Annotated in this window: 54 protein-coding genes (2 of these 54 only partly in view); 11 read left to right on the top strand and 43 right to left on the bottom strand. The window is 65.0% G+C overall.

Annotated features, from left to right (window positions below; genetic code table 11):
- A protein-coding gene (locus tag ACFDR6_RS18715; RefSeq protein WP_375859104.1) for an ABC transporter permease crosses the window boundary here: on the bottom strand, positions 1 to 958 show its 5' portion. It extends 65 nt beyond the left edge of the window; only the first 958 of its 1,023 coding nucleotides appear in the window; its start codon is at positions 956 to 958; its stop codon lies beyond the left edge, outside the window.
- Positions 936 to 2,039 carry an ABC transporter substrate-binding protein gene (locus ACFDR6_RS18710; RefSeq protein ID WP_375859103.1) on the bottom strand — a complete coding sequence of 368 codons (1,104 nt, stop codon included), beginning with the start codon at positions 2,037 to 2,039 and terminating at the stop codon, positions 936 to 938. Before ACFDR6_RS18710 ends, ACFDR6_RS18715 begins: the two co-directional genes overlap by 23 nt.
- Positions 2,040 to 2,512: 473 nt before the next feature.
- Here ACFDR6_RS18710 and ACFDR6_RS18705 point away from each other — a divergent pair, with 473 nt between their 5' ends.
- Positions 2,513 to 3,493, top strand: coding sequence for an ABC transporter substrate-binding protein (locus tag ACFDR6_RS18705; protein WP_375859102.1), 981 nt, complete (start codon positions 2,513 to 2,515; stop codon positions 3,491 to 3,493).
- 439 nt (positions 3,494 to 3,932) lie between these two features.
- Here the strand turns inward: ACFDR6_RS18705 and ACFDR6_RS18700 are convergent, their stop codons facing one another.
- On the bottom strand, positions 3,933 to 4,370 hold the full coding sequence (locus tag ACFDR6_RS18700) for a hypothetical protein (protein WP_212080732.1): 438 nt from the start codon (positions 4,368 to 4,370) through the stop codon (positions 3,933 to 3,935).
- 282 nt (positions 4,371 to 4,652) lie between these two features.
- On the opposite strand from ACFDR6_RS18700, the gene glgC reads away from it, so the two are divergent.
- Genes glgC through ACFDR6_RS18685 form a run of 3 tightly spaced genes read left to right on the top strand, consistent with a single transcriptional unit; the run spans position 4,653 to position 7,664 of the window.
- The gene (gene glgC, locus ACFDR6_RS18695; protein WP_375859101.1) at positions 4,653 to 5,915 is read left to right on the top strand and encodes a glucose-1-phosphate adenylyltransferase; all 1,263 of its coding nucleotides are present in this window, start codon (positions 4,653 to 4,655) and stop codon (positions 5,913 to 5,915) included.
- On the top strand, positions 5,912 to 7,366 hold the full coding sequence (glgA, locus tag ACFDR6_RS18690; RefSeq protein WP_375859100.1) for a glycogen synthase GlgA: 1,455 nt from the start codon (positions 5,912 to 5,914) through the stop codon (positions 7,364 to 7,366). Before glgC ends, glgA begins: the two co-directional genes overlap by 4 nt.
- A gap of 37 nt (positions 7,367 to 7,403) precedes the next feature.
- Positions 7,404 to 7,664: a SemiSWEET transporter gene (locus ACFDR6_RS18685; protein ID WP_212080729.1), complete on the top strand. Its 261-nt coding sequence runs from the start codon at positions 7,404 to 7,406 to the stop codon at positions 7,662 to 7,664.
- 68 nt (positions 7,665 to 7,732) lie between these two features.
- On the opposite strand, the gene ACFDR6_RS18680 is transcribed toward ACFDR6_RS18685, so the two are convergent.
- Positions 7,733 to 8,527, bottom strand: a complete 795-nt coding sequence (locus ACFDR6_RS18680) for a DODA-type extradiol aromatic ring-opening family dioxygenase (RefSeq protein ID WP_375859099.1) — start codon at positions 8,525 to 8,527, stop codon at positions 7,733 to 7,735.
- A gap of 151 nt (positions 8,528 to 8,678) precedes the next feature.
- Here ACFDR6_RS18680 and ACFDR6_RS18675 point away from each other — a divergent pair, with 151 nt between their 5' ends.
- Positions 8,679 to 8,858 carry a hypothetical protein gene (locus ACFDR6_RS18675; protein WP_212080727.1) on the top strand — a complete coding sequence of 60 codons (180 nt, stop codon included), beginning with the start codon at positions 8,679 to 8,681 and terminating at the stop codon, positions 8,856 to 8,858.
- 8 nt (positions 8,859 to 8,866) lie between these two features.
- Here the strand turns inward: ACFDR6_RS18675 and ACFDR6_RS18670 are convergent, their stop codons facing one another.
- Positions 8,867 to 10,336, bottom strand: a complete 1,470-nt coding sequence (locus tag ACFDR6_RS18670; protein ID WP_375859098.1) for a carboxylesterase/lipase family protein — start codon at positions 10,334 to 10,336, stop codon at positions 8,867 to 8,869.
- Positions 10,337 to 10,413: 77 nt separating this feature from the next.
- Positions 10,414 to 10,590 carry a hypothetical protein gene (locus ACFDR6_RS18665; protein WP_249152892.1) on the bottom strand — a complete coding sequence of 59 codons (177 nt, stop codon included), beginning with the start codon at positions 10,588 to 10,590 and terminating at the stop codon, positions 10,414 to 10,416.
- A gap of 261 nt (positions 10,591 to 10,851) precedes the next feature.
- On the opposite strand from ACFDR6_RS18665, the gene ACFDR6_RS18660 reads away from it, so the two are divergent.
- The 3 genes from ACFDR6_RS18660 to ACFDR6_RS18650 all read left to right on the top strand — a co-directional run bounded on the left by ACFDR6_RS18660 (position 10,852) and on the right by ACFDR6_RS18650 (position 14,365).
- A complete protein-coding gene (locus ACFDR6_RS18660; protein ID WP_375859097.1) occupies positions 10,852 to 13,539 on the top strand; it encodes a flavin-containing monooxygenase in 2,688 nt (895 codons plus the stop codon).
- A gap of 132 nt (positions 13,540 to 13,671) precedes the next feature.
- Positions 13,672 to 13,944 carry a hypothetical protein gene (locus tag ACFDR6_RS18655; protein WP_317242597.1) on the top strand — a complete coding sequence of 91 codons (273 nt, stop codon included), beginning with the start codon at positions 13,672 to 13,674 and terminating at the stop codon, positions 13,942 to 13,944.
- Positions 13,945 to 14,059: 115 nt separating this feature from the next.
- Positions 14,060 to 14,365 carry a hypothetical protein gene (locus ACFDR6_RS18650; protein ID WP_212080722.1) on the top strand — a complete coding sequence of 102 codons (306 nt, stop codon included), beginning with the start codon at positions 14,060 to 14,062 and terminating at the stop codon, positions 14,363 to 14,365.
- Positions 14,366 to 14,432: 67 nt separating this feature from the next.
- Here ACFDR6_RS18650 and ACFDR6_RS18645 read toward each other — a convergent pair whose 3' ends face one another.
- The 16 genes from ACFDR6_RS18645 to ACFDR6_RS18570 all read right to left on the bottom strand — a co-directional run bounded on the left by ACFDR6_RS18645 (position 14,433) and on the right by ACFDR6_RS18570 (position 31,860).
- The gene (locus ACFDR6_RS18645; protein ID WP_212080721.1) at positions 14,433 to 14,588 is read right to left on the bottom strand and encodes a hypothetical protein; all 156 of its coding nucleotides are present in this window, start codon (positions 14,586 to 14,588) and stop codon (positions 14,433 to 14,435) included.
- Positions 14,589 to 14,677: 89 nt separating this feature from the next.
- Positions 14,678 to 15,196, bottom strand: a complete 519-nt coding sequence (locus ACFDR6_RS18640; RefSeq protein WP_375859096.1) for a septal ring lytic transglycosylase RlpA family protein — start codon at positions 15,194 to 15,196, stop codon at positions 14,678 to 14,680.
- Positions 15,197 to 15,367: 171 nt separating this feature from the next.
- On the bottom strand, positions 15,368 to 17,020 hold the full coding sequence (locus ACFDR6_RS18635; protein ID WP_212080719.1) for an NAD-dependent malic enzyme: 1,653 nt from the start codon (positions 17,018 to 17,020) through the stop codon (positions 15,368 to 15,370).
- 347 nt (positions 17,021 to 17,367) lie between these two features.
- Positions 17,368 to 18,369, bottom strand: a complete 1,002-nt coding sequence (locus ACFDR6_RS18630) for a Bug family tripartite tricarboxylate transporter substrate binding protein (RefSeq protein ID WP_375859095.1) — start codon at positions 18,367 to 18,369, stop codon at positions 17,368 to 17,370.
- 102 nt (positions 18,370 to 18,471) lie between these two features.
- The gene (locus tag ACFDR6_RS18625; protein WP_375859094.1) at positions 18,472 to 20,796 is read right to left on the bottom strand and encodes a mechanosensitive ion channel domain-containing protein; all 2,325 of its coding nucleotides are present in this window, start codon (positions 20,794 to 20,796) and stop codon (positions 18,472 to 18,474) included.
- 826 nt (positions 20,797 to 21,622) lie between these two features.
- Positions 21,623 to 22,660: a patatin-like phospholipase family protein gene (locus ACFDR6_RS18620; RefSeq protein WP_212080716.1), complete on the bottom strand. Its 1,038-nt coding sequence runs from the start codon at positions 22,658 to 22,660 to the stop codon at positions 21,623 to 21,625.
- A complete protein-coding gene (locus ACFDR6_RS18615) occupies positions 22,657 to 23,586 on the bottom strand; it encodes a polyphosphate kinase 2 family protein (RefSeq protein WP_375859093.1) in 930 nt (309 codons plus the stop codon). Before ACFDR6_RS18615 ends, ACFDR6_RS18620 begins: the two co-directional genes overlap by 4 nt.
- Positions 23,546 to 24,565, bottom strand: a complete 1,020-nt coding sequence (locus ACFDR6_RS18610) for a branched-chain amino acid ABC transporter permease (protein ID WP_212080714.1) — start codon at positions 24,563 to 24,565, stop codon at positions 23,546 to 23,548. Before ACFDR6_RS18610 ends, ACFDR6_RS18615 begins: the two co-directional genes overlap by 41 nt.
- Entirely contained in the window at positions 24,562 to 25,443 is an 882-nt protein-coding gene (locus ACFDR6_RS18605) for a branched-chain amino acid ABC transporter permease (RefSeq protein WP_375859092.1), read from the bottom strand. Before ACFDR6_RS18605 ends, ACFDR6_RS18610 begins: the two co-directional genes overlap by 4 nt.
- 5 nt (positions 25,444 to 25,448) lie before the next feature.
- Positions 25,449 to 26,153, bottom strand: coding sequence for an ABC transporter ATP-binding protein (locus tag ACFDR6_RS18600; RefSeq protein WP_375859091.1), 705 nt, complete (start codon positions 26,151 to 26,153; stop codon positions 25,449 to 25,451).
- Positions 26,154 to 26,156: 3 nt separating this feature from the next.
- Positions 26,157 to 26,924, bottom strand: coding sequence for an ABC transporter ATP-binding protein (locus ACFDR6_RS18595; protein ID WP_212080711.1), 768 nt, complete (start codon positions 26,922 to 26,924; stop codon positions 26,157 to 26,159).
- A 15-nt stretch (positions 26,925 to 26,939) separates the two neighbouring features.
- Entirely contained in the window at positions 26,940 to 28,250 is a 1,311-nt protein-coding gene (locus tag ACFDR6_RS18590) for an ABC transporter substrate-binding protein (protein WP_375859090.1), read from the bottom strand.
- Between the two features lie 93 nt (positions 28,251 to 28,343).
- Positions 28,344 to 29,048: an NUDIX hydrolase gene (locus tag ACFDR6_RS18585; protein WP_375859089.1), complete on the bottom strand. Its 705-nt coding sequence runs from the start codon at positions 29,046 to 29,048 to the stop codon at positions 28,344 to 28,346.
- A 29-nt stretch (positions 29,049 to 29,077) separates the two neighbouring features.
- Positions 29,078 to 30,103 (bottom strand): ABC transporter substrate-binding protein, encoded by a 1,026-nt coding sequence (locus tag ACFDR6_RS18580; RefSeq protein ID WP_212080708.1) that lies wholly within the window; start codon positions 30,101 to 30,103, stop codon positions 29,078 to 29,080.
- Between the two features lie 150 nt (positions 30,104 to 30,253).
- Positions 30,254 to 31,042: an ABC transporter permease gene (locus ACFDR6_RS18575; RefSeq protein WP_317242588.1), complete on the bottom strand. Its 789-nt coding sequence runs from the start codon at positions 31,040 to 31,042 to the stop codon at positions 30,254 to 30,256.
- Positions 31,042 to 31,860, bottom strand: coding sequence for an ABC transporter ATP-binding protein (locus ACFDR6_RS18570; protein WP_375859088.1), 819 nt, complete (start codon positions 31,858 to 31,860; stop codon positions 31,042 to 31,044). Before ACFDR6_RS18570 ends, ACFDR6_RS18575 begins: the two co-directional genes overlap by 1 nt.
- A 108-nt stretch (positions 31,861 to 31,968) precedes the next feature.
- Here ACFDR6_RS18570 and ACFDR6_RS18565 point away from each other — a divergent pair, with 108 nt between their 5' ends.
- Entirely contained in the window at positions 31,969 to 32,751 is a 783-nt protein-coding gene (locus ACFDR6_RS18565; RefSeq protein WP_375859087.1) for an ATP-binding cassette domain-containing protein, read from the top strand.
- Positions 32,748 to 34,307 (top strand): glycine betaine ABC transporter substrate-binding protein, encoded by a 1,560-nt coding sequence (locus ACFDR6_RS18560; protein WP_317242585.1) that lies wholly within the window; start codon positions 32,748 to 32,750, stop codon positions 34,305 to 34,307. Before ACFDR6_RS18565 ends, ACFDR6_RS18560 begins: the two co-directional genes overlap by 4 nt.
- 126 nt (positions 34,308 to 34,433) lie before the next feature.
- Here ACFDR6_RS18560 and ACFDR6_RS18555 read toward each other — a convergent pair whose 3' ends face one another.
- The 9 genes from ACFDR6_RS18555 to miaA all read right to left on the bottom strand — a co-directional run bounded on the left by ACFDR6_RS18555 (position 34,434) and on the right by miaA (position 44,499).
- Positions 34,434 to 36,146: a sulfatase-like hydrolase/transferase gene (locus ACFDR6_RS18555; protein ID WP_317242584.1), complete on the bottom strand. Its 1,713-nt coding sequence runs from the start codon at positions 36,144 to 36,146 to the stop codon at positions 34,434 to 34,436.
- A gap of 327 nt (positions 36,147 to 36,473) precedes the next feature.
- Complete coding sequence (locus ACFDR6_RS18550; protein ID WP_212080699.1) at positions 36,474 to 37,322, bottom strand: SDR family oxidoreductase; 849 nt, start codon at positions 37,320 to 37,322, stop codon at positions 36,474 to 36,476.
- A gap of 150 nt (positions 37,323 to 37,472) precedes the next feature.
- Entirely contained in the window at positions 37,473 to 38,492 is a 1,020-nt protein-coding gene (ilvC, locus tag ACFDR6_RS18545) for a ketol-acid reductoisomerase (protein WP_140978497.1), read from the bottom strand.
- A 133-nt stretch (positions 38,493 to 38,625) separates the two neighbouring features.
- Positions 38,626 to 39,228 (bottom strand): LysE family translocator, encoded by a 603-nt coding sequence (locus ACFDR6_RS18540; RefSeq protein WP_212080698.1) that lies wholly within the window; start codon positions 39,226 to 39,228, stop codon positions 38,626 to 38,628.
- A gap of 7 nt (positions 39,229 to 39,235) precedes the next feature.
- Positions 39,236 to 40,123: an EamA family transporter gene (locus ACFDR6_RS18535; RefSeq protein WP_212080697.1), complete on the bottom strand. Its 888-nt coding sequence runs from the start codon at positions 40,121 to 40,123 to the stop codon at positions 39,236 to 39,238.
- A 47-nt stretch (positions 40,124 to 40,170) separates the two neighbouring features.
- Positions 40,171 to 40,866 (bottom strand): class I SAM-dependent methyltransferase, encoded by a 696-nt coding sequence (locus tag ACFDR6_RS18530; RefSeq protein ID WP_212080696.1) that lies wholly within the window; start codon positions 40,864 to 40,866, stop codon positions 40,171 to 40,173.
- Positions 40,867 to 40,869: 3 nt separating this feature from the next.
- On the bottom strand, positions 40,870 to 41,412 hold the full coding sequence (ilvN, locus tag ACFDR6_RS18525; RefSeq protein ID WP_212080695.1) for an acetolactate synthase small subunit: 543 nt from the start codon (positions 41,410 to 41,412) through the stop codon (positions 40,870 to 40,872).
- 24 nt (positions 41,413 to 41,436) lie between these two features.
- A complete protein-coding gene (locus ACFDR6_RS18520) occupies positions 41,437 to 43,212 on the bottom strand; it encodes an acetolactate synthase 3 large subunit (RefSeq protein ID WP_212080694.1) in 1,776 nt (591 codons plus the stop codon).
- Between the two features lie 330 nt (positions 43,213 to 43,542).
- A complete protein-coding gene (gene miaA, locus ACFDR6_RS18515; RefSeq protein ID WP_375859086.1) occupies positions 43,543 to 44,499 on the bottom strand; it encodes a tRNA (adenosine(37)-N6)-dimethylallyltransferase MiaA in 957 nt (318 codons plus the stop codon).
- An 11-nt stretch (positions 44,500 to 44,510) separates the two neighbouring features.
- Here miaA and serB point away from each other — a divergent pair, with 11 nt between their 5' ends.
- The gene (gene serB, locus ACFDR6_RS18510; protein ID WP_317242579.1) at positions 44,511 to 45,416 is read left to right on the top strand and encodes a phosphoserine phosphatase SerB; all 906 of its coding nucleotides are present in this window, start codon (positions 44,511 to 44,513) and stop codon (positions 45,414 to 45,416) included.
- A 95-nt stretch (positions 45,417 to 45,511) separates the two neighbouring features.
- Here serB and ACFDR6_RS18505 read toward each other — a convergent pair whose 3' ends face one another.
- The 12 genes from ACFDR6_RS18505 to ACFDR6_RS18450 form a co-directional block, all read right to left on the bottom strand.
- On the bottom strand, positions 45,512 to 47,005 hold the full coding sequence (locus ACFDR6_RS18505; protein ID WP_317242578.1) for a Do family serine endopeptidase: 1,494 nt from the start codon (positions 47,003 to 47,005) through the stop codon (positions 45,512 to 45,514).
- A 143-nt stretch (positions 47,006 to 47,148) separates the two neighbouring features.
- Entirely contained in the window at positions 47,149 to 47,355 is a 207-nt protein-coding gene (locus ACFDR6_RS18500) for a DUF2065 domain-containing protein (protein ID WP_212080690.1), read from the bottom strand.
- A gap of 70 nt (positions 47,356 to 47,425) precedes the next feature.
- Positions 47,426 to 48,322: a protease modulator HflC gene (hflC, locus tag ACFDR6_RS18495; RefSeq protein ID WP_375859085.1), complete on the bottom strand. Its 897-nt coding sequence runs from the start codon at positions 48,320 to 48,322 to the stop codon at positions 47,426 to 47,428.
- On the bottom strand, positions 48,319 to 49,455 hold the full coding sequence (gene hflK / locus ACFDR6_RS18490) for an FtsH protease activity modulator HflK (RefSeq protein WP_212080688.1): 1,137 nt from the start codon (positions 49,453 to 49,455) through the stop codon (positions 48,319 to 48,321). Before hflK ends, hflC begins: the two co-directional genes overlap by 4 nt.
- A 152-nt stretch (positions 49,456 to 49,607) precedes the next feature.
- Positions 49,608 to 50,120, bottom strand: coding sequence for a dihydrofolate reductase (locus ACFDR6_RS18485; RefSeq protein WP_317242577.1), 513 nt, complete (start codon positions 50,118 to 50,120; stop codon positions 49,608 to 49,610).
- Complete coding sequence (locus tag ACFDR6_RS18480; protein ID WP_375859084.1) at positions 50,120 to 50,605, bottom strand: GNAT family N-acetyltransferase; 486 nt, start codon at positions 50,603 to 50,605, stop codon at positions 50,120 to 50,122. The genes ACFDR6_RS18485 and ACFDR6_RS18480 overlap by 1 nt, the downstream gene beginning before the upstream one ends.
- 5 nt (positions 50,606 to 50,610) lie before the next feature.
- Positions 50,611 to 51,405: a thymidylate synthase gene (locus ACFDR6_RS18475; RefSeq protein ID WP_375859083.1), complete on the bottom strand. Its 795-nt coding sequence runs from the start codon at positions 51,403 to 51,405 to the stop codon at positions 50,611 to 50,613.
- Between the two features lie 172 nt (positions 51,406 to 51,577).
- Positions 51,578 to 52,558 carry a tripartite tricarboxylate transporter substrate binding protein BugD gene (locus ACFDR6_RS18470; RefSeq protein WP_317242575.1) on the bottom strand — a complete coding sequence of 327 codons (981 nt, stop codon included), beginning with the start codon at positions 52,556 to 52,558 and terminating at the stop codon, positions 51,578 to 51,580.
- Positions 52,559 to 52,673: 115 nt separating this feature from the next.
- Positions 52,674 to 54,188 (bottom strand): tripartite tricarboxylate transporter permease, encoded by a 1,515-nt coding sequence (locus tag ACFDR6_RS18465; RefSeq protein ID WP_375859082.1) that lies wholly within the window; start codon positions 54,186 to 54,188, stop codon positions 52,674 to 52,676.
- A gap of 7 nt (positions 54,189 to 54,195) precedes the next feature.
- A complete protein-coding gene (locus ACFDR6_RS18460) occupies positions 54,196 to 54,957 on the bottom strand; it encodes a tripartite tricarboxylate transporter TctB family protein (RefSeq protein ID WP_212080682.1) in 762 nt (253 codons plus the stop codon).
- Between the two features lie 95 nt (positions 54,958 to 55,052).
- Positions 55,053 to 55,583 (bottom strand): chromate transporter, encoded by a 531-nt coding sequence (locus ACFDR6_RS18455; protein ID WP_317242573.1) that lies wholly within the window; start codon positions 55,581 to 55,583, stop codon positions 55,053 to 55,055.
- Positions 55,580 to 55,909, bottom strand: the 3' portion of a protein-coding gene (locus ACFDR6_RS18450) for a chromate transporter (RefSeq protein WP_375859081.1). Its footprint extends 279 nt past the window's final position; the window shows 330 of its 609 coding nt (coding positions 280-609); its start codon lies off the right edge, out of view; it ends in the stop codon at positions 55,580 to 55,582. Before ACFDR6_RS18450 ends, ACFDR6_RS18455 begins: the two co-directional genes overlap by 4 nt.

The raw sequence follows: 55,909 nt of genomic DNA, 5'->3' as shown, positions 1-55,909 counted from the left end.
TCGCGCCGGAGCAGAGCAGCGACATCACGATCAGCGCCGCATACATGTTGGCGTAGGCGGCCCAACCCTGCGCCCACTGCAAATACCAGCCGAGCCCGGCCTTGACGCCGATCATCTCGGCGACGACGAGCACGGCGAAGGACGAACCCAGCCCCATGAACAGGCCGACGAAGACGTGCGGCAATGCTGCGGGAATCGCGACTTTCAACACCAGGAAGGATGGCTTTGCCCCCAGCGTGCGCGCAACGTCGTAATAGGCGTTGCTCACGCTCGCGACGCCGGACCAGGTCAACACGGTGACGGGAAAGCCCGTCGCCAGCGCAATCAGGAAGGTCGAGGCGCTCCAGCTCGACGGGAACGTGAAGAACGCGATCGGCAGCCAGGCGGTCGCCGGCAGCGGGCCGATGAAGCGCAGCACCGGATGCACCCAATAGCCGACGGCGCGCGACCAGCCGATCGAGACGCCGGTCAGGAAGCCAACCGTCGCGCCGATCAAATAGCCGCCGAGCTGGAGCTTGACCGAGGCGAACACGCTGTCGAGCAGCTTTGGCAGGTCATCGGTATAGACCTCGATGATCGCCTGCGGCGGCGGAAAGAACGGCAGCGGCAGCCAGGCGAATTTCGCGGTCGCGACCTCCCACAAGGTCAGGAACGCACCGAGCGCAAGAAGCCAGGGCGCCCGCGCCTGCAATGCCCGTTTTGCCGACCCCAGATAGTCGGCGCCGACGGTTCCGAACAGCGCGATCGCCGCGATGACGAAGGCGGCAATGCCCAGGGAATGCGTGCGCGTCCAGTCGCCGACATCCTGCCACCACAGGCAGGACAGACCGAGCGCGATCCAGGCGATGCTGGCGAGAACTCCGGCGCCGGACTCCCGTAACCAGGCCGCAAGCAGCGGCGCGCGGGAGAGACGCGGCGCGCCGGAGGCGAGGCCGTCAGACAGCGAATACGTCGACATAGATGCGCTCCACGAATTTGGCCGTATCGGTGCTCGCCTTGAAGACCTGCACGCTCTTGAGGTCGTCGGCATAGGCCTTGAGCTCGCGCTTGAGCACGTCGCCGACGGGATGATGGTGATGGGTGTGGTAACGCACCATGCCTTCGATATCGGCAAGCGAGGCTGTCTTCGGCGCGTATGGCAGGAACGACTTTGCCGTCACGACCGGGTTCTGTGCGGTGAACATGGCGGCATCGAGCAGCGCCTGCGTCAGCGCACGCGCGACCTGCGGCTCCTCGCGCACCAAGCTGCCGCGCAGGCCGAGAATGCAGCAGCTCTTGTCGCGATATTCGCCGTCGAGATTGGAGGCGACCTCCTTGTACTGGCTGTCCTTGAGCCAGAGATAGCCGAGCGGATCGGACGACAGGAAGGCTTGCACCTCGCCCTTCTCGACGGCGACATTGAGGAGGTTGCCGGGATAGGCGCGCCAGTCGACGTCCTTGTTGGGATCGATGCCGAGCTTGGCGAGCTGAACGGAGAAGAAATTCTTGTCGGGGCCGCCGAGATCGCCGACCGCAACGATCTTGCCTTTGAGATCGGCCAGCTTGCTCACATTAGAATCGGCACGGGTCAGAACGCGCATGCAGCCGCCATGGGTGCCGGCCGCGATCTTGACGTCAAAACCCTGCTCCAGCGGCTTCAGCCAGCGCAGCGCCATGCCGAGGCCCGCATCGCTCTTTCCGGTCGCGATTGCCTCCAGCAGCTGATCGGTCGAGCCGGAGTAGTTGATGAGCTCGATGTCGAGATTGTGTTTCTGGAAGAAGCCGTGCTCGATGGCGACCGGCACGGGAGCGAGACAGACAGCGCCGGCATTCCACGACAGTTTCAGCTTGCGCGGCGCGCCGGTGAGCGCGGGCGCATCCGATGCCGTCCGGCACAGCGGAAACTCCGAGAAGTCGACGCCGGTCGCAATCCCGCCTGGCGCGAAGGCCTGCGCCGCGCCAAGGGCGCCGAGCGGTGCGGCGAAGGCAGCAGCCAGTCCTGCCTGAAGCAGATGGCGCCGGTCGAGCTTCGATCCGCCGCGCTTGTTGTCGTCGTCCATCGGTCTCCGCTCCTGCGCTGGCACGGCTCCGCCGCTTGCGCAACGTATCGCGTTGCGCATGTTCCGTACGGAGCTGCGTTGAGAGAATGTCGTTCTGCGGCGACCATGCGCCGCGTGATGCGATGCGTAAATCATGCGGCGCATGCGACGTATCGTCAATGAAATGGAATTTCGAATGTTGCGCGAGGCGAAGTCATTCTCTCCATCACCGCAGGCGGCAACGATGAAAGGATTTTCGAGAATGCGGCAGGCGACTCCGCGCGCGGCGACCGCACGTGTGCATCATTCCTGTGCACCTGTCCCTCGCAAGCATGCCGTCTTCTCGCGCGCGGCCATTCGATGAAACGTCCTTGCCTGACGCACGCGCAATACGGACGGCCATTTCATTGACTGCGCATCGCGCGATCATAGACTTGATCGTCTCGCTGCATCGTTCGCTCACGCGTCGTGAGCAAAGCAACAAGACAGGCCACATGCGCATCAACTCCCGTCATCATGCCCTCACCCGCCGTCTCGCGGCATCGCTGCTTGCCGCCGCCGTCACCTTGTCGTCGGCTGCTGCATCGTTCGCCGCCGACACCGTCTTGCTGCGCGTCGGCGACCAGAAGGGCGGCAACCGCTCGCTGCTCGAGATCTCCGGCTATGCGAAAGACCTGCCCTACAAGATCGAATGGTCGGAATTTCCCGCGGCCGCGCCGATCCTCGAGGCGCTCAACGCCGGTGCGCTCGACGTCGGCTATACCGGCGATCTCTCGTTCCTGTCGGTCTATGCGGCCGGCGCGCCGATCAAGGCGATCGGCGGCACCAGATCGGACGCGAAGACGCAGGCCATCCTGGTGCGCCAGGATTCGCCGATCAAATCGGCTGCCGACCTCAAGGGAAAACGGCTCGCCGGCACACGTGGCGGCTGGGGCCAGTTCCTGATCGACGCCACGCTGGAGAAGGCAGAGATCAAGCTGGAGGATGCGACCTTCGCGCCGCTCGGGCCGGTCGACGCCAAGATCGCGCTGCTCGCCGGCTCGATCGATGCCTGGGCGGTGTGGGAGCCCTACGTGTCGTTCGCGACACTGAAGGACAAGGCTCGCGTGATCGCCGACGGCGAAGGACTGACGCCGACCATCACCTTCATCGTCGCGTCCGACAACGCCATCGCCACCAAACGTGCAGCGGTGCGGGACCTGGTGCAACGGCTCAACAAAGCGCGGCTATGGTCGCTGGATCACCTGCCCGAATACGCCAGGAACACGGCCGAACTGACCAAGCTGCCGGAAGACGTGCTGCTCTCGGCCTACACCGCACAGCGCACTAGCCCGATCGTGCTCGACGAGAACGTGGTGAAGGAGGTGCAGGCAGCCTCCGACCGCTCGACGCGCTATGGTATCCTGCCGAAGAAGCTCGACGTGAATAAAGCCGTCGACCGCAGCTTCACCGCCGCGGCGGCGGGGTCGAACTAGACGTGATGATCTTCCGGTGGGCGGCAGGCTCGCTCCACCTCTCCCGCTTGCGGGAGAGGTCGGCGCGTACCGGCGATGCGAAGCATCGTCCCGCGCGCCGGGTGAGGGCTTTCTCCTCCAGGGGATTGTCCCTTTGCAGAGCCCCCCTATCCCCGACCCTCCCCCGCATGCGGGGGAAGGAGCGCACCGTGTTCACGACATGAGCAAGTCCAACAATGCAAAGAGCGGCGGAATGCGCTGGCCTAGTCTCAGGGCCGGCCCGCTGCATCTCGCCGCGATCGCGCTCATGCATTTCGCATGCATGAGCCTGCTCGTCTGGCTCTCGCTCTAAAGCGCGATGAGATCTCGAATCCTCATCGCGCTTCAGCTCATTGTTTGAGCATGATCGTTCCGGAAAACCGCTTCAGACGTTTCCGGATCATGCTCGAGCCACGCAACCTCACCAATAGGCGCGGTAGTAGTGACGCGGATACGGCCGGTAGTAGCCGCCGTAATAGGGGCGGTAGGGCCGATAGTAGCTGCGATAGCCATAATAGCGTGGATAGGAATAAACCGGCGCGTAGCCGTAATAGGCGGGCGCGTAACCATAGCCGTAGCCGGGATATCCATAGCCGCCGTAATACGGGCGGCCATAATAGCCATAGCCGTACGGCGCACCGGCTGCGATGGCGCCGCCGATGATCGCACCGGCGGCGAGACCGCCAATGCCTATTCCCCAGCCGCCGCCGCGCCAATGCACCGGCGTAACATCGTTGCTGGCCGCGGCCTTCATGCTCGCGACGTTGGTCGGCAGCGGGGCTGCCGCCGCCTGCTGGATTTCGCCGGCGACGACCGCGCCGGCCAAGCCACAGGCAATTGCCGTTCTCCAAATCCTCATCGTCTTACTCCCTGTGTGACGTTCCGCTTGGAAAAGGATCGCACCACCATGATCGGGTATCCCGGCGCCGAATCAAAGCCGGATTTTGCGTGCGGCGCACAAGTCCCGCCCACCGGCGTGCTGCTGGATCGCCAAGACGAAAGCATTAAGCTTCCCATCTTCGCAACCAACAACCTACTTCACGATTTACTATGCGTACCATTACTATCGGTTCCAGTGGGCGCGGGACCGCGGGGCCTTGTCGCGACAGAAAGCCCCGAAATGCCAGAGTGGGAGGATGACATGAGTGCCGTCGGTAATGAGCCGCTTGCCCGTCAGGCGCTGGCGTTCGTCCTGGCCGGGGGGCGCGGTAGCCGGCTTCTGGAGCTGACCGACCGGCGCGCCAAGCCCGCCGTCTATTTCGGCGGAAAATCCCGGATCATCGATTTCGCGCTGTCGAATGCCGTCAATTCAGGCATCCGAAGGATCGCGGTGGCGACCCAGTACAAGGCGCATAGCCTGATCCGCCACCTTCAGATGGGCTGGAACTTCTTCCGCCCCGAGCGCAACGAGAGCTTCGACATCCTGCCCGCGAGCCAGCGCGTCTCCGAGAACATGTGGTATGTCGGCACGGCGGACGCGGTCTACCAGAACATCGACATCATCGAATCCCACGCCTGCCGCTTCATCGTGGTGCTGGCGGGCGACCACATCTACAAGATGGATTACGAGGTGATGTTGCGCCAGCACGTCGAGAGCGGCGCCGACGTCACGGTCGGCTGCCTGGAGATGCCGCGCGCGGAATCCTCGGGCTTCGGCATCATGCATATCGACGAGAACGGCTGGATCCAGGAGTTCCTGGAGAAGCCGAAAGATCCGCCGCCGATGCCGGGCAAGCCGGACGTCTCGCTCGCCAGCATGGGCATCTACGTCTTCAACGCCAAATTCCTGTTCGACCAGCTCAAGCGCGATGCCGAGGACCCGAACTCCAATCACGATTTCGGCAAGGACATCATTCCCTACCTCGTCAAGAACGGCCGCGCGATCGCGCACCAGTTCTCGACCTCCTGCGTGCGAACCAACGGGCACAACGGCGCCTATTGGCGCGACGTCGGCACGGTCGACGCCTACTGGTCCGCCAATATCGATCTCACCGACGTCGTGCCGGAGCTCGATTTGTTCGACCGCGCCTGGCCGATCTGGTCCTATGCGGAGATCACGCCGCCGGCGAAATTCGTTCATGACGAGGAGGCCCGCCGCGGCCAGGCCGTGAGCTCGCTGGTCTCGGGCGGCTGCATCATCTCCGGCGCCTCGCTGCGCCGCTCGCTGCTGTTCACCGGCGTGCGCATCAATTCCTATGCCAATGTCGAGAACGCCGTGATCATGCCCTATGTGAATGTCGGGCGCGGCGCGCGCCTGAAGAACGTCGTGATCGACCGTGGCGTCGAAATTCCGGAAGGCCTCGTCGTCGGCGAAGATCCCGATCTCGACGCGAAACGCTTCCGCACCACCGAGCAGGGCATCTCGCTGGTCACCCAGCCGATGATCGACGGTCTCAATAAATGACGCCTGTTCGCGTCCTCGCGGTCGCTTCTGAAGTCTATCCCATCGTCAAGACCGGCGGCCTTGCCGATGTCGCCGGCGCGCTGCCGATCGCGCTGAAGCCGCATGGCGTCGAGATGCGCACCTTGATGCCGGGCTATCCCGACGTGATGCGGCGCGTATCGAACGTCGAGGAGATCCGGCACTGGCCGGATTATTTTGGCGGTCCCGGACGGCTGCTCGCCGGCTCCCACGAGGGGCTCGACCTGTTCGTGCTCGACGTGCCGCATCTCTATGCGCGGCCGGGCAACCCCTACGTCACCAGCGAGGGCGTCGACTGGCCGGACAATGGCGTGCGCTTTGCGGCGCTGTCGCGCATCGCCGCCGATATCGGCCAAGGCCTCGTCCCGGCCTTCGTGCCCGACGTCGTGCACGCCCACGACTGGCAGGCCGGGCTCGCGCCGGCCTATCTGCACTACGACAATCGCCCGCGGCCCGCGACCGTGATGACCATCCACAACATGGCCTATCAGGGCAAGTTCGCGCCTGAGCTGATCGGATCGATCGGCCTGCCCTGGCACGCCTTCAACGTCAACGAGCTGGAATATTTCGGCGGCATCAGCTTCCTGAAAGCCGGCCTGCAATTCGCCGATCGCATCACTACGGTGTCGCCGACCTACGCGCGGGAGATCCAGAGCGACGAAGGCGGCATGGGGTTCGGCGGCCTCCTGCGCGCACGCGCGCACGTGCTCAGCGGCATCCTCAACGGCATCGACGTCTCGGTGTGGAATCCGGAAGAAGATCCGCACATCGCCTACCGCTACGGCGCGGAAGACCTGACGTTCCGGGCCGCGAACAAGGCGGTGCTGCAGCAGCAGTTCAACCTCGATTCCTCGGACGAGGCGCCGCTGCTCGGCGTCATCAGCCGGCTGTCGTGGCAGAAGGGGCTCGATCTCCTGCTCGATGTCATTCCGACCATTTTGGGCGAAGGCATGCAGCTCGCGCTGCTCGGCAGCGGCGACCGCGATCTCCAGGATCGTTATCAGGCCGCCGCCCGCGCCAATCCCGGCCGGATCGGCGTCGTGATCGGCTATGACGAGATCCTGGCGCACCTGATCCAGGCCGGCTCGGACGCGCTTCTCGTTCCCTCGCGCTTCGAGCCATGCGGCCTGACCCAGCTCTGCGCGCTGCGCTACGGTGCCGTCCCGATCGTGGCGCGCGTCGGCGGGCTCGAGGACACCATCGTCGATATCGGCGAGGCCGACGCCTCCGGCCGCGACGCCACCGGTTTCAAGTTCGCACCCGTGACGGCGGATGCCTTCGCCGGCAGCTTGCGCAAGGCCAACATCGCCTTCCACGACAAGCAGACCTGGCGCCGGCTGCAACGGAACGGCCTTGCGACCGACGTCTCCTGGCGTGGCCGCGCCGGCGACTATGCCGCGCTGTACCGCAATCTCATGACGTCGCGCGCGTGAGGCTTAGCCGTCGTCGAATCCATGCTATAGAGCCGCCATGGACCCCTTCGTGATCAAGCTGATCGGCTTTGCCGCCGCCACCTGCACCACCGTGGCCTACGCGCCGCAAGCCATCAAGGTGTGGAAGACCCGCTCCACCGGCGACATCTCGCTCGGCATGTTCCTGGTCATGGTGCTGGGGCTGGCGCTCTGGCTCGTCTACGGCCTGCTCTCCGGCGATGCCCCGCTCGTCGCGGCAAACGCCGTCACCATGGTGCTCGCCGGCGGCATTTTGTTCATGAAGCTGAAATACGGGTGAGGTAGCGACGCACTCTTCTTCCTTCTCCCCTTGCGGGAGAGGGTTAAGGCGCACGCCGCCCTTACGATTCATCCAAATTTGTACGATGCCATCGCGACGTTGGCGACTTCATCCACGAAAACACGATGACCCACGTCGCTGCCGGCGGCCCCGGCGGCCACCATCAGCGGCAGCAGATGGTCCTCGCGCGGATGCGCCAGGCGCGCGCTCGGCGCGTTTTCCCAATCGACCAGCATCGCGTTGCGGCGGGCCGGATCCGGGTTGCTGATCGCCTCGTTGAGATACGCCTCGAAGTCATAGGACACCGGCTTGGACTCCGGCCGGTTGAAGCCGCGCATGTTGTGATAAGTCAGCCCGCTGCCGACGATCAGAATGCCTTCATCGCGGAGCGATGCAATCGCCTGCCCGACCTTGACGTGCTCGGCCGCCTCGTAACTCGACTTCAGCGAGAGCAGCACGATCGGCATGTCGGCGTCCGGATACATCAGCCCGAGCGGCACGAAGGTGCCGTGATCGAAACCCTGATTGGGATCTTCCCGGCAATCGAGCCCCGCGCGCGTCAGCAGCGCCTTCACTTGCGCGGCGAGCTCGGGCTGGCCCGGCGCCGGATATTTGAGGTGGTAAGTGTGCTCGGGGAAACCGTAATAGTCGTACACCATCGGCGGATGCGCCGCGGTCGATACGGTGAAGGCATCGGCCTCCCAATGGCCGGTGATGACGAGCACGGCCTTGGGCCTTTCCGGCAGCAGCTGCGGCAGCCGGCCGAACTCCGCGGCGGTCCTGGCATATTGCACCCGCCTGTCCTCCATGAACGGCCAGGGACCGCCGCCATGCGACAGGAACAGGGTCGGAAATCGCGTCATGGGGTCCGTCTCGTCGGCAAATGCGCGTGCCGGTGCCCGCGCGACGCCGGCGAGCATAGGCAAACCGGCATGGTTAGCAAGCCGTTAACGATTGCCGCCCAAGATCCGGACGGGGCCGAAGCAGTCGGCCTGAAGACAAGTGAGACGTGAGATGAAGAAGTTTGCGCTGGGGGACGTCGTGAACAGTGACAAGGGCCGCCGCGGCATCGTTCGCGCCGCCTTCAAGTCACGCGAAGGCAAGCAGTTCTACGCCGTCGAGAAGGACGGCGCGATGGACTATCTGGAGGAAGAGCGGCTGACGCCCGCGCCGCGCGTCGAGCTCGCGGCTTAAGTCCAAACTCAGTTCTTGCTCTCGCCTGCGAGCCGGTCGAGACGCTCCGCGGCGGGATCGTCTCCGCTGGCGATGCCATCGTTCGTGATCAGCAGCAGCCGATCGCGGCCTGCGGCTTGGTCCCAATGCGGCAGACCGGGACTGTTGGGATCGCCGCTCCTGGCGAAGTTGATCCAGTAGGATCGCATGCGGCCTGCGGCCTCGCGATCGCCTCGCGAGAAGATGCCCGCTCCCGGTACGCCTTCCACGCCGAAGATGAACTGCAGCTCCCGCCCGTGCCCGCCCTCGGGGTTGGCGCGCCGAAACTCGGGCACATAGGCGAAGCGATAGCGAAACGTCGCCGCACCGCGTGCGGCATGCAGGCGGGCCAGCAATCTTGCGGGCTCGGAAAAGATCTTGTCGGTATAGAACCGTGCCGCACGCTCCGAGGGCGTCGCGAGGTCGGGATAGAGCCCGCGCAGCTCGTCGCTTGTGATGCCCGAGGATGCGAGCTCCTCCTTGATCTCGAGCTCACCGTCGAAACCGGTCTCGTCATCGTTCGAGCCGATGATCAGGGCAATGCGGCTTTGATGTCCGGCCGCAAAGCCCGCGGCAATATCCTCGGTCACCAGATGTCCGTCCATCATCGGCGCGAAGCTGCGCCGCGATGTCTTCAAGAGTCCGCTCTCGGCGGCAAGCAGGCCTCGCCGTTCGGCGGCGCGCACATCCGCCTGTGGTCCAAGCGCCGCCACGAACTGCCGGCCTACAGCCTCCGCCTCCTGCGCCGGGCGCAACCGCGCGCGACCGGGGATCGATTGCAGAATGGCCTTCTGGAAGAGACCCTGCGATTGCGCAGACAGCATCAGAAGCGCGATCGACGTCGCACCTGCATCGCTGCCAAACAAGGTGACGTTACCTGGATCGCCGCCGAACGCAGCGATGTTGTCGTGAACCCATCGAAGCGCGGCGACCTGGTCCATCAGCCCGTAATTACCGGAGCCGTCTTCCGACAGCACGGGATGAGCGAGCCAGCCGAGCGCACCGAGGCGATAGTTCACGGTGACCACGATGAGACCGGCCTGCGCCAGCCTGGCGCCATCGTACAGCCGCTCATTCGCGGTGCCGCTGATGAAGCCGCCGCCGTGGATGAACATCATCACCGGCAGCGGGCCATCGACCCCGAAGGGACGAAACACGTTCAGCGTGAGACAATCTTCGCTCGAGGCCGCCAACGAGAGCTGAAGGCACGGCGCGCCATAGTCGTAGGCGGTCCGCATCTCCGAACTTTCGGGCGTCGGCTGCGGGGCCCGCCAGCGCAGTGCGCCGACCGGCGGCGCCGCATAGGCCAGTCCCCTAAACGAGGCCACCTCGCCTGCGACGGCGCCGAGCATCTGTCCTTCACGCGTCAGCGCGAACGGAAACTGTCCGACCGGCTGGGCGATGGCCGAAGCGGCGCCATGCAAAACGCAAGCAGCGAGAAGTGAAAGCAGGAAACGCATCTTCGGGGCATCTCGATGCGCGGACGGTTTCCTGCAGGTTACGTCCGCGGCCGTCAGAGAGGCAAGCCTCGCGCGACCTAACCGCCCTTGGCGATGAGTTCTGCCAGCGCGTGGCGCGCGACGATGCCGAGCTCGCCGAGCGTGGAATGGCCCGCCCGTGCTGCCTCGATCAGGCGCTCGGCGATGAACCTGCGGCTGTCATGATCGCCGCCATGCGGCAGTTGGCGGCACGTCTCCTCCAGGACGACGTCCATGTTCGCTTTGGTTCGCTCACTCAACTCTGGCATGACGCTCGGTCGCTACGCGTGGCTTGTAGCCGCAAGCATACACAGACGGATCGGACATGATTACCCCGGGTAATCACGGCCATTGTGCATCGCGATGCGTGTAGCGCCGCAGGATTCACGTGGCCATGATGCCGCCCAAACGACCACCGAAGATTGCACTTGCTGTGATGACAAGCTGAACCTGCGGCGATAGCCTGCCGGCAAAACAAAACATACGGGAGGAATGCGATGCCTGACGCAATGGTTGCTACACGTGCCTCCGACGAACGCGGAACCGCTCAGCAGGTCGATGTCGCCGTGGTCGGCGCCGGCTTTGCCGGCCTCTATCTCCTGCATCGCCTGCGCAAGGCCGGCTTCAAGGCAGTCGGCCTCGAAGAGGCCGGCGATGTCGGCGGCACCTGGTACTGGAACCGCTATCCGGGCGCCCGCTGCGACATCCAGACCATCGATTACAGCTACACCTTCGATCCGGAGCTCGAGACGGCCTGGACCTGGTCGGAGAAATACGCGACCCAGCCCGAGATCCTGCGCTATCTCGGCTTCGTCGCCGACCGCTACGATCTCAGGCGCGACATCCGCTTCGGGACCAAGGTCACCGAAGCCAGATGGGACGAGAAGGCCGAGCGCTGGCTCATCACCACCGACAAGGGCGCACCGGTCTCCTGCCGCCACTACATCATGGCCACCGGCTGCCTTTCGGCGCCGAAGCCGCCGGAGATCGACGGCGTCAAGGATTTCAAGGGCGAGGTCTACTTCACCGGACGCTGGCCGCATGACGGCGTCAACCTTGCGGGCAAGCGGGTGGCCGTGATCGGCACGGGCTCCTCGGCCATCCAGTCGATCCCGCTGATCGCCGAGCAGGCGGCGCATCTCACCGTATTCCAGCGCACGCCGAACTTCGCACTGCCCGCGCATAACGGCCCGGCGCCGTCGGACCGGATGAGCCTGCTGCAAAGCGATCGCGCGGCGTATCGCGAGCAGGCGCGCCAATCGATGGCCGGCGTGCCCTATCCGCAGCAGACAGTCGTGAGCTGGCAGCTCAGCGATGCCGAGCGTCGTGAGCGGTTCGAACGCGCCTGGGCGGCCGGCGATCTCGTTCACATCCTGACGCAGCTCTGGGCCGACCAGGCCGTCGACATCGACGGCAACAGGATCGTCCAGGACCTGATCCGCGAGAAGATCCGCGCCGCGGTGAAGGACCCCGAGACCGCCGCAGCGCTGATGCCGGACGATCATCCCTTCGGCGCCAAGCGCCCCTGCCTCGACACCAATTACTACGCCACCTACAACCGGCCGAACGTCACGCTGGTCAATCTGCGCCAGGAGCCGATCAAGACGATCACGGCCGGCGGCATCACCACGGCCAAGCGCAGCATCGACGTCGACGTCATCGTGTTCGCCACCGGCTTCGACGCCATGACCGGCGCGATCCGCGCCGTGCATCCGATCACCGGCCGCGGCGGCAAGTCGCTGTCCGACGTCTGGGCGCAGGGGCCGCAGAGCTATCTCGGCCTCACGGTCGAGGGTTTCCCGAACTTCTTCATGATCACCGGCCCAGGCAGCCCGTCGGTGCTGTCGAACATGGCGGTGTCGATCGAGCAGCATGTCGACTGGGTGGTCGACCGCCTGGCCGCGCTGCGCGATGCCGGCTTCGCCACGATGGAGCCGACCGAGACGGCGCAGGCCGGCTGGAACAGGCACATGGCCGACTGCGCGACGCTGACGCTGCACCGGCTCGCCAACACCTGGTACACGGGCGCCAACGTGCCCGGCAAGGTGCAGGGCCTGATGCCCTATACCGGCGGTGTCGGGCCCTATCGCAGCATCTGCGACGAGGTGGTCAGCCGCGGCATGCTCGGCTTCAAGCTCGCCGGCCCTGATGGCGCCGCGCAGTGCAATGACGGCGAGGTGGTGCGCCTGCAGCCGGACGTGCGGTTGGTGCTGAACCTGCTCGCGTCGCTGAACCTGCCGCCGATCGAGACGATGGGCGCAGAAGGTGCTCGCGCCTTCGTCAACGAGTTCAACAAGAGCCGGCCTGCCGGGCGGCCGATCGGCGACATCGTCGACGGCACCCTGCCCGTCACCGGCGGCGAGCTGCCCTACCGCGTCTACAAGCCGGCCACGCCGGGACCGCATCCGGTCGTGGTCTATTTCCACGGCGGCGGCTGGGTGCTCGGCGACGAGCAGTCGGACGAGCCGTTCTGCCGCGACATGGTGCGGCGGACCGGCATGATGTTCGTCAGCGTCGGCTATCGCCACGCGCCCGAGCATCGCTTCCCGACCGCGGCCGAAGACGGCTATGCCGCGACACGCTGGATCGCCGAGCACGCCACCGAGCTCGGCGGCAAGCCGGGCCCGGTGCTGGTCGCGGGCTGGAGCGCCGGCGGCAACATCGCCGCCGTCACCTGCCAGCTCGCGCGCGACCGCGGCGGGCCCGAGATCGCCGGCCAGCTCCTGATCTGCCCGGTCACCGACTGCAGCTTCGACCGTCCCTCCTACAACGACAATGCGACGGGCTATTTCCTGACGCGCTCGCTGATGTACTGGTTCTGGGACCTCTACTGCTCGCCGGCCGACCGCACCGATCCGCGCGTCTCGCCGCTCCGCGGCAAGGTCGCCGGGCTGCCGCCGGCCCTCGTCGCCACCTGCGAGTTCGATCCGCTGCGCGACGAAGGCATCGCCTATGCGGAGGCGATGGCGGCGGCCGGCGTCCCGGTCGAGCAGCTCAGGGCGCACGGCCATTTCCACTCGTCCTTCGCGATGGTGGACGTGGTGATCACCGGCGCGCCTGGCCGGGTGCAGATGGCCGAGGCGTTGCGGCGGTTCGCCGGGCTGCCGCCGGAGATCAGCAGCAGCGACGAACACAGCCATGGTCATGTCAGTCCGGGGCACCGGATCGCGGCGGCCGCGAGCTGAAGGCGACGTGCGGACCGCCGGGAACTTTTTCCCGACGACTGCGTTATATCCGGTGCATTGAGATGCAGCGACAGGTGTGAGCCCCGGCACGCAAGACCGCGTGCTGGGGCATTTCTTGCGTGAGGCGGGGCGATGGGGGACGTTGTTTCGGAGTCAAAGGTCGATTTCGGCGCGCTCGCGGTGCTTTATAAATGGCCGTCGCTTGCCAACCAGCGTCAGCCGGACCGCAAGCCGTACCAGGTGAGCGAGGGCACGCTCGACGAATGCATCTCGGCGTTCATCGAGAAGCCGGCGGCGACCAGGCATCTCTATGAGATTCATACGGCGGCGCAGCCGCCGCTGGTCACCGATGTCCTCTCGCCCGAGCACGTCATCGAGCTATCGCGCTGGAGAGAATTTCTCTGATTGCGTGCAGACGCCGAAGCTGCACGTGCACGGCAAGCGTCTCGTACACCCACAGGAACCTTCGTCCGACTCTTCCCGTTAACGGGGATCGGAAGCCAAGGCGTGAGTGTCTGAGATGCTTGGAGCTGGCGTGCCATCCCCGGTCGTGCCCTACGGTGCAGACCAGACCCTGTTCGTGGTGATCGACCGCCGCGACGAGGCGACTGAAATCCGCATCGAGCGGAGTGATCTCGAAGCCACGATCCGCGAGTTCGTCGCCGGCTGCTTCAACGACCCCATCAAGGTGATCTCGTTCAACACGCTCGAACACTGGATGAAGGACATCTCGACCGATGTCGCCGGCGAGATCAAGGCGCGCTGCGAGATCGACGGCCTGGAGCTGCCCGACTATCTCAGCGACTTCGTCGAGCGCCATAGCTGAGCGGGCGTGATCCAATCGCTCCGACAAGGACGCGAGGAGCGGAAGCGCGCCGGGCTGGCTTGCGGGACTACGCGCTGCGACGCTTGCCGGCGATGACCTCGATCTCGCGGCGGCGCTCGCCGGCAAAGGTCAGGAGCCTTTCGATCGTCATCGTATCCGTGATCCGTTTGGCGAGCCGCTCGGCGCGCGCCGCCTGATCTTCGAGATACTGGATCGTGTTCAAACGCCGCCTCCCCAAAAGCCCCGAATTGTCGGACAGGTATGGTGCGACAGAGCAACTAACAGCCGGTTAAGCGCCGCGATGGTGCGAGCTCATTGCACGACCTCGAGCCGGACATTGGTGATGCCCTTGTCGACCATGCCGAGCGCCTCGGCCGCGGAAGGGGAAATGTCGACCACACGCCCGCGAATATAGGGCCCGCGATCGTTGACCCTGACCGTGACGAAACGACCGGAGTTGGTATCGGTGACGCGCAACTTGGTGCCGAACGGCAGGCTGGGATGCGCCGCGGTCAACTCGTTCTTGTCGAACTTCTCGCCGCTCGCGGTCTCGGTATCGGAATAGAAGCTGGCGATGCCATGCGAAGCGGTCTGCTTCGCGTCACCGGCGGGAAGACGCGCCCGGCTGATCGGGCGTGGATGCAGCGCCGCCACTTTGTGCGGACGCTCCACCGCGGCTTGGCGGCTGGCGCCGGCGAGATCAGCCTTCTGGCGGCCGACCGGGGATTGCGCGCAGGCGGCAAGCGAGGCGGCGGCGGCGATGGCCAGCAACAGCCGGCACGAGGTTGCGAAGGAAATCCGGGCAGTTTCGGCACGTGCAATACGAGACATGGTACGCCCTCCGAACGGCCGGATTTTCGGTGGGCAATCGGGGCAGAACCTTGTCGGAACAAAAGCGGTGCTGAGGCCGCCGCCGTTTCGCGCCGGCCTGTGACGATTCCACCACAGTGAGGCGTACCGAAAAGGGACAGGCCACCAGAGGTGGCCGGCCGATCCGCTGTCTCAGTAATGCGGCTCGTACATCCGGGACTGGACCAGGGCCTTGACGTCGTTGGGCGCCGGTCCGTCCGCGAGCCCGCGCTGATAGGCGACGTCCGCGACCGCCGCGGCGATGCGGATGGAGACCTCGCGGATGCGCGGCAGCGCCGGATAGAGACTGCCCTGCGCGAGGTCGTCCTTGCCGACGCAATCGGCGAGCGTGTGGGCGGCCGCCATGAACATCTCGTCGGTCACGAGGCGCGAGCCGCTGGCGATGACGCCAAGGCCGACGCCGGGGAAGATGTAGGAGTTGTTGCCCTGGCGCGGGACGAACGTGCGGCCATTGAGCTTCACCGGGTCGTACGGGCTGCCGCAGGCGAACAGCGCGCGGCCGGCGGTGTAGCGATAGGCATCCTCCGCCGAGCATTCCGCCTTCGACGTCGGATTGGAGAGCGCGAACACGATCGGCTGCGCGTTGAGCTCGGCCATGGTCTTGAGAACCTCGGGCGTGAAGGCACCGCCGACCGCGGCGACACCGATGATCGCCGTCGGCTTCAGCGTCTTGATCGCGGTGAGAAAGTCGGAGATCGGCGCCTGGTCGGCATGAGCATAGCGCAGCTTGTGGCCGGATAGGCCTTCGCGACCGCCGACGACGAGGCCGCGGGAATCCACCAGCCAGTTGCGCCGGAGCGCTTCGGCCTCCGTTGCGCCCTCCGCCATCATGGCGGAGACCACGAGATCGGCGATGCCGGTCGCCGCCTCGCCCGCACCGAGGAACAAGATGCGCTGGTCGGCGAGCTTGCCGCCGGAGATGCGCAGCGCCGAGAACAGGCCGGCGAGCGCCACCGCCGCGGTGCCCTGGATGTCGTCGTTGAAGACGCAGGCTTCGTCGCGATATTTGTGCAACAGCTTGAACGCCGAATGGTTGGCGAAATCCTCGAACTGGATCAGCACGCCCGGAAACGTCTGTCGCGCTGCTTGCATGAACTCGTCGACGAAGCTGTCATAGGCTTCGCCCGTGAGCCGCCGCTCGCGCAGGCCGAGATAATAGGGATCGTTCAACAGCTCTTCGTTGTTGGTACCGACGTCGAGAACGATCGGCAGGCACGCTTCCGGATGCACGCCGGCGCAGGCTGAATAGAGCGACAGCTTGCCGACGGGAATACCCATGCCGTTGGCGCCGAGATCGCCAAGTCCCAGAATGCGCTCGCCATCGGTGACGACGATCAGCTTGGCCTGATAGGGCCAGTTCTTCAGCAGCTCGGCGATCTGGCCGCGGTCACGCGAGGAGATGAACATGCCGCGCGGCCGCTGGAAGATCAGACCGTATTTCTGGCAGGCGAGCCCGACCGTCGGCGTGTAGATGATCGGCTGGATCTCGTCGATATTGTCGACGACGACGCGGAAGAACAGCGCCTCGTTGCGGTCATGCAACGCGTTCAGCGCGACGTATTTCTCCAGATCGGTCGGCAGCGTGCGCAGATTGGTGAGGACGCGCTGAGCCTGCGTCTCCATCGTCAGCACGCAAGGCGGCAGGAGGCCGCGCAGGCCGAGTGCGTCGCGCTCGGATTCCGTGAAAGCGGTGCCCTTGTTGAGCAAGGGATCGCGCAACAGCGACATGCCTTGCGGCGGATTGGACGACGTCGATTGGGCAACGACCCGGGCAGGTCTATTCACGAATTCCCCCAAGGAGCTTCACATTGAACGGCGGACATTGTCGGCCAGCGCACCAACGAGATCAAGGACGTAGAGAGCAAGGTATCGATTGTGATCTCGCACCGCAGCGAGATTGTCGCGAACGACTAGTAATCGCGCGATAAAGGGTTAATGGCGGGGCGACGCTCTCCTCATGGTAGGTACTAAGAGCAGCGCCCCCACTCTCCGCTCGTCATTCCGGGGCGCGCGTCAGCGCGAACCCGGAATCCATCGGGCCGCGGAGACGGTGGCGCAATGGATTCCGGGTTCGCGACTTCGTCGCGCCCCGGAATGACGAGAAGACCTTCGGGATGCGGCGCCGCGCGCAGCTATTCCGGCTTGATGTTGGCCGCCTTCACGATCGGCCACCATTTCGCGGTCTCGGCCTTCTGGAAAGCCGCGAGCGCCGCCGGCGTCTGCTGGTCGGGCGGTGGTATCTCCTGTCCCAATTCGGCAAAGCGCCGCTTGACCGCGGCATCTGCAAGCACGGCGACGATGGCTGCGTTGAGCTTGGCCACGATCTCCTTCGGCGTGTTCTTCGGTGCCCAGATGCCGTGCCAGTAGGAAATATAGAGCCCGGGCAAGCCGGCTTCGTCGACGGTCGGGATATCGGGGGCGGACGCAAGCCGCGTCGGCGAGGTCACCGCGAACGCCTTGATCGCGCCGCTCTTGACGTGTGCTAGCGAGTTCGCCGCCTGATCGAACATGATGTCGATCTGCCCGGCGACGAGATCGATCATGGCGGGCCCTGCACCACGATAGGGCACGAACTGGAAGTCGGTGCCGGTCTTGTCCTTGAAGAAGACGGCGGCGACGTGGGCTCCTGTGCCCGCCCCCGAGGTGCCGGCGGTGGCCTTGCCGGAATTGGCCTTCAGCCAGGCGATCAGCCCCTTGAGATCGTTCGCCTCGAGCGACGTCCGGCCGACGATGAGCTGCGTGCCCATCGCGATCATTGCAACCGGCTCGAAGTCGTCCACGACGTCATAAGGCAGCTTGAGGATCGCACCGTTCAGCACATGCGTGCCCCAATGACCGATCGTGATCGTGGTGCCGTCAGGCGTTGCGCGCGCGACGCGGGCGCCGGCGATGCTGCCCGAGGCGCCGGCCACGTTCTCGACCACGACCGTGGTGCGCAGCTCGGCGGCAATCCGCTCCGACAGGATCCGCGCCAGCGTATCGGTCGGACCGCCCGCCGCGAACGGTACGATGAGGGTCATGGGGCGCGAGGGGGGCGGCTGCGCCTGACCCGGCGCCGTCCACGCTGCAGAGCCGGCCAACGCGCACAAGACGATCGCATGGCCGCGCAAGACGGCCCATAGCCCTCGTGTCATTCCACCCACCCATTGTCGTCGCCCGCATGTTGGCAGCGGGCTGCAGGCAGAGTGAACGCTGCCGGGTGGATGGAGGCAAGCCGGAAATTTCCCGCCGGGCGACTATCCGGCCGCCCGCCGCGGCGTCAGATGAGCCGAGCCGTCTGCCGACGGCGCGATATGCATCAGGATGGTCTGGGTGGCGGATGCGACGTCGATGCCGTTCTGCTGGAAGCGCAGCTTCATGCGGCGGTAGAATTCGCGCTGGACCGGCCAGCGGCCGGCCTCGGTGCAGCGGATCTGGCCGACGATCGTCACCATCGCGCCGTCGACCTTGTCGATACCCCACAGATCGAGGTCGCCGCGGATCAGCGCGCGGAATTCGGGCTCGCGGCGCATCTCGTCGACGATGTCCTTGAGGATCTGGCCGGCGCGGTCGGTGTCTTCCTTGTAGGCGACGTTGACGCTGACCGAGGCGTTGCCGGCGCCGCGGCTCGCATTGGTAATGGTCGTGACCGCGCTGAACGGCACGATGTGCACCGCGCCGTCGCCTGCGCGCAGGCGGATGGTGCGGATCGAGACGTTCTCGACCACGCCCGAGAGGCCGGAGACGCTGACATTGTCGCCGACCTGCACGGTGTTCTCCAGCAGCAGGAACAGACCGGTGATGAGGTCCTGCACCAGCTTCTGCGAGCCGAAGCCGATGGCGATGCCGACGATGCCGGCCCCCGCGAGCAACGGCGCGACGTTGACGCCGATCTCGCTCAGCGTCGTGAGGCCGACCACGGTGGCGATCAGGCAGAGCAGCGCGGTGCGCAGCATCGGCTGGAAGGTGCGCAGGCGGGCGGCACGGGCATAGTGGCCGTCCCGCGACAGCGCGTTGATCTGGCGGTCGAGCAGCGCGTTGCTGGCTTCCCAGATCGCCGCAGCTATGAGGACGGCGACGCCGATCGTCACCACGGCCGAGATCAGCCGGCTGCCGATCTGGCCGCCATAGAACCAGACGATGGCGTCCACGCCCCAGACCTCGAGCACGGCCACGAAGCCGATGAGGACGATCGCGCCGGAGACGATCTTGCGCAGCAGCGGCAGGTAGCGATTGGCGCGGATCTCGAGGCCCGGAAAGCGCTGGAGGATCTCCGGCTTGATGCGGAAGCCGCGGTCGATCAGGCTCAGTGTCAGCATGATGGCGACGCGCGTGATCACCGCGACCACGATGGTGCCGACGAAATATTGCAGCAGCAGCGAATAGCCGTTGCGGATGTTGAGCGCCCACACCGCCCAGAGCGCAAGATCGAGCGCGATCGCAAGATAGTGCCAGCCGCCGGCGACGCGGTTGCGCAGCCGCGCCGCGATTCCCGCCTGGTCGGCCGGCGCGCGAATGGCGTCCGCGACCTGGCGGCGACACTGCAGGATGATGACGACGATGAAGAGATGCACGACCAGCATCACCATGCGGAGCAGCGCGGCGTAACCGGCACGATGCAGGCCAAGCAGCAGCGCCACGTTGGCGAAGGCGATGCCTGATACGCCGACGCCGACGATGCGGCGCGCCCAGATCTCGACATAGGCCGCGGTCTCGGCCCTGACGGGAAACAGGCCGAACGGCCCCGCCAGCGCACGGATCACGCAGATGAGCCCGCGCGAGAACGCATAGGCGTTGGCAACCGCGAGGATCACGAGGCGGACGGTCGTGGGCTCACCGATCTCCGTTCCGAGCAATGCGGTGGAGACGCCCATGAAGACGAACACCGGAAGCAGTTCGAGCACGAGGCGCCCAAGCACGAAAGGCAGCCGCAGCACGACCTGCCAGATCCGCGCCAGGCCGTGGCGGCGCTTTTGCAAGTCGGGTGCCGGCGTCACGTCGGCGACTGACGACGGTGGATCGGCGATGGGCAGCGCCTGAGACGGCAGGCCCGCCATCTGCGGCACGCGTCCTTCCAGGAATGCGACAGGACGCCGGATCAGGCGGAAGAGCACCCACTCGGACGCGAGCGCGCAACCGAGCACCAGTGTGAGCTTCCAGGCAATCTCGATCAGGAGATTGTAGGCCGCAGGATCGTTCGCGGTCCGCACGATCCAGTAATAGAACGCCGGGAAGTGCGTCAGCGTCCGCGCCACGCTGGCGATCTCGCTCGAGATCGCGCCGATCTCCTCCGACACCGTGAGCAGGAGCTGCGCACCGAGGCCGTCGGCAGCGAGCGGGATGGGCGACTTCTGGTCGGACGCTGGCGCTTGCGGACCAGACGCATTGGCGATCGTGCGCAGCGTATCGATCATCTGCGCACGTTTCTTGTCGTCCTGGAGCGTCTCCAGCGCACGTTTGGCTTCCTCGGGCGACAACGCGGCGGCACTGCTCGCGGCCGGCGTCTCGGCGCGGGCGACGGAGAGAGATGAGATCGCGAGGAAGAGAGCGGCGAGGAGCGCCGGGACGATCTTATGCGACACGCGGATTCCCTGAAAAAAATGAATGCGACACGCGGTGCCGTGGCCGTCACCGCGCAAAGCGCATGCGTCATGTCGGATTGCCGCTATTCGCCCGTCGCCTGTGTCGGAAGTTGGCCGAGGAGACGACAATCTCTTGGCATTTGCCGCAGTGCGAAGATGGGGCCCTTCAGTCCAACGCAGCGCGATCGGTCATTCCGCGGGACTTTCAGCAGCTTGTGCGGCAGATGGCCGGGACAAGCGCGGCCACGACGGTGTGGAATCCGACGCGAGCCACGTCCACACGTCATACGCGATCGCTCCCGTCATTCCGGGCGTCGGCCCGGAATGACGGCGAGGAGGAGGAGAAAGGAGGATGTCAACACCACCTGTCGCGACCGGCCTGATCACGGCCATCCGACACGATCGGTGAGCAAAATACAGCGCCGGGAAGGTAGGGGCTTTGCCTCACTGATGCAGCCCGCTAAACCTTGACCCGGCGTGCCGTTCGCGGTTTTCGCCGCTATGCGATAGTCCGAACGAGCTCCATCGCACTTAACGCGGCTGGATTTGCGGAGGTGGAGTCATAGACCTCCCCTTGCTCATGAGGTGGACGTTGCGCGTCGCTTGTTTGCGACCATGGCCATGCTCCTCCTGTGACACAAGACTGTCAAGCGGGATCAATCGGGAGAGAGATCACAATTGGACGCACGAGTTCCGCGCCGGGCAAAGCAGGGGGAGGTCAATTCGATTCGTAAAATCAGCAGCCACATGACGCCCCAGCAAGCCATTGATTTTGCTACGCCCGGCTACTGTGCATGGGGTTGTTTTCGCAATTATTGTCTCCGGCCTAAAGAAACATGTCGGCCAGGTCTGCCGTCGAGGACGTCCCGACCCGGTCGAAATTGCGCGCCAGCCAGCTTTGCGCAGCCGCGCGGCCCTCATCGCGCAGGCGGCACAACAGGCTCCATTCGGGATGGAATTGCGTGGCCGTGCCGAGCTGCGACATCAGCTGATCGTTGCCGATCCAATGCATGTACATGCGGCTGTGTCTCGCGCTGTCGAGCTCGCCATCGTCGATCAACCGCGTGGCGAAGGCGATCGCACGCATCTCGCGCATCAGAGACGAATTGAAGCTGATCTCGTTGATGCGGTGGAGGACGTCGGCGGCACTGGTCGGCAGCTCGTCGCGACGGATCGCGGTGACCTGCACGATGACAACGTCATGACTGCCCTTGCGGTAGATCAGCGGATAGATCGCGGGATTGCCGAGATAACCGCCATCCCAGTAATGCTCGCCGTCGATCTCGACGGCCTGGAAATAGGGCGGCAGGCAGGCCGAGGCCAGCACGGACTCTGCGGTGAGATGCGGGCTCTGGAACACCTTGATCTTGCCGGTGCGGACATTGGTGGCGTTGAGAAACAGCGCTGGCGACTCAGGCGCGGAATTGAGCCGGTCGAAATCGACGACGCGCTGCAAGAGCGAGCGCAGCGGATTGATGTGGAAGGGATTGAGCAGGTTCGGCGGCAGCGTGTGCGTCAGCGTGTGGATGAAGGCGTGAACCGGATGATATTCCGGCGGCAGCTTGAGCGCCTGGATCCACTGGTTGAGCGGCGAGAGCAGATCGTACGCCATGTCCATGCGCGACACTTCGTACCAGAAAGCGTGCAGGTTCTCCCGCGCCGCCTCAGCGCCTCCGTTCGCCATGCCGGAGGCCATGGCAACTGCGTTCATCGCACCGGCGCTGGTGGCGCTGATTGCCTCGATCCCGAGCCTGCCGTCCTCCAGCACATGGTCGAGCACGCCCCAAACGAAGGCACCGTGCGCGCCGCCGCCCTGGAGCGCGAAGCTGACGTTCTTCCGGTCCGCGGTCCTACTGGCTGTCACGTTGCTCGCTTCCTGCCCCCTTTTTCTTCCTGCTCCAGCGCCCTGCGCACCGCGTCGAATTCCCGCAGCGAGGCCTTGTCGGCGTGCGGGAAGCGCAAGTCGAGCTTTTCGAGCGCCGCATTGATGACCGAGCCGATCACGACGCGGGCGAACCATTTGTGGTCGGCGGGCACGACATACCAGGGCGCGTAAGGCGTGGCGGTGTGCCGGACGATGTCCTGATAGACCGCCTGATAGCGTGGCCACAGCGCGCGCTCCTCGATGTCGCCCATCGAGAACTTCCATTGCTTGGCCGGCTCCTCCAGCCGGTCGAGGAAGCGCTCGCGCTGCTCGTCCTTGGAAATGTTGAGGAAGAATTTCAGCACCACGGTGCCGCTGCGGCAGAGGTAGCGCTCCCAGGCGGCAATATCCTCGAACCGCTCCTTCCAGATGTTCTTGGTGACGAGCCTCGGCGGCAGCTTTTCCTTGGCGAGGATCTCCGGGTGCACGCGCGTCACCAGGCATTCCTCGTAATGGGAGCGGTTGAAGATGCCGATATGGCCGCGCTCGGGCAGCGCGACGGCGTGACGCCAGAGGAAATCGTGGTCGAGCTCCTTGCTGCTCGGCGCCTTGAAGGCATGGACTTCGCAGCCCTGCGGGTTGATGCCCTCGAAGATTGCCTTGATCGCGCTGTCCTTGCCGCCGGCATCCATGGCCTGGAACACGATCAGGAGCGACCAGCGATCCTGGGCGTAGAGCTTTTCCTGAAACCCGATCAGCCGCTTCTTGTTGGCCTCGAGGATCGCTTGCGCCTTCTCCTTGTCGAGATCACCTTTCTCGTCGGTCTTGTGCGCCTTGAGATGAAACTTGCCCGACCCATCATAGCGGAATGGCGTGATGTAGCGGTCAAGTTCCTGGGCGAGCGACTGGGACGGCTTCTTGCTCATGAGCGCGGGACACCTTGCGTTGCGGCTTCAATCGGTCGAGCACGCTACCAAGGATGCCCTTGGGAAGGAATATGATGAAAAGCACGAGCAGCACGCCATAGACGAGATTGTCCCAGCCGACCGCCTTGGTGCCGAAGCCGATGCGAAGGGTCTCCGCCAGGAGGATGGTGATCACGGCGCCGAAGGTCGGTCCGAGCGAGACGAACAGACCGCCGACGATGGCCGCGAACACCATCTGGAGCGACACCGCGATGCCGCTGACCGTGTCCGGCGTGATGAACATCTGGTACTGGCAGTAGATCGCGCCCGCCAGCGCCGTCATCACCGCGCTGAGCAGCGTGATCTTCAGCTTCTCCGCGGTGACGTCGACGCCGGCGGCGGCGGCGGCGTCCTCGTCCTCCGAAATCGCCTCCAGGGCGTAGCGCGCCATGCTGCGGTCGACCCAATGCCAGACCACGATGCCGAAAAGCCAGACCCCGAGTGCGATCAGGTACCAGGTCGTCTTGTCGTCGAACTGCAGCGCCAGCAGCTTGTTGCCGGTCGCACGGTTCGGCGTATAGCCCAGCGAGCCGCCGGTGTAGTCGCGCGTTGCCGTGATGACCTGGAGCACGATGCCTGACAGCGCCAGCGTGACCAGCACGAAATAGTGCCCGGTGATGCGGAAACGGAAGCAGGGATAGCCGACGATCAGCGCCAGCGCGCCGGCCGCGACCATGCTGACGGGAATGCCGATCCAGGGCGACACGCCGAGATGATTCCACAGCAGCGCGGTGACATAGGCGCCGATCCCCATGAAGCCGCCATGGCCCAGCGAAACGAGGCCGAACCGCCCCATCATCGACCACGACGTATAGGCGAACGACCAGATCAGGATCAGCACCAGGATGTGCAGATGATAGGGGTCGCGATAGACGAAAGGAAGCGCAACCAGCGCCGCCAATCCGATCCCCCAGGCTGCGAGCCGCCCCTGTCCCATCATCGGCGCCTCGCAAGCAGGCCCGCGGGCCGGATGAACATCATGACGATGAAGAAGGCGAAGGCGAGCACGTAGCCCCATTCGAGATCGGAGAACAGACCGCCGAGCGAGATGATCTCGGCGAAGACGAACGCGGCGATGAAGCCGCCGATGAAATTGCCGAGGCCGCCGAGCACGCAGATCAGGAAGGTGATCGGCCCGAAGGAGAGACCGACGAAGGGGTGCACGTCATATTGCAGCACCAGCAGGCAGGCCGCGAGCCCGGCCAGCGCGCCGCCGAGCGCGGAGGTGATGAGATAGATCCGCCTGGTGTCGACACCCATCAGCGCCATGATCTGGCGGTCCTGCGAGATGGCGCGGATGGCGGTGCCGGTGAAGGTCCGCGTCATGAACAGGTAGACGGCGACCATGCCGACCAGCGCGGCCAGGAACGACAGCAGCCGCGCATAGCTGAAATTCATGTCGCCGAAGGCGAGCACCGGCAGGCGGATGCCGAGATTGCGGAAGTCGATGCCGAAGGCGACGGTGGCAAAGCTCTGCAGCACGAACAGAACGCCGCCGGTCGCGAGCAACTGGTTGATCGGCGGCGCGGTGAGCAGCGGCGCGATCACGAGGTAGTGCAAGGCGGCGCCGAGGAGCGCGACCAGCAGGATGGTGAACGGCGCTGCGACGAAATAGCTGACGCCGTAAAACTGCACCATGAAGTACATGGCATACATGCCGATCATCACGAGCTCGGCGTAACAGATCCAGGTTACGTCGATGACGCCGAAGATCAGATTGAGTCCGAGCGCGAGCAGTGCCAGCACGCCGCCGAGCAGGATGCCGTTGATGACGGCCTCCAGCAGGTAGATGTCGAAAATATCCAGGAACGCCTGCATGCCCATCACACCCCGAGATACGCTTCCTTGACGGTGTCGCTCGCCAGCATCTCGGCCGATGTGCCGGACGCCCTGATCGTCCCCGCCTCGATCAGATAGGCGCGATCGACCACCTTCAGCACCTGCTGCACGTTCTGCTCGACGATCAGCACGGTCAGCCCGCTGGCGCGGATCCGCTTCACCAGTTCGAACACCTGCTGCACCACGACCGGCGCAAGGCCCGCCGACGGCTCGTCGAGCAGCAGCAGCTTGGGGTTGGACATCATCGCGCGGCCGATCGCGCACATCTGCTGCTCGCCGCCGGACATGGTGCCCGCCATCTGGTGGCGGCGTTCCTTCAGGCGCGGAAACAGGTCGAACACGACCTCGAGTCGGTCGGCATAGTGCTCGCGCGCCCCCTTCATGAAGGCGCCCATCTTGAGGTTGTCGTCGACCGTGAGCTGCGGAAACAGCCGCCGGTTCTCCGGTACATGCGCAATGCCGAGGCTGACGATCTTGTGCGGCGGCGTCGCCACGACGTCGACACCTTCCATCCGGATTGATCCGCGCGAGGGCCGGATCAGGCCGGAGATGACGCGCATCAGGGTCGTCTTGCCGGCGCCGTTGGGGCCGATCACGCCGACGGCTTCACCGGCATTGACGTCGAGACTGACGTCGAACAGCGCCTGGAACGTGCCGTAACCGGCATTGACGCCGCGGAGCTCCAGCATCGGCTAACCTCCCGCGCGGCGGCGCGCTTCGGCGGCCGCGGCTTGCGTGGTCTCGGCATCGGTGCCGAGATAGACCTCGATGACGCGCGGATCGCCCGCGACCGCGCTTGGCAGGCCCTCCGAGATCTTCTCGCCGTGATCGAGCACCATGACGCGGTCGACGACCCGCATCAGGACGCCCATGATGTGCTCGACCCAGATGATGGTGATGCCGAGCTCGTCGCGGATGTTGCGCAGCATGTCGGCCGCCTGGTCCATCTCGGCCTCGTCGAGCCCGCCGAGGCTTTCGTCCGCGAGCAACAGCTTTGGCGCGGTGGCGAGCGCCTTGGCCAGCTCGAGCTTCTTCAGACCGGCGGCACCCAGGCCATCGACGCTCGCATGGCGATCGGTCGGCAGGCCGACCATCGCCAGCGATCGCTCGGCCGCTTCCTCCGCCTTGATACGGCTGTGGCGGCCCTGGCCGTAGAAACCGGCGAGCGCGACATTCTCGAAGATGGTCAGGCGGCGGAAAGGCCGAGGAATCTGGAAGGTGCGGCCGATGCCGCGGTTGATGATCCGGTGCGGCGCAAGGCCCGCGACCTCGTGCCCGGCAAACAGGATCGATCCGGAGGTCGGCGCCAGCGTACCCGAGAGCATGTTGAAGATCGTGCTCTTGCCCGAGCCGTTGGGGCCGATCAGACCGAGGATCTCGCCCTGATCGACCTTGAACGACACGTTGTTGACGGCGGTGAAGCCACCAAACCGCTTCACCAATCCGTTCACTTCCAGCACCGTCGCTCTCCGCCGCTACTGGTTGCTGTAGGTGGTGCCCTTCGGCAGCGGCAGCACGGCCTCGCGCTGCGCCTGGCTCTTCGGCCACACCACATGGGACTTGTCGTCGACGTACTGGATCACGACGGGGAACGAGCGCTCGTTCTGCCCGGCCATCGGCGAGCCCTCGCCGTGGAATTTGACGCCGAAGCCGAGCATGGTGCCGCCTTCGGGTATGTCGGTGTCGAGGGCCGCCTTGCGCAGGGACTCCGGATCTATGCCGCCATATTTCTTGATCGCTCGCGGCAGCACGTCGGTCAGGAACAGGTAGGTGTTGGACGCGGCCATGCCGACATGAGCCGAACGGATGGCGAGCCCCGGCTTGCGCTTGTCGAACTCCTCGCCAACCGCCTTGATGATCGGCGGCAGCTTCGGATCCATGCTTTTCTGGTTGGCGAGCCAGATCGAGATCGGATCGGTGTTGAAGACGTAGTTGACATCGGAGCCCAGGCCTTCTTTCAGCTTCTCATAGACCCCGTAGCCGGCGCCATGTCCCACCAGCGCACCGAACTTCAGCCCTTGTTCGCGGGCTTGCCGGAGCAACAGGGTGATGTCGGGATTGTAGCCGGTGTGGAAGACCACATCCGGCTTGGCCCGCTTCAGCTTGGTGACCAGCGCAGACAAATCCGGGGCCGTGGCCGAATAGCCTTCCCTGAGCACGATGTTGAAACCGGCCTTCTTGGCACCGGCCTCATTGCCCTTGGCGACGTCGACGCCATAGGCGCCGTCCTCATGGATGATGGCGACCCGCAGGTCCTTCGGGTCCTTGCCTAACATTTCCTTCGTGTTCTGCGCGATGAAGTCCATCGTCATCATACCGAACTGATCGCCGGAGGCCTGCGGCCGAAACACGTATTTGTAGTTCTTGTTCTCCAGCACCGCGGACGAGATGCAGGTCGTGATCCACATGAACTTCTTCAACTGCTCGACGCGCGCTGCCACCGGCACGCACTGCGCCGAGGAAAAGAAGCCGAGCAGCATGTCGACCTTTTCCTGCTCGATCAAACGGATCGCTTCATTGATGGCGACGTCCGGCTTGCTCTGGGCATCGGCATAGATCGCCTCGATCTTGTAGCCCTCGACATCCTTCGCGCTGTACTGATCCAGCATGATTCTTGCGCCGGTATATTGCAGCTCAGAGCCGCCGCCGGCGAGCGGACCGGTCAGATCGTAGATGACACCGATCTTGAGCTTCTTCTCCTGGGCCTCGGCGGACGCCGCCAAGCCCGCCGCCGATATCGCGACCAAGAGCCCATGTAGCAAACGGGCAGTCCTGCGCAGGCGCATCGAAACCTCCCTGGACGATTGTGCATTGCATTCGTCTTGCTTTTAGTTGCCCCCATCACATGGGCAGAGCGCAGGGATGTCAAGCCTTGCGCATCAGCGCGAGGCGAACTGCTGCTCGATAAAGGCCGTGACAAATCGCGGCATGGTAGGGGTGAGATCATTCACCCCGCGCACCAGATGGATGGCCGACAATTCAGGCTCGGCCTCACGGGCGAGGTTGGCTTCGATCAAAGCGCGAGCCTCGTCGCCGGACATGTCGAGATCGAGCACCTGCATCATCGCGATCGTGGGGCCGCTGACGACGCAGTGCCAATCCGGCTCGGCCCGATAGTCCGCCGCGGTCAGGCCGGTCTCCTCCTCGACTTCGCGGACGACGCTGCCGGGAATGTCCAGCCTGCCATCCCTGACGTCGTCGAGATCCGGCGTGCCCGAGGGGAAATAGATGCGGCCTGCGTTGGCGGTGTGCTGCGCCATCTCGCCCATCACGAAGGCGCCGTCGGACGTACGCAGCGCGCCCATGCCAAAACCGTTGAACACGGCAGGACCGGGAAAGCCCCAGTCGCGCCAGGCGAGGAAGCTTGCGAAATCGGTCTCGAAATAGGTCGAGGCGAAATGGCCGTCCATGAACACGGGATCGCACCCGAGCAGCACGCGGCCGTTCCAGATCTTCGGCCGCTCGCGTTGTTTCTCGGCGAAATGCGCCGCGATCTCGGCGCGCCGCTCCTCCGCGAACGGCCAGACGATCGGCCGCACCACAAGATCGAGCGTCGTGACGCGGTGAATGATGGGTGACGTCATGAGGGACGGCTACCGCATCTTCGCGTCAGCTATTTGGCATTCCCCGTCGTCTTTTTGGCCTGCTCGACGAACTTGTTGGTGAAGGTCTTGCTGACGTCGATCTTGGCATTGGCCACCTCGGGCGAGCCGACGCTGAACACCGAAAGCACAGCGTCCGCGCCCTTCGGATCCATCTTTCCGGTCTCGGAATACATCGGGATCGTGTTCTTCAGCGCGGCGAGATAGAGGTCCTTGTTCTTGCCGACCGTCTCTTCCGGCATCTTCGCCATGATCTCCTCAGGCGTGTGCGAATGGATCCATGCGAGCGTGGCGAGGATCGCGTTGGTGAGCGCCTGCGTCTCCTTCTCGTGGCTGTTGATCCAGGCCGCCGTCGTGTACAGCGCGCCGCCCGGATATTCGCCGCCGAAGGTCTCGAGCGTATCCTTCTGCGTGCGGGTGTCGGAAAGGATGCGCAGATCCTTGTGGTTGCCCTGGAGCACGGTGACGGAGGGATCGAGCATTACGGCCGCATCGATCTGACCCTGCTGCATCGCGGCGACGGCGGTGGCTCCGAGGCCGACGCCGATCACGGCGGTGCTGGTGGGATCGACGCCGTTCTTCTTCAGCATATATTTCAGGAAGAAGTCGGTGGAGGAACCGGGCGCGCTGACGCCGACTTTCTTGCCGGCGAGATCCTTGACCGACTTGATGTCGTTGGTTCGCGAAGGCGCGACCACCAGCACGAGGCCGGGATAACGGTCATAGACCACGAAGGCCTGCAGCTCCTGCTTCTTGGCGGCCAGATTGACGCAATGGTCGAAATAGCCCGAGACCACGTCGGCGCTGCCGCCGAGCACGGCCTTGAGCGCGTCCGAACCGCCCTTGAGGTCGACGAGCTCGACATTGAGGCCGGCCTTCTCGTATTCGCCGAGCTGCCTCGCCAGAACCGTCGGCAGATAGCACAGGCAGGAGCCGCCGCCGATCGCGATGGTGACTTTGCTTTGCGCCGCGGCAAGCGAGGTGGTGAGCGTCAGCGCGAGCAGCGCGCCTACGAGCCTGGCAATCGTGTTTTTCATTGGTTTTCCTCCGTTCGGCCGGCGGCACCATAGAGCAGCAGGGCTGGCTTGAGAAGCGCTGCCGAAGGCACTGGCCATCGGCCATTCGGAACAATGGCATGCCGGGACAAGAGCAAATTCTCGATAGGGGGAGCGCATCTTGCTCGCAGCTCAACCCCGCCCATCCGACGCGGTCGGCCGCCACACCAGGAGCCTCCGCTCGACCAGCGTGACGCCATAGTCGATCAGGATGACGAACGCCGACAGCACGAACATGCCGGCGAACACGCCGGCGACGTCGAACACGCCCTCGGCCTGCTGGATCAGATAGCCGAGCCCGGCCGCCGATCCCAGATATTCGCCGACGACCGCGCCGACCACGGCAAAGCCGACCGAGGTATGCAGCGAGGAGAACATCCAGGACAGCGCCGAGGGCCAGTAGACGTGCTGCATCAATTGCCTCTCGCTCATGCCCAGCATGCGGCCGTTGTCGAGCACGGTGCGGCTGACTTCCTTGACGCCCTGGTAGACGTTGAAGAACACGATGAAGAAGACCAGCGTGACGCCGAGCGCGACCTTGGACCAGATGCCAAGCCCAAGCCAAAGCGCGAAGATCGGCGCCAGCACGACGCGCGGCAGCGCGTTGACCATCTTGACGTAGGGGTCGAACACGGCGGCCACCAGCGGCTGGCGCGCGAACCAGAAGCCGACCAGCACGCCGCCGGCCGATCCGATCACAAAGGCCAGGAGCGATTCCGTGAGCGTGATGCCGAGATGCTTCCAGATCACGCCGGACGAGAACCACTTCACGATCTGGCTGAACACGTCGAGCGGATTGGAGAAGAAGAACGGCGGCAGCAGGATCTTGCCGAATACGGGGACAGTCGACAGCACCTGCCACAGCACAATGAAAACGACAGCGACCAGGACTTGCAGTGCAAGCAGCGTCGGGCGCGACATCAGACCGCCTCCGCCGCTTGCGTGGACTGGGCGTAGCCCTTCATCACCTCGTCCTTGAGCACGCTCCAGATCTCGCGATGGAGCGCATGGAATTCCTTGTCGAGCCGCACCTCGAAAATGTCGCGCGGGCGCGGCAAGCTCACCCGCCAGTCGCCGATGATGCGCGAGGACGGCCCGGCCGACATGATCACGACGCGGTCGGCGAGCGCGATCGCCTCTTCGAGATCATGAGTGACGAACAGCACGGCCTTGCGGTCCGCGTTCCAGAGCTCGAGCAGCAGATTGCCCATCACCTGGCGCGTCTGCGCATCGAGCGGCCCGAACGGCTCGTCCATCAGCAGGATCTTCGGGTCGCGGATCAGCACTTGCGCCAGCGCGACGCGCTTGCGCTGGCCGCCGGAAAGCATGTGCGGATAGCGATTAGCGAACGCTCCGAGGCCGACGGCGGTCAGCCATTGCTGCGCCCGCTGCAGCGCCTCGGCGCGTGCCGTGCCCTTGACCTCGAGCCCGATCGCGACGTTGTCGAGCGCGGTCTTCCATGGGAACAACGCGTCGGCCTGGAACAAATACCCGGCATCCCGGTTCAGCCCCGCGAGCGGCCGGTCGAATATCCTGACGTTGCCGGCCGCTGGCGTGAGCAAGCCCGCGGCGACGTTGAGGAGCGTGGATTTGCCGCAGCCGGTGGGGCCGACAATGGCCACGAACTCGCCTTGCGCCACTGCGAGATGAGCTTTCTCCACCGCCGTATAGACCCGTCCGTCCCCGAGCCGGAACGCGACCTTGGCATCTTCCAGCGCCACTGCCGTGGGCGTTGTCATGCATTTTCCTCCGAATTCGGCCCGATGCCTTAGCCGCTCGTGCCGCCAAGTTCAATCGAGGCGCCAAGCGTGCTACGCATGGGGCAAGGAAAAAATGAGCCCCATCCAATGCCCTCGAAGCCGGCGATCAGCTATCACTGCGTCACCAAGCGCTTCGGCTCCCTCAAGGCCGTCGACGATGTGTCGCTCGACATCGCCGAAGGCGAATTTGTGGCCGTCGTCGGCGGCTCGGGCTCCGGCAAGACGACGCTGCTACGGCTCGCCAACCGGCTGATCGAGGCCGATGGCGGCACGATCACGGTCGAGGGCGAGGACGTACGAGACGTCGATCCGGTCGCACTTCGGCGCCGGGTCGGCTACGTGTTCCAGGCCGGCGGGCTGTTTCCCCATTTGAGCGTTGCCGACAATATCGGGATCACGCCAAGGCTGCTGGGCACTCCGGCGACGGACATCGCGGCACGCGTCGACGAGCTGATGGAGCTCGTGCAGCTCGACCGTAATGCGCATCGCGACCGCCTGCCGGAGGCGCTCTCCGGCGGCCAGCGCCAGCGTGTCGGCGTGGCGCGGGCACTCGCGGCAAAACCTCGCATCGTGCTGATGGACGAGCCCTTCGGTGCGCTCGACCCCCTCACCCGCGATGCGCTCGGCGACGATTATCGTGCGCTGCATCGCAAGCTCGGCCTGACCACGGTGATGATCACCCATGACATGACGGAGGCGATCCTGCTCGCGGACCGCATCGCCGTGATGCGTGGCGGCAAGCTGCTGGCGCAGGGTACGCCGGCGGAGCTTTCGAAGAGCGAGGACGCCTACGTGCTGGAGCTGCTGCGCACGCCGCGGCGCCAGGTCGAACGGCTGAACGCGCTGCTGCCGACGAGCGGTGCGGCATGAGCTTGCTGGCCGATCCGCGCTGGGGCGAGGCGCTGGCGCATCTGCCCGACTATCTCGGCAACCATGTGCGGGTGAGCCTCGCGGCACTCGCGCTCGGTCTCGTCGTCAGCCTGCCGCTGGCGATCCTGACCCGCAACCGCCCGGCGCCGCGCGCCATCCTGCTCGCGATCGCCAGCATCGTGCAGACGGTGCCGGGTCTGGCGCTGCTCGCGCTGTTCTATCCGCTGCTGCTGCTGGCCGCGTCCGTCACGCTGGCCTGGTTCGGCGTTTCCTTCTCGGCGTTCGGCTTCCTGCCGGCGATGCTGGCGCTGGCGCTCTATTCGATGCTGCCGGTGCTGCGCAACGGCATCACCGGGCTCAACGGCATCGATCCCGCGCTGATCGAAGCCGCCAAGGGCGTCGGCATGACCGCGCGGCAGTCGCTGCTGATGGTCGAGCTGCCGCTGGCGCTGCCGGTGATGATGGCGGGCATCCGCACCGCCGCGGTGTGGGTGATCGGCACCGCCACGCTGTCGACGCCGATCGGGCAGACCAGCCTCGGCAACTACATCTTCGCCGGGCTCCAGACCCAGAATTGGGTGTTCGTGCTGTTCGGCTGCCTTGCCTCGGCGCTGCTGGCGCTCGCCGTCGATCAGCTGCTGGGCCTGATCGAGGCCGGCCTGCGTCACCACAGCCACGCGCGCTCCGCACTGGGCGCGGCCGGCATCGCCGCGTTGGTCGCCGCAACGCTGGTGCCGACGATGGGGCGCTCGTCGCAGGGCTATGTCGTCGGTGCCAAGACATTCGCCGAGCAATATGTGCTCTCGGCCCTGCTCAGGGACCGCCTTCAGGCGGCAAGCCTTCCCGCGACCACACGATCCGGCCTCGGCTCCAGCGTGATCTTCGGGGCGTTGAAGGCCGGCGACATCGATCTCTATGTCGATTATTCCGGCACGCTCTGGGCCAACCAGCTGCGTCGCACCGATATCAAGCCGCGCGCCGAGCTGGTCGCCGAGCTGAAGACGGCGCTCGCCAAGGACAACATCACCTTGCTCGGCGAGCTCGGCTTCGAAAATGCCTATGCGCTGGTGATGCCGAAAAAGCGCGCCGAGGCGCTCGGCATCCGCACCATCGCCGATCTCGCGGCACATGCGGCGAGCCTGTCGATCGCGGGCGACTACGAGTTCTTCTCACGCCCGGAATGGGCCGCGCTGCAAAAGGCCTACGGCCTCTCCTTCCGCGCCCAGCGCCAGATGCAGCCCGACTTCATGTATGCGGCGGTCGCCAGCGGCGAAGTCGACGTCATCGCCGGCTACACCAGCGACGGCCTGATCGCGAAATACGATCTGGTCGCACTCGAGGATCCCAGGCACGCGATCCCGCCCTATGATGCCATCCTGCTGCTGGCACCGAAGCGCGCCGGTGACGAGCGGCTGCAAGCCGCGCTCACGCCGCTGCTCGGCAAGATCGATATCGCGACCATGCGTGAAGCGAATCTGCGCGCCAGCGGCAACGACGCGACCTCGTCGCCGGATGTGGTGGCGAAGTGGCTGTGGGAAAAGGTGGGCGGGCGGTAGGCCGGGATTTCGTAGGGTGGGCAAAGGCGTGCATGCGCCGTGCCCACCATCCTTGGATGCACGTGAGAGGTGGGGGCACGCTCCGCTTTGCCTACCCTACGATCTGGTGTGGCTCGGCGACCGGGACTACAACCCCCTGATTATCCCCGCGTCGATCAGCAGGCGGTTCAGCCGCCGCGCTTCGGCGCCGTCCTTGCAGCTGTAGAACATGCCCTTGCAGCGGAGCATGATCTCCTTCTGCTCGGCAAAGGAGGGGTCGAGCGGGATGCCGGCGGCCTCCTGGATGACCAGGGGCAGATAAGGGCCGTCGACCGTGTCCATCACGGCATCACTCTTCACCGGCTCGAAATTGATCGCGTCGATTGCGTAGTAAGTCGCGTAGAGACGCGGATCGTAGGCGTCGAGCTTCTTGCCGATCGCGCCCTCGTCGAGCCCGGGCTCGAGGATGGCGGGCGCGAACTCCGGCTGATGATCGCCGTAACGCACGATCAGGAAGGGCTCGCCGGGAAACGTCTTCTTCAGCCCCGCGACGAACGCCTTGTACTGCTCGGCGCTCATCGCCTGCCGGCGCAGATATTCGTCGATCGACGCCACGTTGCCCGGCGCGCGCCAGTTCGGCAACAGGTCGGGACGGAAGCGCGTCTCCCAGGGGAAATGATTGGCGCCGAGATAAAGGAAGGTGAACAGCGGCTTGTTCGGCGGCTGCTGGCCGATCAGCTGGAGCGCCTTGTCGTAGAAGAAGCTGTCCGGCTCGACGTCCTTGGCTCCGAGGTCTTTCGAATCGAGGAAGCGTTCGATGCCGGTCGTCATCTGGAAGCTGCGGGCGGCCATGAAGCCGCCATGGGCGGGATAGAGCGACATCGTGTCGTAGCCGCAACGGCGCAGCGCCAGCGGCAGGCCACGTTCGACCCGGCTCGAGGCGATGCGCGTCACGAAATAGGCGAAGCGGCCGAACGAGCGCGAGGACAGCCCCGCGAGCACGTTGTATTCGGTGAACCAGCTCGGCCCGCCGTTGGTCTCGGCGAGGAATGTCCGCTGCTTGCCGTCCCAGGACTTGAAGTGATCGCCATAGCGCGGCGGCACCTTGATGCCCTGTGCGGCGCGAATGTCGAAGCTGGATTCATCATGGATCATGATGATGTTCGGCCGGCGTCCGACCGGGTGACAGGCATCGACCAGCGGCATGTTGAGCCGCTCATTGGTCGAAACGGCCGATTCCATGAAGCCGTATTGCACGAAATCGGACACCGAACTGACGCCGGAGCGGAAGAATTTCGACAGATAGCCGTCGTCGTAATAGCCGCGCCAGGCCTCGTCCGGGTGATAGAGCGAATAGCCGACCAGCGCGGCAAGGCACGCGAGCTTGCAGGCGAGCGCCGGCAGACGGCGGATGCGGAACGGATCGAGCCACCACAGCGCATACATCAGCGGCAGCGTGACGAGGCCGGCCAGGATCACCGACCAGCGCAAATTCGGGAAGATCGCGAACAGAAACGCGACGGTGTCGCGGTCGATCATCATCAGGTCGATGAAGTTGACCGTCATCTGCACGACGTCGTGCTTGAGGCGCGACAGCAGCACCAGCACGACGACCATGGTCAGGGACAGCGCGCCCGACAACGCCGGCCGGCGCAGCAGCGTGATCCAGAAGAAGTTGAGGATGCCCCAGGCGAGCGCAAAGGAGAAGCGCGAGCCGAAATCGGTCTCGGTCTGGTACATCAGCGCGAGCGCGGCCAGATGCGGCGCGGCAACCGCAAGCAGTCGCCAGATGCCGAGCGCGGCGACACTGGCGAGGGCGGCGGTGGCTGCGGAAGGACCTGGATTGGGCGCGGACGCCATCGACGACACGCAACTTCTGGTCCGGCGCGATGATACCCAGCCGTCTGGCCGGCCCAGGGAGTGAAAAAGGGCGGCTAGGGCTCCCGGCGCAGCCGGAGGCCTGCACCATGTCATAAAACTGTAACGGAACGGTCAAGGACAGGCAACGCGCGTCGTGACCGACCTTCGCTTAATGTTAGTGAGCGGCGAACCGGCGCACGGCGCGCACCCTCGCGGACCGGGACCTCCGGCCCCTCCGCCGCCAATTGCGGCGCAGCATCTATCAGGACACAGCGAGGCCGCCGTGGTGCTGCGGCCGGCCTGGGCTAGCGGGCTGAAGCGCCTGCCTCACTGCGGCAATAGCCCGAGCCGCTTGGCATAGATGCGGTCGACGGCCCGCTTGGGCAGCATCGCCTGGATCATATGCCTCATCGGGTCTGGCGTGACCTGGTAGCGCACCCGTGGCTTGGCCGCAGTCAGCGCCTCGAACACGATTTCGGCGATCCGCTCGGCCGGCAGGCCCTTGGCGCCGAGGTCCATCATGAAGGCCATGACCTTGTTCAGCGCCGGCAGATAGGGCGAGTTCTGATAGACGGATAGGTCGATCTGTTCGGCCTTGCTCCAGATCGGCGTCTTCACCGCGCCGGGGGCAACGATGATGACGTCGATGCCAAACAGCATCAATTCGCGGCGCAGGCTCTCGGACAATCCTTCGATGGCGTGCTTGGAGGTGCAGTAGGGCGCCGACAGCGGATTGCCGTTCCTGCCCGCGACGGAGCTGATCATCACGATCCGCCCCTTCGGCCCCTTCAGCGACGGATCGGCGCCGAGCAGGGGCCCGAAAGCCTGCGTCGCGATGACGGGGCCGATCACGTTGATGTCCATCTGGCGGCGGAAATCGTCTGCCGACAATTCGAGCACGGGACCGGCGACCGCGATGCCGGCATTGTTGACGAGGCCGGCCAGCGTCTCTCCGCCCAGCGTCTCGCGAACCGTTCGCGCGGCAGCAAGAACGGCGGCCTCATCCGTGACGTCGAATAGCAGGGGTGTGAAATTGGCGCCGAGTTCAGCGGCGAGCCGCTCCGCATCCGCCTGCTTGCGGACGCTGCCGAAGACGCGATAGCCGCGCCCGATCAGGAATTTCGCGGTGGCCCAGCCGATGCCGGTGGACACGCCCGTGATGACGACAGATCGCATGGTTTACCCTCCCCTCGAGGTTTTCCGCGATCATGTCGGAAAACGGCGGTGGTGCGAAGGGGGAGGAGCAGAAGCCCGGACCCGGGAGCCGCAGGGGACCCGGGATCAGCAGCGCACCACTCGCGTGATGCGCTGCGTCCGGGAGACGGCTTAGTTCTTCGACTTGTCGACCAGCGCGCCCTTCTTGATCCAGGGCATCATGTCGCGCAGCTTCGCGCCGACTTCCTCGATCGGGTGCTGGGCGAGCTTGGCGCGGGTCGCCTTGAACGAGGTCTGGTTGACCTTGTTCTCGAGCATCCAGTCGCGGGCGAACTTGCCGCCCTGAATGTCGGCGAGAACGCGCTTCATCTCGGCCTTGGTCTCGGCGGTGACGATGCGCGGGCCGGTGACGTACTCGCCGTATTCGGCGGTGTTGGAGATCGAGTAGTTCATGTTGGCGATGCCGCCTTCATAGATCAGGTCGACGATCAGCTTCACTTCGTGCAGGCACTCGAAATAGGCCATCTCCGGCGCGTAGCCGGCTTCGACCAGGGTCTCGTAGCCGCCCTTGATCAGCTCGACCAGGCCGCCGCAGAGCACGACCTGCTCGCCGAACAGGTCGGTCTCGCACTCTTCCTTGAAGGTGGTCTCGATGATGCCGGCGCGGCCGCCGCCGACAGCCGAGGCGTAGGACAGGCCGAGGTCATGGGCGTTGCCCGAGACGTCCTTGGCGATCGCGATCAGGCAGGGCACGCCGCCGCCGCGCTGATATTCGGAGCGCACGGTGTGGCCGGGGCCCTTCGGCGCGATCATCAGCACGTCGAGGTCGGCGCGCGGGTCGAGCAGGTTGAAGTGGACGTTGAGGCCGTGCGCGAACACGAGGGCGGCGCCCTTCTTCATGTTGTCGTGCAGGTGCTCGCGATAGATGTCGCCCTGGAGCTCGTCCGGGGTCAGCATCATGACGAGGTCGGCCCATTTGGCGGCTTCGGCGACGTCCATCACCTTGAAGCCGGCGGCTTCCGCCTTCTTCACCGAGCCCGAGTCCTTGCGCAGCGCAATGGCGACTTCCTTGACGCCGGAATCCTTCAGGTTGAGCGCATGGGCGTGGCCCTGGCTGCCATAGCCGACGATGGCGACCTTCTTGCCCTTGATCAGGTTCAGGTCGGCGTCGCGATCGTAATAAACACGCATGGTCGTTTCCTCGTTCAGGGCCGAAAATCGGCCATTGGTCAGTGTCCGAAGGGTGAAATTTGCGGATTTCGGGGGCTGTCTAGAGCATTTCGGCCCCTTAGGGAAACCCGTTTCTGCATGGAAATCCGCGACATCATGCATCCATGAAAACGGGGTAGAGGGAGGCCAGCAGCAGGATCGCCATCAGGATATTGAAGGCGCGGACCAGCCGCTCCGAAGTCAGGATCGGCCGCAATGCGGTGCCGAACAGGGCCCAGACCACGGTCGAGACCGTGCCGACGAGCAGGCTGATCAGGGTCTGGATCGCGATGTTGAGCGGGAATTGGGCGATCGCCGCATAGGCGGTGATGGTGCCGATCACGATCACCCAGCCCTTGGCGTTGATCCATTGGAACATCGCCGCGCCCCAGAAGGTCATCGGGCCGCGGCCATCCTCCTCCCCCGGCTTGGTCGGGCCGGACATGGCAATCACGGCGGCAAGATAGATCAGGTAGGCGGCACCGGCATATTTCAGGATGGTCTGGAGGATCGGATAGGCCAGGAACACCGAGCCGAGCCCGAGACCGACAGCGGCGACCATGAAGGCGAAGCCGAGGACGATCCCGACGATGTGAGGGATCGTGCGCCGAAAGCCATAGGTCAGGCCCGAGGACAGCAGCATGATGTTGTTCGGCCCGGGCGTGAAGTACATCACGATCATGAAGATGAGGAAGGCATAGAGCAGCGACTGGGACATGGTCACCTCACGCCGTCTTCGGCAGCGGTTTGGCTAACGCCCTGGGCCGGTTCGCGAGAACCATCACCGCGATACCAACGATCACGGTCAGCATGCCGGCGAGCCGCAAGGGTCCGAACCGCTCGCCGAACACGATGCTCGAGGCAGCCGAGCCGACGAACGGCACCAGCAGCGCGAACGGCACCACTTGCGCCGCGGGATAGTCGCGCAGCAGCCGGCCCCACAGCCAATAGGCAATGCTGGTGGAGATGGCGCCGATTGCCAGCAGGCAGACGAGGCCGGTGAGCGACATGTGGATCAGCGATTGGAAGGTCGGCGCGGGCCCATCGACGACCAGCGCGAGCGCGAATAGCGGCACCGCGGCGGTGAGGCAGAGCCAGGCAAACAAGTCGAACATCGGCGCACCGCGGGCCCCGCGCAGCAGAAGGTTGCCGATCGCAAAGCAGATCGGAGCGATCATCAGCACGGCGAACGCACCGACGCTGAAGTCATAACCCACGGTGCCGCAGATCATGAGAAGTCCAGCCGCCGCGATGACGATGCCGAGGGTCTGCACCGGCGTCGGCCGCTCGCCGAATGCGACCGCGGCAAAGCCTATGGTGAACAGCGCCTGGCTCTGCACCACGACGCTGGTCAGCCCCACCGGCACGCCACGGGCGATGCCGTAAGCTTGCGACAGGAACTGGCCGAGGAACAGCGTGAAGCTGATGGCGATCAGCAGTGACCAGGCGACCTTCGGCCTGGGAATGAACAGGCACGGCAGCGCGGCAATGGCGAAGCGCATCGCCGTCATCAGCTCCGGCGAGAATTCGTCGAGCGCGATCCGGCTTGCGACGAACGCAAGCCCCCAGATGACCGCCACCAGGATGGCGATGAGGATGTCGGCCGGCTTCATTGTTGTTCTCGGCTCTGCCCTGTCGTGCAGTCCTGTTGTTGTTCGTTCTAGCCTTGCTCGCCGGCTCTTGGTTTGCGCAGCAGATAGGTGCCGTGCATCGGTGCGTGGTAATCGGCAGAGACCAGCGTGAAGCCGACGTCGGTCAGCATCCGCTCCATCACCCAGCCGAAGGTCGAATATTCGTCGCGCATATGCGTCACCACGCCGTCGCGCGGAAAGTCGTGGTTCTTGATCTGGAAGTCGGCCCATTGATCGACGTCGCGCTCCACGGCATCGGGCATCGAGACATAGACGATGTCGCGCAGATAGAAGCTCGCGCCGGGCTTGAGCGCACGATAGATCCGCGACATCGCCACCGCCTTCCAGAAATCCGGGAGGTGATGCAGCGTGAACTCGCTGACGATCAGGTCATAGGATTCGGGGCGATAGGCGAAGCTGAGCAGGCCGGCCGATTGCGTGCGCACCGGCGCCTTGCGGTCGCGCGCGTAGATCTCGGCGAGCGCCAGCATCGCCGGCGAGATGTCGATGGCGTCGACCTCGGCGCCCATCAGGGCGGCTTCGGTGGCCAGCACGCCGTTACCGCAACCGATATCCGCGATGCGCCAGCCGCGCTGCACGCCGAGCATTTTCAGCGCGGCCCGCGACCGCAGGTCCGCATCGTCATGGCTGTCGTAGATCGACGCCACAGCGGGCCCGATCCCCATCCGGTTCCGCTCATTGTAGTACCAGTCGCGCGCCAGCATGGTTCACATCCCTTCGGGCCCGCGGCCGATCGCGGCAACGCCGGTGCGCGACACTTCGACAAGGCCGAGCGGGCGCATCAGGTCGATATATTGATTGATCTTGTCGGTATTGCCTGTGATCTCGAACACAAAGCTCTCGGTGGTGGCGTCGATCACCCGGGCGCGGAACGCATCCGCCAGCCTCAGCGCCTCGACCCGGTGCTCGCCCTGCCCGCGCACCTTCACCATGGCGAGCTCCCGCTCGATCGAGCGCCTGGTCTGGGTCATGTCGACGACGCGGTAGACCGGGATCATGCGGTCGAGCTGGTGCTTGATCTGCTCGATCACCATCGGCGTACCCGTGGTGACGATGGTGATGCGCGACAGATGTTTCTGGCTCTCGGTCTCCGAGACCGTGAGGCTCTCGATGTTGTAGCCACGGCCCGAGAACAGGCCGATCACGCGCGCGAGCACGCCCGGCTCGTTCTGCACGAGCACCGAGAGCGTATGCGTCTCGTTGGGATCGTGGCGCTCCTCGATGAAGTAGGCGGATGCGGGCTGGTTCATTGTCGTCCCCTCAAATGTCTCTTGTCACACCAGCGCCTTGCCGCCGGCGAAGGCCTTCGCGGTCGCCTCGTCGTTCGCCTGCTCCGGCAAGAGCATCTCGTTGTGAGCCTTGCCGGACGGAATCATCGGGAAGCAGTTCTCGAGCGCCGCGACGCGGCAGTCGAACAGCACCGGGCGCTTGACCGAGATCATCTCCTTGATGGCGCCGTCGAGATCGCCGGGCTTGTGCACCTGGATGCCGACGCCGCCATAGGCTTCCGCGAGCTTGACGAAGTCCGGCAGCGCCTCCGAGTAGGAATGCGACAGGCGGTTGCCGTGCAGCAGTTGCTGCCACTGCCGCACCATGCCCATGTACTGGTTGTTCAGGATGAAGATCTTGATCGGCAGCTCGTACTGCACCGCCGTCGACATCTCCTGCATCGTCATCTGCACCGAGGCGTCGCCCGCGATGTCGATGACGAGACTGTCCGGATGGGCCACCTGCACGCCGATCGCCGCCGGCAGGCCGTAGCCCATGGTGCCGAGACCGCCCGACGTCATCCACCGATGCGGCTCCTCGAAGCCGTAGAACTGTGCCGCCCACATCTGGTGCTGGCCGACCTCGGTCGTGATGTAGGTGTCCTTGCCGCGCGTCGCCTCGAACAGGCTCTGGATCGCGTGCTGCGGCAGGATGACGTCGTTGCTCTTCTTGTAATAGAGCGAGTTGCGGGCACGCCACTGCGCGATCTGCTGCCACCAGGACTTGATGTCGGGCTTCTTCGCCTCCGCCTTGAACACCTGAAGAATGTCGCCGAGGACGTTGCCGCAATCGCCGATGATCGGCACGTCGACGCGGATGTTCTTGTTGATCGAGGACGGATCGATATCGATGTGGATCTTCTTCGAGCCCGGCGAGAACGCATCGACGCGGCCGGTGATGCGGTCGTCGAAGCGCGCGCCGACGCAGAGCATGACGTCGCAATCATGCATCGTCATGTTGGCCTCATAGGTGCCGTGCATGCCCAGCATGCCGAGCCAGTTCTTGCCCGACGCAGGGTACGCGCCGAGACCCATCAGCGTGGAGGTGATCGGGAAGCCGGTGACCTCGACCAACTCGCGCAACAGCTTGGTTGCCTCGGGACCGGAATTGATGACGCCGCCGCCGCTGTAGATCACCGGGCGCTTGGCATTGGCGAGCAGCGCCACCGCCTTGCGGATCTGCGTCGCATCGCCCTTCACGCGCGGCGCGTAGGAGCGATGCACGTCGGACTTGCGCGGCGGATGATAGGTGCCGGTGGCGAACTGCACGTCCTTGGGAACGTCGACCAGCACCGGACCCGGACGGCCCGACGTCGCGACATAGAACGCCTCGTGCAGCACCTTTGCGAGATCATTGACGTCGCGCACCAGCCAATTGTGCTTGGTGCAGGGGCGCGTGATGCCGACGGTGTCACATTCCTGGAACGCGTCGTTGCCGATCAGATGCGTCGGCACCTGCCCGGAGATGCAGACCAGCGGGATCGAGTCCATCAGCGCGTCCGTCAGCGGAGTCACCATGTTGGTGGCGCCGGGACCGGAGGTCACCAGCGCGACGCCCGGCTTGCCGGTCGAGCGCGCATAGCCCTCGGCGGCGTGGCCTGCGCCCTGCTCGTGGCGAACCAGGATGTGCTGGACCTCGCTCTGCTGGAAGATCTCGTCATAAATCGGAAGCACGGCGCCGCCGGGATAACCGAAAATGTCGGTCACGCCGTGATCGATGAGCGCGCGAACGATCATTGCGGCGCCGGTCATCTGGTTCGGATCGTGGCTCTTGTCGCTCATTGGCTTGCTCCGGATGCGCTGTTGTCAGCGGCTTTGGTCGTGTCGGGTTCGGGAAATAAAAAAGGCCCCGAAGAGGGCCCATGCACACCGCCTGTCATGTGGATGGCAGCTAGCCATCCCCGGCGGTGTGCCTGGGTACGACGGCGATAAGGAGTTTGGTAATAATGTTACGCATGGCAGGCGCTCGGCTTCCCAAAGGTTGCGCGAAACATAGCGGCCAAAGCCCGGATGTCAAGGCAATGCCACCGTTTCTGCGCGATTTAGGCAGTGTAGCGGTGTTCCCCGGGTTTTGGCGAGAGGTAAATTAGGGAACCTGAGCACAAAAGCGCGTCAGGCGGGATCTCGGGCGGCGTTCACAACTGCCACGAGCCATGCCCTCATCTCCTCCGGCTTCACCCATTCGAACTCCGGCAATTGATGCCGGAACCAGGTGAATTGCCGCTTGGCATAGTGGCGGGTGTCGGCGCGGCCGATTCCTGCGGCCTCCTCCAGGCTGATCTCACCGCGCAGATGCCGGATCAAAGCCGGCACACCATGGGCCTTCATTGCCGGCAGCAGCGGATCGAGGTGCCTGGCGGCGAGCCGCTCGACCTCCCTCAGCGCGCCGGCTCCCAGCATGGCATCGAAGCGAGCATCGATGCGGGCATAGAGCTCGTCGCGCTCGGGGGCGAGAAATACCGCGCGAAAACTGTCCTTCGGCAGCAGCGGCGGCTGGCCCTCCCGATGCCAGTCGAGCAGCGAACGGCCGGTCGCCTCGAACACCTCGAGCGCGCGCGCGATCCGGGTGCGGTCACGCAGGTTCAATCGCCCGGCCGCGCGCGGATCGCGACGCGCCAGTTCCGCATGCAGCGCCTCCGCGCCGTCCCGTTCCAGCCGCGCGCGCACGGCCTCGCGCACCTCGGCAGGAATCGGCGGGACCACGGAGAGGCCCGCCGTCAGCGCCTTGAAATAGAGCCCGGTGCCACCGACGAAGATCGGCAGGCGGGCTTGCGCCTTCGCCTCGTCGAGCGCCTTTGCCGCGTCAGCCACCCAGGCGCCCGCCGAGAAGTTCACGGCCGCATCGACATGGCCGTAGAGACGGTGCGGGGCGCGGGCCTCCTCGTCATGTGTCGGCCGTGCCGTGATGATGCGGAGGTCACGATAGACCTGCATGGAATCGGCATTGATGACGATGCCGCCGATGGCGAGCGCGAGCTCCAGCGCCAGCGCCGACTTGCCGCTGGCGGTCGGGCCTGCGATAAGCACGGCCTCGCCAAGAGGCCTTCTGCTGACCTGCTCCTCGTTCACGAAAACCTCAAATGTCCCTCGTCGCCACGCTGATCTGCAACCCTGACAATCCCGCGCTCGACTCGACCATCGTCGACGGCGCCCGCGCCGTGCTGCCGCAGGCAGCTCCCGCGCACTGGCTGTTCGACGGGGTCGCGGTCGATATTCCCTTCGGCGCCGACAGTAACCTCGAAGGCGACCGTCACGCCATCGAGCAGCGGCTCCGCGAGCTGCGCGGCGACCTGCCCATCGACATCGTCGTGCAGCCAGTCGGGGTCCGGCGCAAGAAGCTTTTTCTCGCCGACATGGATTCCACCATGATCGGCCAGGAATGCATCGACGAGCTCGCCGATCTCGTCGGGGTGAAGGCCCATGTGGCCGCCATTACCGAACGCGCGATGCGCGGCGAGATCGAGTTCGAGCCGGCGCTGCGCGAGCGCGTCGCGCTGCTCAAGGACCTGCCCGCCAGCGCCGTCGACGAGGTGCTGGCCAAGCGCATCACGCTGACCCCGGGCGGCAGCACACTGGTCGCGACCATGCGCGCCCACGGCGCCTATACCTGCCTCGTCTCCGGCGGCTTCACGCTGTTCACGTCCGCGGTCGCCGCCAAGATCGGCTTTCAGGAGAACCGCGCCAACGAACTCGTCGTGCGCGACGGCAAATTCACCGGCGAGGTGAAGGAGCCGATTTTGGGCCGCGCAGCGAAGCTGGCGACACTGGTCGACCTGATGGAATCGTTCGATCTCGACGACATCGACTCGGTGGTGGTCGGCGACGGCGCCAATGATCTCGCGATGATCCAGGCGGCGGGGCTCGGCGTCGCCTACCACGCCAAGCCGGCGGTCGCGGCGGCGGCAGCTGCGCGGATCGATCACGGCGATCTCACAGCGCTGCTGTACGCGCAGGGATACCGGCGCGAGGAGTTCGTGGAGGGCTGACGCAAACGTCGTTCCGGGATGGTGCGAAGCACCAGACCCGGAACCTCGAGATTCCGGGTTCGATGCTTCGCATCGCGCCGGAATGACGGATGAAACTACTGTACGCTCAGCGCGACAAATCGCAGCTCGCCTTCGGCATTCGAGACCAGCAGCAGCACCGACTTCTTGCCATCCTTCTTGAGCTGGTCGACCCGCTTCTGGATGTCAGCGCCGCTCGACACCGCCTCCTGGGCGACTTCGACGATGACGTCGCCGGCGGAGAGCCGCTTCTCGGCGGCGTCGGAATTGGCCTCGACATTGGTGACGACCACGCCCTTGACGCTCTCCTTGATCTTGTAGCGCGTGCGCAGATCCTTGCTCAGCACTGCCAGATCGAGGCCGAGCGCCTTCTGCGTCACCGGCTTCTCCGGCGCCGGCTCGTCGGTCTTCAGCGTGGCCTGCACCTTGTCGGGATCCTGGAGACGGCCGAGCGTGACCTTCTTGATCTGCTCCTGGCCCTTTCGGATGACGACGACGTCGACCTCCTTGCCGACCGCCGTGTCGGCGACGACGCGGGACAGGTCCTTCGGATCCTTGACGTCCTTGCCGTCGAACTTGACGACGACGTCGCCCGGCTCGATGCCGGCCGGCTTGGCCGGCCCCTTGTCATCGACGCCCGCAACCAGCGCACCGCGCGGCGGCTTGATGTTGAGGCTTTCGGCGATCTCGTCGGTGACGCTCTGGATGCGCACGCCGAGCCAGCCGCGGCGCAGCTCGCCGAACTGACGGAGCTGGTCGACGACGCCCACCACCGTTTTCGACGGCACGGCGAAGCCGATGCCGATCGAGCCGCCCGAGGGCGAGATGATCAGCGTGTTGACGCCGATGACGTCGCCGTCGAGGTTGAACAGCGGACCGCCGGAATTGCCCCGATTGATGGAGGCGTCGGTCTGGATGTAGCTGTCGTAGGGCCCCGAGGAGATGTCGCGGTTCTTGGCCGAGACGATGCCGGCCGTCACCGTGCCTCCCAGGCTGAACGGGTTGCCGATCGCGACCACCCAGTCCCCGAGGCGCAGCTTGTCGCTGTCGCCGAACTTCACCGCGACCAGCGGCTTCGTCGGCTTGATCTTGAGCACGGCGAGATCGGTCTTCTTGTCGACGCCAACCAGCTCGGCCTTGATCTTGGTGCCGTCGTTGAGGATGACGTGGATCTCGTCGGCATCTGCAATGACGTGGTTGTTGGTGACGACGACGCCCGCCGTGTCGATGATGAAACCGCTTCCGAGCGAATTGGTCTTGCGCGGCGCCGGGCTATTTTCACCGCCCTTGCTGCCGCCGGGGCCCTTCCGGTTCTTGAAGAAGTCGTCGAAGAACTCCTCGAAGGGCGAGCCGGGCGGCAGTTGCGGCATGGTATTGCCGACCCCGCCCTTGGCTTCGACGGTCTGCGAGGTCGAGATGTTGACGACCGCGTCGATGACCTTCTCGGCAACGTCGGCGATGCCATCCGGTCCGCGCGCCTGTGCCGGCGTGCCGAACACACTGAATGCACTGACGGCGAGCGCGGCCAGCCCTAAACGCAAGCGGGTCGGGGCAATGGTGGCAGCGGGCATTGGTATCTCCAGAGAAAGGGATTCGGCGTCCAGACTGCGCTCGAACGGGGGGACGGCGCAAGCACGGAGGTCAACGGGCCTCATGACCCCGATAATACGGCGAAATCCGGTCTTTTGCCTTCACTTTGGCGTTGGTGCGAGGCCTAAACCGGGCGTCGCATAACCCAGATCAGGATCAGGCCGACGACAGCGGAGCCGATCCCGACCACCCGCAGGATATTGTCCGGCGTGGCGATGGCGCTCTTCATGGCCTTGCGCATCCAGTTCGGACTGGCCGCGAACATCAAGCCTTCCAGTACGAACAGGATGCCCAGGCCGATGAGGAAGTCGGCGAACGCAATGGACCTCATCGGCTTGGAACCTCCCGGTGTGCTGTTCTTGTCGGGACGAAGGGCGGCAGACCTGCCGCCCTCGTCTGGCTTACGGTTTCGCCGGCGTCTCGGTTGCCGTCTTGCCGGACGGGTTGCCGAAAAACCGGAAGAAATCCGAGTCCGGCCGCAGCAGGAAGCGGGTGTCGCTCGCCTTCAGCCCGTTCTCGTACGCCGTCATCGAGCGGTAGAAAGCGAAGAAGTCGGCATCCCTGCCGTAGGCTTCGGCGAACAGGCGGTTGCGCTCGGCATCGCCGATACCGCGCGTCTGTTCGGCCTGCGACCTTGCTTCCGCTTCGATCACGGTTGCCTCGCGGTCGGCCTTGGAGCGGATCTCCTGGGCCTTCTGGCCGCCCTGCGCGCGGAACTCGGCGGCTTCGCGCTCGCGCTCGGTCTTCATGCGCTGGTAGACCGCCTGGCTGTTCTGCTCCGGCAGGTCGGCGCGCCGGATCCGGACGTCGACGACCTGGATGCCGTAGCCGTCGGCCTCGCGATCGAGCTGCTCGCGGATGCGCTGCATCAGCTTCTCACGGTCGTCGCGCACCACATTGATGAAGGTAACCTCGCCGAGCACGCGGCGCAGCGCCGCGTTCAGGAGCGTGGTGAGCTGGATGTTCGCAGCCTGGATCGAGCCGATGCTCTGATAGAAGCGCAGCGCGTCCTTGATGCGATAGCGTGCGAAGGCATCGACCACGAGCCGCTTCTGGTCGGACGCGATCGCTTCCTGCGACGGGTTCTCGAGGTCGAGAATCCGCTTGTCGATGTTGATCACCGAATTCCACGGCGCCTTGAAGTGCAGGCCTGGATCGGTGACGACGTCGACGGGCCGGCCGAATTGCAGCACGATGGTCTGCTCGGTCTGCTGGACCGTGAACAGCGACATGTAGCCGACGACCACGACGAGCAGGAGGCCGAGCAGCGTGACGATACCTGTGACCGGGGATCTCATCGGTTGCCTCCGCTCGACTGCTGACCGGCGGCGGCCGGGCGCTTGGTCGTCAATTCCGGAAGCGGCAGATAGGGCACGACACCCTGGCCGGAGCGGCCGGCGTCATAGACGAGCTTTTCGGCGCCGCCGAGCACGCGCTCCATCGTCTCCAGATAGATCCGTTCACGAGTCACGTCGGGCGCCTTCTTATATTCCTCGTACACCTTCAGGAAGCGCGAGCTCTGGCCCTTGGCCTCGGCGACCGTCTGCTCCTTGTAGCCTTCGGCGGCCTGCAGAATCTGCGCCGCACGTCCGCGGGCCTGCGGCACGACCTGGTTGGCGTAGGTCTGCGCCTCGTTTTGCAGCTGCTCGAGATTGGCGCGCGCCGCCTGGACGTCGCGGAAGGCGTCGATCACCTGGGCCGGCGGGTCGACCTTCTGCATCTGTACCTGACTGATCTGAATGCCGGCGCCGTAGCTGTCCAGGGTCCTCTGGATCAGTTCCTGCACGCCCTGCTCGGTCACGTTGCGCGCGCCGGTCAGGATCGGCTGGATCTGCGACCGGCCGATCACCTCGCGCATCGCGCTCTCGGCGACCGCCTTCACGGTGCCTTCAGGGTTCTGGATGTTAAAGAGGAAATTGCCGACGCCGTCCGGCTTGATGCGCCAGAGCACGGTGAAATCGACGTCGACGATGTTCTCGTCGCCGGTCAGCATCAGGCTCTCTTCCGGCACGTCACGAATGGAGCGGCCGCGTCGCGCCGGATCGTCGATCACCGTCATGCCGATGGAGATGGTGGAGACGCGCAGCGCCTTGGGCAGCAGCACCGTCTCGATCGGATAGGGCAGATGATAGTTCAGGCCGGGCTGCACGGTGCGAACATGCTTGCCGAAGCGCAGCACGACACCGAGCTCTTCGGACTGCACGCGGAAGAAGCCCGACAGCAGCCAGAACGCGACGATCAGCAGCACGATCAGCGTGATGCCGATGCCGGAGAAATAGCCGCCCGGCATGATCTGCTGCAGGCGGTCCTGGCCGCGCCGCAGAAGGTCTTCCAGATCCGGCGGCCTCGGCCCGACCGGTTGCGGGCCTGAGCCCCATGGTCCCTTTGGACCCGAGCCCCATGGGCCACCGCCCTGATTCTTCCACGGCATTCGACGCTCTCCTCGGCAGGGTGGATTGTCCCCGCCCGCTTTGTCCGGTCCGGCTTTATAGGGGACAGGCAAGTCCCTTACAACGTAACCCCCGCCGCCTTTCGAGCTAAGCTCGGGGGCAGAAAAGTCAATGTTAACATTGGCAAATGCGGTTAATGGCGGGGCCGCCGACGATATGTCACATAGGAGAAATCGGCGCTGTCGTCGCCTCCGCCAGGATGGCGGACACGCGCGACCTCGTCCCACTTCGCCCTGTCGATGTCGAAATGCGTATCGCCTTCGGGGCGCGCGTGGACTTCGGTGATTTCGAGGCGATCGGCGCGATCGAGCCATTGCCGAAAGATTTCGGCACCGCCGATCACCGCGATTTCAGTGACCGAACGCCGCAGGGCATCGCCGCGCGCAACCGCGTCCGCATCCGCCGCCGATGTCGTGACGATGGCGCCTGCGGCGCGATAGTCCACGTCGCGCGTGATCACGATATTGGTGCGGCCCGGCAGGGGACGGCGGGGCAGCGATTCGAAGGTCTTGCGGCCCATGATCACGGGCTTGCCGATCGTGAGGGCCTTGAAGCGCGCCATGTCGGATTTCAATCGCCACGGCATCGCGTTGCCCGCGCCGATCACGCCGTTCTCCGCGATCGCGACGACGAAGACGATTTCCATCAGGATGTGCTCCCGGCAAGCTGCGTCAGCGCCGGCCCGGACAGGCGGCACAGCGTCCAATCGTCCATCATGACGGCGCCGAGCGATTTGTAGAACGCGATCGACGGCGCGTTCCAGTCGAGCACCGCCCATTGCAGGCGCGCCCAGCCGTTGTCGACGCACTCCCTCGCGAGATGGACAAGCAACGCCTTGCCGAGACCCCTGCCCCGGTGCGACGGCCGCACGTAGAGATCCTCGAGGTAGATGCCGCGGCGGCCGCTGAAGGTGGAGAAATTCGTGAACCACACCGCGAAGCCGACGGCGTCACCGTTCCACTCGGCGATCGCGCAATGGAGTTGCGGCCTGTCGCCGAACAGCGCGTCGGCGATGTCGGCCTCGGTCGCCTCGACCTCGTGTGAGAGTTTTTCGTATTCGGCAAGCTCGCGGATGAAGGAGAGAACGAGCCTGGCTTCGCCCGGGCGCGCGCGGCGGATGTTGAGCGACATGGTTGCTAGACCGCAACTTCCGCCTTGATGTGCGGATGCGGGTCGTAGCCGACGAGCTCGAAATCCTCGAAGCGGAAGGAGAAGATGTCCTTCACGTCAGGATTGATCCGCATCACCGGCAGCGGACGCGGCGCGCGGGTGAGCTGGAGCTTTGCCTGCTCCAGATGGTTGGAATAGAGATGGGTGTCGCCGAACGAATGCACCAAGTCGCCGGGCTTCAGGCCGGTGACCTGCGCAACCATCATCGTCAGCAATGCGTAGGAGGCGATGTTGAAGGGCACGCCGAGGAAGACGTCGGCCGAGCGCTGATAGAGCTGGCAGGACAGCTTGCCGCCTGCGACGTAGAACTGGAACAGGCAATGGCACGGCGGCAGCGCCATCTTGTCCACCTCGGCGGGATTCCACGCCGAGACGATCAGGCGGCGCGAGTCCGGGTTGCGCTTGATCATGTCGACCACGTTCGCGATCTGGTCGATGCTGCGGCCGTCAGGCGCCGGCCAGGAGCGCCACTGATGGCCGTAGACCGGGCCGAGATCGCCATTGGCGTCCGCCCATTCGTCCCAGATGGTGACGCCGTTGTCCCGCAGATATTTGATGTTGGTGTCGCCCTTCAGGAACCACAACAGCTCGTGCACGATCGCCTTCAGCGGCAGCCGCTTGGTGGTCAGCATCGGGAAGCCGGCGGACAGATTGAAGCGCATCTGATGGCCGAACACCGACAGCGTTCCGGTGCCGGTCCGGTCGGTCTTCTCGGCGCCGTCTGAAAGAATCCGCTCGAGCAGGTCCTGATACTGGTGCATGTGCGACTGAGCCTTTGGGAAGGCGGCGAACTTAACGGCCGCCCCCGCGCTGCAACAGCGGCGATTCGCTGTTCGCACCGATTATACCCGGAAAATTGAGTGTTTCCGGAGCAAACGACAAGGGGCGGAAATCGGCGTTCCGCCCCTCGCCTATCAGCTTGATCTCGCTGGGCTAAGTCGCCGGCTTGAGCACCGGGCTCCACTTTGCGATCTCGCTCTTGACGAGCGCCGCCAGCGCTTCCGGCGTGCGATCCTTGGCGGCCGGAATGACGCTGCCGAGGTCGAGCAGACGCTTCTTCACGGTCTCGTCGTCGAGCGCCTTGATGGCCGCGGCGTTCAGGCTTGCGATGATCGCGGGCGAGGTTCCCTTCGGGGCGAATATCGCGTTCCAGGCCTGGGCCTGGAATTTTGGCAGGCCGGCTTCCGCCGTCGTCGGGACGTTCGGCAGGGACGGGTTACGCTCGGCCGTGGCGATCGCATAGGCCTTGATGGTGCCGGCATTGATCTGCGGAACGGCGTTGACGATCTGGTCGCACATGTAGTCGACCTGTCCAGCCACCAATGCATTCATCGCGGGGCCGGTGCCGTTGAAAGGCACGCCGACCGGCTTGATGTCGAGGATGGAATGGAGGAGCTCGCACGAGACGTGCGAAACCGAACCGACGCCGGCATGCGCGGCGTTCACCTTCTCGACGTTCGCCTTCACATAGGTGACGAATTCGTTGAGATCCTTCGGCGGAAAGTCCTTCCGCGCGAGGATCAGGATCGGAGTACCCGCGAGCAGCGCGATCGGCTCGAAGTCCTTCTCGGGATGATAGGCAAGCTTCGGATAGAGCGGCACCGAGGCGGCATGCGTTCCCATATGCCCGGTGATGAGCGTATAGCCGTCATTTGCCGCACGCGCGGCGCGCGTGGTGGCGGTGGTGCCGCCGGCGCCAACCACATTCTCGATGATGATGCTCTGTCCGAGTGTCTGCGCCATGTGCCCGGTGACAATGCGCGAGATCACGTCCGTCGGGCCGCCGGCCGCGAACGGCACGATCATGGTAATGCTGCGCGTCGGATAGGTCTGCGCCTCAGCCGTTGCGATGAAGCTGCCGAGCGCTGTGAGCGCTGCGGCACATGCGCCCGTAAGCGCGCGAATGAACGTCATGACGTTTCCCCTTTGGACATAATTAAAATGCCGGCCCAAAGGCCGGCATTTCCATTTCACGAAGCCGTAACACAAGTCGATTCGACTTCCGAATGCGGCGCGCCGACGCAGGACCTCAGTTCTCGGACTCGGTGAACACCTCGTCGCGCTTGGCGCGCAACGCCGGTAACACCGTAAGGACGAGCAGACCCGCCGCGACCGCCAGCAGCACCGCCGACAGCGGACGCGTCAGGAAGACGCTCCAGTCGCCGCGCGAGATCAGCAGCGCACGGCGCAGGTTCTCTTCCATCAACGGTCCGAGCACCATGCCGAGCAGCAGCGGCGCCGGTTCGAAATCGTGCTTGATCAGCCAGTAGCCGACGAGACCAAACACGCCGGCGAGGATCACGTCGACCGGTGCGTTGTTCACCGAGTAGATGCCGATCGCGCAGAAGATCACGATCGAGGGGAACATCAGCCGGTAGGGGACGCGGAGCAGACGGACCCAGATGCCGACGAGCGGCAGGTTGATGATGATCAGCATCAGATTGCCGATCCACATCGAGGCGATCATGCCCCAGACGAGGTCGGGTTGCTTCTGCATCACCTGCGGGCCCGGCACGATGCCGTGGATGGTCATCGCGCCCACCATCAGCGCCATCACGGCGTTCGGCGGGATGCCGAGCGTCAGCAGCGGGATGAACGAGGTCTGCGCCGCAGCGTTGTTGGCGCTTTCCGGCCCCGCCACGCCCTCGATCGCGCCGCGACCGAACCGCGACGGGTCCTTGGCGAGCTTCTTCTCGAGCGTATAGGCGCCGAACGATGCGATGGTCGCGCCGCCGCCGGGCAGGATGCCGAGGATCGAGCCGAGCACGGTGCCGCGCAGGATCGCGGGCGTCGAGTCGATCAGATCCTTCCTGGTCGGCATCAGGCCGGTGATCTTCTGCTGCACGAGATCGCGGCTCATTTCGGCGCCGGCGTCGAGATTGCGGATGATCTCCGCAAAGCCGAAAACGCCCATCGCCACCGTCGCAAAGCCGAGGCCGTCGGCGAGCTCCGGAATGTTGAAGGCCATGCGTGAGGCGCCGGTCTCGATGTCCGAGCCGACCATGGAGAGCAAAAGGCCGAACACGATCATCGCGATCGCCTTCAGCACGGAGCCCTTGGCCAGCACCACCGCGAAGATCAGGCCGAGCACCATGAGCGAGAAATATTCGGCCGGGCCGAACGCCAGCGCGAGTTTTGTGAGCGGCGCACCGAGGACGGCAATCAGGACGGTCGCGACGCAGCCGGCGAAGAACGAGCCGATCGCGGCGATCGCCAGCGCCGGGCCGGCGCGGCCTTGTCTCGCCATCTGGTGGCCGTCGATGGCGGTGACGACCGACGTCGCCTCGCCTGGTATGTTGACCAGAATCGAAGTGGTCGAGCCGCCATATTGCGCGCCGTAATAGATGCCGGCGAGCATGATCAGGGCGCCGACCGGCGGCAGTCCGAAGGTGATCGGCAGCAGCATCGCCACCGTTGCGATGGTGCCGATGCCCGGGAGCACGCCGACCAGCGTCCCGACCAGGGCGCCGATCAGACACATCAGGAGGTTGATCGGAGAGAACGCGACGGCGAAGCCGTGAGCGAGGTTGGCAAAGATATCCATCACACCCTCACTGGATCATAAAACGCGGATACATCGGCATCGGCAGCCCAAGCACATATGGAAACAGGATTGCGCAACCGATCGTCAGGCAAGCGCCCACGATCACCGCCTCCACCCAGCGCGTCTCCTGCGATCCCGTCGCGGCGATCATGAAGCTCGCGAAGGCCGTGACCACGAGGCCGAGCGGCCGGATCGCCAGCGCGAAAAACAGAATCGCCGCCACCACGAACAATGGCCCCCGCCATGAATAATGGGCCATTGCCGGCCCATCGGTCAGAAGACCGGTCAAGGCGATGCCGGCGGACAAGGCGACCAGCAGGCCGCCGAACATTCGCGGCGCGGTGCCCGCGCCGAAGGAGAAGCCCCGCATGCCCTGCAAGTCGCTCCCTGCCCACAGCGCGAACAGGGCGACCGCCATCAGGACGACGCCGCCGACATAATCTTGGGCCGACCTGATGCTCATGAACAGCGTGAGGATTGCGACCACGAACAGCGGATAGGAATAGATCAGCGCCAGCAGGACCTCTGACGACATCTTCTTGGTGCCGCCGCCAAGCGATCCGAACATCGCGCTGGGCGCGCCTGCGATCAGCGCCGCCGCGTGGCTGGTGACGACCGTCGCGGGGCCGCGGCCGGTCCCCCAGCCGAAGATCGTCCCGATCGACCAGATCAATTCGAAGATCTGCGGCGCAATCGCCAGCAGACAAAAGCCGAGCGCCAACCGCGTGTTTCGGGTGGTCGTCGCTGAGTGGCCCATCGTGTCGGCCATGCATGTCTCCTCCGCGACCCGTAAGTCACGAGCACTGTTGTTCTAAATCAGTTGGAACTGGATCCCCCGCCCCGACCATTGCCTAGCGATTTTCGTTACACAATGCCAGCAAAACCCAACAAGCCCCCGGCGAGCAAAAGCCAAAGAGGATTGATGCGCGAGACGGATGCGATCACCGCAACCATTGCGGTCAGAAGCACCGCAACAATTGTGCGATCGGTCGACTGGGCCAGGATCAGAGCGCTCGCCGCCATCAATCCGATCGAGAGCGGAACCAGCGCAGCTTGAATCAATCCGGGCCAGCGCGATTGGCTGGGCCGATTCAGAAGCCGGCTGACATAATAAGCAAGCAGGGCCGTCGGCAGGCACATCGCCAGCGTCGCCGCCAGCGCCCCGGGGATCCCGGCGACGGCATAGCCGATTAAGGTCACGATAAGAACGTTCGGACCTGGCGAGAGCTGCGCGATCGCATAGGCATCAGCGAACTGCTTGTCGGTCATCCAGTGATGCACCTCGACCGCAATGCGGTGCATCTCCGGCACCGCCGCCGCGGCGCCGCCGACCGCGAACAGCGACATCAGACCGAAGGTGGAGATCAGCACCCAGATCGGGTTCTCGGCGTTCATGCTGCTACTTTCCGCCGCAGGAAATAGGTGGCGCCGATACTCACGGGGATCGCGACCAGCAGCACTGCCTGGAGCGGCAGGCGGAGCAGGCCGATGGCGGCGAACACACCGAGCATCAGGGTGAGCGCGACGGCGTCCATCCGCTTCAACAGCGGGGTCATCATGCGGAAGACCACCGCGATCAACAGGCCCACCGCCGCACAGGAGATGCCGGCGAGGCTGCGGCGCAGCAGCTCCAATTCGCCGAACTGAGCGTAGATGATCGCGAGCCCGGTCATGATGAATGTCGGCGGCAGCAGCAGGCCGGCAAAGGCGGCCACTCCCCC

This window comes from Bradyrhizobium tunisiense, assembly GCF_042263385.1.
Taxonomy (GTDB): Bacteria; Pseudomonadota; Alphaproteobacteria; order Rhizobiales; family Xanthobacteraceae; genus Bradyrhizobium; species Bradyrhizobium tunisiense.
This window is presented reverse-complemented; position numbering and strand designations above follow the sequence as displayed.

What these genes read in the sequence shown, in the direction of transcription:
- ACFDR6_RS18555 (WP_317242584.1), bottom strand. Translation starts at nt 36,146, where the DNA reads ATGGCGTCCGCGCCCAATCCAGGTCCTTCCGCAGCCACCGCCGCCCTC.
- glgA (WP_375859100.1), top strand. Translation starts at nt 5,912, where the DNA reads ATGACGCCTGTTCGCGTCCTCGCGGTCGCTTCTGAAGTCTATCCCATC.
- ACFDR6_RS18475 (WP_375859083.1), bottom strand. Translation starts at nt 51,405, where the DNA reads ATGCACCAGTATCAGGACCTGCTCGAGCGGATTCTTTCAGACGGCGCC.
- ACFDR6_RS18615 (WP_375859093.1), bottom strand. Translation starts at nt 23,586, where the DNA reads ATGAGCAAGAAGCCGTCCCAGTCGCTCGCCCAGGAACTTGACCGCTAC.
- ACFDR6_RS18660 (WP_375859097.1), top strand. Translation starts at nt 10,852, where the DNA reads ATGCCTGACGCAATGGTTGCTACACGTGCCTCCGACGAACGCGGAACC.
- ACFDR6_RS18670 (WP_375859098.1), bottom strand. Translation starts at nt 10,336, where the DNA reads ATGCGTTTCCTGCTTTCACTTCTCGCTGCTTGCGTTTTGCATGGCGCC.
- ACFDR6_RS18710 (WP_375859103.1), bottom strand. Translation starts at nt 2,039, where the DNA reads ATGGACGACGACAACAAGCGCGGCGGATCGAAGCTCGACCGGCGCCAT.
- ACFDR6_RS18650 (WP_212080722.1), top strand. Translation starts at nt 14,060, where the DNA reads ATGCTTGGAGCTGGCGTGCCATCCCCGGTCGTGCCCTACGGTGCAGAC.
- ACFDR6_RS18465 (WP_375859082.1), bottom strand. Translation starts at nt 54,188, where the DNA reads ATGGATATCTTTGCCAACCTCGCTCACGGCTTCGCCGTCGCGTTCTCT.
- ACFDR6_RS18470 (WP_317242575.1), bottom strand. Translation starts at nt 52,558, where the DNA reads ATGACGTTCATTCGCGCGCTTACGGGCGCATGTGCCGCAGCGCTCACA.
- hflK (WP_212080688.1), bottom strand. Translation starts at nt 49,455, where the DNA reads ATGCCGTGGAAGAATCAGGGCGGTGGCCCATGGGGCTCGGGTCCAAAG.
- ACFDR6_RS18675 (WP_212080727.1), top strand. Translation starts at nt 8,679, where the DNA reads ATGAAGAAGTTTGCGCTGGGGGACGTCGTGAACAGTGACAAGGGCCGC.
- ACFDR6_RS18485 (WP_317242577.1), bottom strand. Translation starts at nt 50,120, where the DNA reads ATGGAAATCGTCTTCGTCGTCGCGATCGCGGAGAACGGCGTGATCGGC.
- ACFDR6_RS18500 (WP_212080690.1), bottom strand. Translation starts at nt 47,355, where the DNA reads ATGAGGTCCATTGCGTTCGCCGACTTCCTCATCGGCCTGGGCATCCTG.
- ACFDR6_RS18580 (WP_212080708.1), bottom strand. Translation starts at nt 30,103, where the DNA reads ATGAAAAACACGATTGCCAGGCTCGTAGGCGCGCTGCTCGCGCTGACG.
- ACFDR6_RS18705 (WP_375859102.1), top strand. Translation starts at nt 2,513, where the DNA reads ATGCGCATCAACTCCCGTCATCATGCCCTCACCCGCCGTCTCGCGGCA.
- ACFDR6_RS18605 (WP_375859092.1), bottom strand. Translation starts at nt 25,443, where the DNA reads ATGCAGGCGTTCCTGGATATTTTCGACATCTACCTGCTGGAGGCCGTC.
- ACFDR6_RS18560 (WP_317242585.1), top strand. Translation starts at nt 32,748, where the DNA reads ATGAGCTTGCTGGCCGATCCGCGCTGGGGCGAGGCGCTGGCGCATCTG.
- ACFDR6_RS18610 (WP_212080714.1), bottom strand. Translation starts at nt 24,565, where the DNA reads ATGATGGGACAGGGGCGGCTCGCAGCCTGGGGGATCGGATTGGCGGCG.
- ilvC (WP_140978497.1), bottom strand. Translation starts at nt 38,492, where the DNA reads ATGCGTGTTTATTACGATCGCGACGCCGACCTGAACCTGATCAAGGGC.
- ACFDR6_RS18680 (WP_375859099.1), bottom strand. Translation starts at nt 8,527, where the DNA reads ATGACGCGATTTCCGACCCTGTTCCTGTCGCATGGCGGCGGTCCCTGG.
- ACFDR6_RS18570 (WP_375859088.1), bottom strand. Translation starts at nt 31,860, where the DNA reads ATGACAACGCCCACGGCAGTGGCGCTGGAAGATGCCAAGGTCGCGTTC.
- ACFDR6_RS18630 (WP_375859095.1), bottom strand. Translation starts at nt 18,369, where the DNA reads ATGACACGAGGGCTATGGGCCGTCTTGCGCGGCCATGCGATCGTCTTG.
- ACFDR6_RS18550 (WP_212080699.1), bottom strand. Translation starts at nt 37,322, where the DNA reads ATGCGATCTGTCGTCATCACGGGCGTGTCCACCGGCATCGGCTGGGCC.
- ACFDR6_RS18505 (WP_317242578.1), bottom strand. Translation starts at nt 47,005, where the DNA reads ATGCCCGCTGCCACCATTGCCCCGACCCGCTTGCGTTTAGGGCTGGCC.
- ACFDR6_RS18535 (WP_212080697.1), bottom strand. Translation starts at nt 40,123, where the DNA reads ATGAAGCCGGCCGACATCCTCATCGCCATCCTGGTGGCGGTCATCTGG.
- ilvN (WP_212080695.1), bottom strand. Translation starts at nt 41,412, where the DNA reads ATGAACCAGCCCGCATCCGCCTACTTCATCGAGGAGCGCCACGATCCC.
- ACFDR6_RS18685 (WP_212080729.1), top strand. Translation starts at nt 7,404, where the DNA reads ATGGACCCCTTCGTGATCAAGCTGATCGGCTTTGCCGCCGCCACCTGC.
- ACFDR6_RS18590 (WP_375859090.1), bottom strand. Translation starts at nt 28,250, where the DNA reads ATGCGCCTGCGCAGGACTGCCCGTTTGCTACATGGGCTCTTGGTCGCG.
- ACFDR6_RS18665 (WP_249152892.1), bottom strand. Translation starts at nt 10,590, where the DNA reads ATGGACGTCGTCCTGGAGGAGACGTGCCGCCAACTGCCGCATGGCGGC.
- ACFDR6_RS18565 (WP_375859087.1), top strand. Translation starts at nt 31,969, where the DNA reads ATGCCCTCGAAGCCGGCGATCAGCTATCACTGCGTCACCAAGCGCTTC.
- ACFDR6_RS18585 (WP_375859089.1), bottom strand. Translation starts at nt 29,048, where the DNA reads ATGACGTCACCCATCATTCACCGCGTCACGACGCTCGATCTTGTGGTG.
- ACFDR6_RS18480 (WP_375859084.1), bottom strand. Translation starts at nt 50,605, where the DNA reads ATGTCGCTCAACATCCGCCGCGCGCGCCCGGGCGAAGCCAGGCTCGTT.
- ACFDR6_RS18640 (WP_375859096.1), bottom strand. Translation starts at nt 15,196, where the DNA reads ATGTCTCGTATTGCACGTGCCGAAACTGCCCGGATTTCCTTCGCAACC.
- glgC (WP_375859101.1), top strand. Translation starts at nt 4,653, where the DNA reads ATGAGTGCCGTCGGTAATGAGCCGCTTGCCCGTCAGGCGCTGGCGTTC.
- ACFDR6_RS18530 (WP_212080696.1), bottom strand. Translation starts at nt 40,866, where the DNA reads ATGCTGGCGCGCGACTGGTACTACAATGAGCGGAACCGGATGGGGATC.
- hflC (WP_375859085.1), bottom strand. Translation starts at nt 48,322, where the DNA reads ATGAGATCCCCGGTCACAGGTATCGTCACGCTGCTCGGCCTCCTGCTC.
- ACFDR6_RS18700 (WP_212080732.1), bottom strand. Translation starts at nt 4,370, where the DNA reads ATGAGGATTTGGAGAACGGCAATTGCCTGTGGCTTGGCCGGCGCGGTC.
- ACFDR6_RS18655 (WP_317242597.1), top strand. Translation starts at nt 13,672, where the DNA reads ATGGGGGACGTTGTTTCGGAGTCAAAGGTCGATTTCGGCGCGCTCGCG.
- ACFDR6_RS18540 (WP_212080698.1), bottom strand. Translation starts at nt 39,228, where the DNA reads ATGTCCCAGTCGCTGCTCTATGCCTTCCTCATCTTCATGATCGTGATG.
- ACFDR6_RS18520 (WP_212080694.1), bottom strand. Translation starts at nt 43,212, where the DNA reads ATGAGCGACAAGAGCCACGATCCGAACCAGATGACCGGCGCCGCAATG.
- ACFDR6_RS18575 (WP_317242588.1), bottom strand. Translation starts at nt 31,042, where the DNA reads ATGTCGCGCCCGACGCTGCTTGCACTGCAAGTCCTGGTCGCTGTCGTT.
- ACFDR6_RS18600 (WP_375859091.1), bottom strand. Translation starts at nt 26,153, where the DNA reads ATGCTGGAGCTCCGCGGCGTCAATGCCGGTTACGGCACGTTCCAGGCG.
- ACFDR6_RS18455 (WP_317242573.1), bottom strand. Translation starts at nt 55,583, where the DNA reads ATGAACGCCGAGAACCCGATCTGGGTGCTGATCTCCACCTTCGGTCTG.
- serB (WP_317242579.1), top strand. Translation starts at nt 44,511, where the DNA reads ATGTCCCTCGTCGCCACGCTGATCTGCAACCCTGACAATCCCGCGCTC.
- ACFDR6_RS18460 (WP_212080682.1), bottom strand. Translation starts at nt 54,957, where the DNA reads ATGGCCGACACGATGGGCCACTCAGCGACGACCACCCGAAACACGCGG.